This is a genomic window from Methanobrevibacter filiformis, assembly GCF_001639265.1.
GTDB lineage: Archaea > Methanobacteriota > Methanobacteria > Methanobacteriales > Methanobacteriaceae > Methanacia > Methanacia filiformis.
In genome coordinates, this window is the sequence record NZ_LWMT01000234.1 from 1 (window position 1) to 53,563 (window position 53,563).

16 protein-coding genes are annotated in these 53,563 nt (G+C 27.9%); 6 read left to right on the forward strand and 10 right to left on the reverse strand.

All coding sequences use genetic code 11. The features are described from left to right. Positions 1-567: 567 nt before the first annotated feature. From MBFIL_RS06310 to MBFIL_RS06325, 4 genes are all read right to left on the reverse strand, one after another. Entirely contained in the window at positions 568-22,410 is a 21,843-nt protein-coding gene (locus tag MBFIL_RS06310; RefSeq protein WP_066972667.1) for a DUF11 domain-containing protein, read from the reverse strand. A gap of 403 nt (positions 22,411-22,813) precedes the next feature. Next, on the reverse strand, positions 22,814-27,280 hold the full coding sequence (locus MBFIL_RS06315; RefSeq protein ID WP_066972670.1) for a beta strand repeat-containing protein: 4,467 nt from the start codon (positions 27,278-27,280) through the stop codon (positions 22,814-22,816). Positions 27,281-28,398: 1,118 nt separating this feature from the next. Continuing rightward, positions 28,399-28,803, reverse strand: coding sequence for a type II toxin-antitoxin system VapC family toxin (locus MBFIL_RS06320; protein WP_066972673.1), 405 nt, complete (start codon positions 28,801-28,803; stop codon positions 28,399-28,401). Positions 28,804-28,805: 2 nt separating this feature from the next. Beyond that, positions 28,806-29,102 (reverse strand): DUF6364 family protein, encoded by a 297-nt coding sequence (locus tag MBFIL_RS06325; RefSeq protein ID WP_066972676.1) that lies wholly within the window; start codon positions 29,100-29,102, stop codon positions 28,806-28,808. Between the two features lie 917 nt (positions 29,103-30,019). Between MBFIL_RS06325 and MBFIL_RS06330 the strand changes: the two genes are divergently transcribed. Next, on the forward strand, positions 30,020-30,304 hold the full coding sequence (locus MBFIL_RS06330; RefSeq protein ID WP_066972679.1) for a hypothetical protein: 285 nt from the start codon (positions 30,020-30,022) through the stop codon (positions 30,302-30,304). Positions 30,305-30,509: 205 nt separating this feature from the next. Next, positions 30,510-34,061: a DUF11 domain-containing protein gene (locus MBFIL_RS06335; protein WP_084266331.1), complete on the forward strand. Its 3,552-nt coding sequence runs from the start codon at positions 30,510-30,512 to the stop codon at positions 34,059-34,061. Between the two features lie 338 nt (positions 34,062-34,399). On the opposite strand, the gene MBFIL_RS06340 is transcribed toward MBFIL_RS06335, so the two are convergent. Further along, complete coding sequence (locus tag MBFIL_RS06340; RefSeq protein ID WP_157078704.1) at positions 34,400-36,898, reverse strand: DUF11 domain-containing protein; 2,499 nt, start codon at positions 36,896-36,898, stop codon at positions 34,400-34,402. Beyond that, the gene (locus tag MBFIL_RS06345; RefSeq protein WP_066972694.1) at positions 36,849-41,981 is read right to left on the reverse strand and encodes a beta strand repeat-containing protein; all 5,133 of its coding nucleotides are present in this window, start codon (positions 41,979-41,981) and stop codon (positions 36,849-36,851) included. The genes MBFIL_RS06340 and MBFIL_RS06345 overlap by 50 nt, the downstream gene beginning before the upstream one ends. Positions 41,982-42,162: 181 nt before the next feature. Between MBFIL_RS06345 and MBFIL_RS10600 the strand changes: the two genes are divergently transcribed. After that, the gene (locus MBFIL_RS10600; RefSeq protein WP_157078705.1) at positions 42,163-42,306 is read left to right on the forward strand and encodes a hypothetical protein; all 144 of its coding nucleotides are present in this window, start codon (positions 42,163-42,165) and stop codon (positions 42,304-42,306) included. Between the two features lie 805 nt (positions 42,307-43,111). Here the strand turns inward: MBFIL_RS10600 and MBFIL_RS06350 are convergent. From MBFIL_RS06350 to MBFIL_RS06360, 3 genes are all read right to left on the reverse strand, one after another. Beyond that, positions 43,112-44,050 carry a transcription initiation factor IIB gene (locus tag MBFIL_RS06350; RefSeq protein ID WP_066972711.1) on the reverse strand — a complete coding sequence of 313 codons (939 nt, stop codon included), beginning with the start codon at positions 44,048-44,050 and terminating at the stop codon, positions 43,112-43,114. Between the two features lie 56 nt (positions 44,051-44,106). Continuing rightward, entirely contained in the window at positions 44,107-44,382 is a 276-nt protein-coding gene (locus MBFIL_RS06355) for an H/ACA ribonucleoprotein complex subunit GAR1 (RefSeq protein ID WP_066972699.1), read from the reverse strand. 499 nt (positions 44,383-44,881) lie between these two features. After that, entirely contained in the window at positions 44,882-45,682 is an 801-nt protein-coding gene (locus tag MBFIL_RS06360) for an RraA family protein (protein ID WP_084266332.1), read from the reverse strand. A gap of 1,328 nt (positions 45,683-47,010) precedes the next feature. Here MBFIL_RS06360 and dnaG point away from each other — a divergent pair. The 3 genes from dnaG to MBFIL_RS06375 all read left to right on the forward strand — a co-directional run bounded on the left by dnaG (position 47,011) and on the right by MBFIL_RS06375 (position 51,201). Further along, positions 47,011-48,156 (forward strand): DNA primase DnaG, encoded by a 1,146-nt coding sequence (gene dnaG, locus MBFIL_RS06365; RefSeq protein ID WP_066972701.1) that lies wholly within the window; start codon positions 47,011-47,013, stop codon positions 48,154-48,156. A gap of 440 nt (positions 48,157-48,596) precedes the next feature. Further along, complete coding sequence (xerA, locus tag MBFIL_RS06370; RefSeq protein WP_066972716.1) at positions 48,597-49,541, forward strand: site-specific tyrosine recombinase/integron integrase; 945 nt, start codon at positions 48,597-48,599, stop codon at positions 49,539-49,541. A 289-nt stretch (positions 49,542-49,830) separates the two neighbouring features. Next, positions 49,831-51,201, forward strand: coding sequence for a MurT ligase domain-containing protein (locus MBFIL_RS06375; RefSeq protein ID WP_066972704.1), 1,371 nt, complete (start codon positions 49,831-49,833; stop codon positions 51,199-51,201). A 1,708-nt stretch (positions 51,202-52,909) separates the two neighbouring features. Here MBFIL_RS06375 and MBFIL_RS06380 read toward each other — a convergent pair. Further along, complete coding sequence (locus tag MBFIL_RS06380) at positions 52,910-53,143, reverse strand: Ig-like domain repeat protein (protein WP_066972708.1); 234 nt, start codon at positions 53,141-53,143, stop codon at positions 52,910-52,912. Between the last annotated feature and the right edge of the window lie 420 nt (positions 53,144-53,563).

The window sequence follows — 53,563 nt, forward strand, 5'->3', positions numbered from 1 at the left end:
GACACACAAGACTAACAATATCAAGAATAAAAAACATGCTAAAAGAAAAATAAGAATATAAACAAAAAACATCACAACATTACACACTACATATCTAACATGAAAAATCCTTAACTTAACAGCTGTGGATCAAAAGCTATTTCCAAAAATAAACCATTCTAAGTATAAGGAATGCTTTTATTAATATGAAACAAACATTTCAAACTTTTAAAAAAAGTTTGAACAAAAGCTATTTCCAAAAATAAACCATTTTAAGCATTAATTATGCTTTTAATAATATGAAACAAACATTTCAAACTTTTAAAAAAAGTTTGATCAAAAGCTATTTCCAAAAATAAACCAATTTAAATATAAGAAATACTTTTATTAATGTTAATAAATTCCAAATAGTTTATTTTATTATTTATATTAGAAATAAAGACATATTAACTAAATAAAAAAGTATAATTATTGCCAAAAATTTCGTGCTTGACTATATTATATATGAAATAATATATGTTTTTAACTTGAAAAATAAAAAATTGAAAATATCAATATTGTTACAATTCTTATTATTACTATTATTATTTAGAATTGCTCTTGTTTCTTCTTATTCCTTGATTTATTAAGTGAAATTGATCCAAATAGACCCAATATTAACATTATAATAGCTATTAAAGGAAGACCTGTTTTTTTCATTGCAATATTAGAACCTGCAACTACATGAGAAATAGATGAATTATCATTGTTGTTAGTTTTATTGGTATTATTGGTATTATCAGTGTTATTACCATTGTTAGAAGGATTGAATTTATATTCAATTACTTTTGAATTAAATTGACTATTTCCAATAAAGTGTATTCCTATAACATTTGTTTTTCCAACTTTTATTACAGGATGTATTTGACCATTTTTATCAGTGATAAATGTTCCAATAACTTTACCATTTAATAACAATTTAAGTGGAATATTAGGAACTGGATTACCCTCACTATCAGTAGCAGTGATGGTTGCTTTAACCTTATCTCCAACCTTACCACTAGGAATATTGACATTAATATTGATTGTTTTATTAGTTTTGTTAGTGTTATTAGTAGAAGAATTACCTTTAAATTCAAGCAATTTTTTAGCTGAATTGAGTTGATTATCTCCACTGAATATAGCTTCAAGAACATTATTCTTGCTAACAGGTATTAAAATATGTATTTGACCATTTTCATCTGTGATGAAGTTTCCAAGAACTTTATTATTTAATTTTACTTTAATTGAAGCATTAGTCACTGGATTACCATTTTCATCAGTAACAGTGATAGTTGCTGTAGTATTACGTCCAACGTTAGTATTTAAAACATTGATATCAATATTAACATTCTTTTTAGTGAAATTAACATCAACACTCTTATTTACAAAACTATATTCATCAGTACCACTAAATTCAACAACAATCTTATTTATAGCTTTAGTGATATTGTAAGGAACAATAGCTATTCCATTAACAAAGTCAACATTATTATAATAAACACCATCAATAGTAATATTAGCAGTTGTATTCACAGGATTACCCTTAACATCTGTCAAATTAAGAGTAATATTAATACTATCTCCAACATTACCATTAGGAATATTAACATCAAGATTAAGAGTCTTCTTAGTAAAATTAACATCAATATTCTTATCTAATGGACTATATTTATCATTACCACTGAATTCAACAGAAATATTACTTTTAACAGCAGTGATATTATAAGGAACCTTAGCTATTCCATTAGCAAAGTCAACATTATTATAATGAACACCATCAATAGTAATATTAGCAGTTGTGTTCAGAGGATTACCCTTAACATCTGTCAAATTAAGAGTAATATTAATATTATCCCCAATATTACCATTAGGAACATTTACACTTAAATTAACATCAGTCTTAGTGAAATTAACATAAACATTCTTATTTACAGGATTATATTTATCATTACCACTGAATTCAACAATAATATTATTTTTAAGAGATGTGACATTGTAAGGAACCTTAGCTATTCCATTAACAAATTCAACATTATCATAATGAACACCATCAACAATTACATTAGAAATGGTATTTACAGGATTACCATCAACATCGGTTAAATTAAGAGTAATATTAACAGTATCTCCAATGTTACCCTTAGGAACACTAACATTCAAATCAACATCAGTCTTAGTGAAATTCACATTAAACGTGCCATTATCACCATAATATTTATAATTTTCCACAAATCCAATAGTAAGATTATTCAAAGGCTTATCAACATAATAAGAAATAATAGCTATTCCATTAACAAATTCAACAGGGCAAAGCACACCATCAATTGTTACATTAGCTATTGTGTTAAGAGGAGTTCCATTAAGATCTGTTGCATTTAAAGTAATATTAACTATATCTCCAACCTTAGCAGCAGGAATAGTGGCATTAAGATTAATATTAGTCTTAGTGAAATTCACATCAGAAGTGTTTTCAGCACCATAGTACTTATAATTCTCTTTAAAGTCCACAGTAATATTATTTTTAAGACTATTGATAGTATAAGGAATAACAGCTATTCCATTTACAAATTTAAGATCCATATAATAAAGACCATCAATAACCACATCAGAGGTGGTGTTAACAGGATTACCATTAGCATCAGTTAAAGTAAGATTAAGAAGAACAGTGTCTCCAACCTTACCAGCAGGAAGATTAAATGTAATATTAACATTAGTCTTAGTGAAATTAACACCAACAGTATCATTAGCAGAATTATATTTAAGATTACCATCAAACTCAGCAGTGATATTATTTCGAGCATCAGTAATATTGTAAGAGATAATAGCTATTCCATTAACAAAATCAACATCAGTATAGTTAACACCACCTACAGTTAAATTAGCAGTAGTGTTCACAGGATTACCATTAACATCAGTTAAATTAAGAGTAACATTAACAATATCCCCAACCTTACCAGCAGGAACACTAACACCTAAATTAACATCAGTCTTAGTGAAATTAACACCAACAGTATCATTAGCAGAACTATATTTCACATTACCATCAAAAACAACTGTGATGTTACTGGAAGCATTAGTAATATTATAAGGAACAATAGCTATCCCATTAACAAAATCAACATCACGATAAATTTTACCATCAATAGTTACATCAGAGGTAGTATTAACAGGAATGCCATTAACATCAGTTAAATTAAGAGTAACATTAACAATATCCCCAACCTTACCTGCAGGAACAGTGACATTTAGATTAACATCGTTTTTAGTGAAGTTAACATTGGTAGTATTACTTGCAGAACTATAGACTCCATTAGTCTCAAAAATAACAGTTATGTTACTTTGAGCACTAGTAATATTATAAGGAACAATAGCTATCCCATTAACAAATTGAACATTAGAATAGAATACATCCCCAATAGTTACATCAGAGGTAGTATTAACAGGAATATCATACCTATCAGTCAAATTAAGAGTAATATTGACAGTATCTCCAACCTTACCATTAGGGGCATTGACACTGAGATTAACATCAGTTGTATTGGTGAAATTAACATCTACAACTGTGCTTAATGGATTATATTCATTATTACCACTAAATGTAAAAGTAAGATTAGTCTTAGTTTCATTAACATAATAAGGAAGTTCAGCTATTCCATTGTAAAACTCCACATCAGGATAAAGCACACCATCAATGGTTACATTAGCAGTAGTACTCACAGGAGTACCATTAACATCCGTGAGGTTAATAGTGATAAGTATATCATCTCCAATTGTAGCCTTTGGAACTGTGATATTCCAATAAATATTACTATTTGTGAAATTCACACTAAAAGTACCATTATCACCATAATACTTATTATTTTCCAAAAATTCACCAGTAATATTATTCATAGCATAATCAATCTCATAAGGAACAGTAGCTATTCCATTAACAAACTCAGTATCATAATATGTATAACCATCAATAATCACATCAGCAGTTGTATTAACAGGATTACCATTAACATCAGTTGCAGTCAGATTAAGAAGAATTTTATCTCCTACAACAGCATTTGGAGCTATAATGTTGAAAATAATAGGAGTTTTAGTGAAATTAACATCTACAGTTTTATTAGTAGAATAATACTTATAATTCTCAATAAAATCAACAGTAAGATTATTTTTAACTTCAGTAATAATGTAGGGAACCTTAGCTATTCCATCAATAAACTCAACATCAGTATAATTAATACCATCAACAGTTAAATTAGCAGTAGTACTCACAGGATTACCATTAACATCGGTTAAATTCAAAGTAAGGTTAATACTATCTCCAACTTTACCAACAGGAACACTACCATTAATACTAAGATTAATACTAAGATTAGTCTTAGTGAAATTAACATTAACAGTCACATTAGAAGGATTAAAGTCCTCATTACCTTCAAACTCAACAGTAATATTATTTTTAACTTCAGTGATATTGTAAGGAACCTCAGCTATTCCATTAACAAATGTAACATTAAAATAATATATATCATCCACAATTACAGTAGCGACAGTGTCAACAAGATTCGTAGAACTATCAATTAAAGTCAAAGTAAGATTAACATTATCTCCAACCTTACCATTAGACACTAAACCACTAATGTTAGTGTTATAAACCACATAAAAGGATATACTAGCAATACCAATATTAGTGTTAGTTTGATTAGTAGTTAAATTAGCAACATTGCTTAATCCTCCACCACGAGTCGTAATAGCTATTATATTCAATACAACAGTTTCACCAGGATTAAGAGTCCCGATATTCCAAATACCAGTATTATTATCATAAGTTCCATTACCATTACTACTTACAAAGCTTAATCTTGCATTGTTTAGTTGATCTATTACATAAACTCCTGTAGCATTAGTTAATCCGTTATTGGTGACTGTGATTGTGTATTCTACTGTATCACTGATATTTGTTGAATAATTTGTTAAATTTGTAATGTTAGATACCTTAATTATACTTACATTAACATCCTCTGATATGTTAAGTGTTACACTACTTTCATTTTGGTTGATATTTCTTTGATCAGTGATTATATTTGCAGTGTTGGTTACTGAGCTATTTCCTATTATTTTTACAGTGATTGTTAGTATTGCAGATTGATTTGGAGCAAGATTTCCAATTGTCCAATTCCCAGTAGTGTTATTATATGTTCCAGTAATTGTACTTGAATTAATGTATTGTACTTTATTATAATCTAAATTGTCAATTACATAAACTCCAGTTCCAGAAGTTTCTCCAATATTCGTTACATTAATTGTGTAAATTATATTGTCTCCAATATGAACTGTTCCTGTTGTGTTAGCTGTTTTAACTATGGATATATCTACATCAATTATATTTAGTATTACAGTACTTGTAGTGTTGTTGTTAGTGTTGTTTTCATCTGTTGCAACTATTGCAGTGTTATTTAAAGCTCCAGTCCCGATTATAGTTACATTGACAGTTAATGTTACTATTTCTCCTGGTCCTAGAACCCCTATATCCCATGTTCCATCACCATAAGTATAATTTCCTTTAGTTACACTTGAATTAAGGAAGTTTACTTTGTTGTAATCAATAGTATCTTCTACAAATACTTCTGTTGCATTATTTAATGTTTCATGATTAGTTACAGTTATAGTGTAGGTTACATTGTCTCCAACATGGACATCTCCACTAATATTTGCAACTTTTAAAACACTCACATTAACTGTATAATTAATAATATTCTGACCAAGAAGAGTTAAAATAAGATCTTCACTATCAGATAATGCATTAATCGAATATTCTGTATTAGGATCGTTTATTATCACAGTTTCAGTTAGACTAGTGGTTCTAATATCTCCAGTTAAATTGTTAACAAGATCCGTACTGTTTTTAACTAAGACAGTTACATTAAAGTATGGAAGTGAACTTGGATTATTAGTTATATTAATATTAAGTGATAAATTATAGGTTAAATTAGCACTTTGGTTTTTAGTGTAATTTCTTGTATTATTTGTAGTTGTGTAATAAGTATTATTTAATGAAAGTTCAAGGACATACCAATATGTCAAGTTGAAATTAGCACCATTATTTGTATACTGAGTAGTAACATTATTTAATCCCCACCAATTAAAGTTAACATTAGTATTAGTACCAGAATTGTTAAGTCCTAAAGTATTATTATAGATACGATTATACTGAACAATATTATTATTTCCTGTGATGTTAATACCAGTAATAGTATTATTAATTATAGTTGAACTCATAACAGTATCATTAGAACCCAAGATCAATATACCAATCTCATTACCACTAATTGTAGCATTAGTTAATATATTGCCACTGTTAGTTGTATTAAAAGTCAAACCAACTTTTAAATTAGCTATTGTAATGTTAGAGAAAGTGTTATTATGTCCATTTACAAATATTCCTCTTGTGTTGTTATTTCCAATAATAGAACCACTAGAAATATTATTTCTAGAACCATCAACAAGGAAAACAATATCATTATTAATTATAATATTACTACTCATTAAATAGCTATTTAAATCAATAGTTGAATTATTAAAACCAATTCCGAGAACACCCTCATTACCATCAAATGAATTATTATTAATAAAAGTCCGATTATTTAATGTGTAAATAGCCATATAAGTATTATTAAAAAATACAGAGCTATTAACAGTTAAGTTATTTCCATTATTATAAATAGTACCATAAGTAGCATTATTACCACTGAAACTAGAATTACTCACACTAAAATTACCATAATTATAAATAGCACCACCATAAATAGTGGCATTATTACCACTGAAACTAGAATTACTCACACTAAAATTACCAACATTGTAAATAACACCACCTCTATAAGTAGCATTATTACCACTGAAACTAGAATTACTCACACTAAAATTACCACGATTAGTATTGTAATTAATAATAGCACCACCAGAACCATACTGACCATTAGCATTATTATTAATAAAACTAGAATTACTCACACTAAAAATACCACCAGCAAGAGTAACACCATCATAATTATAAATAGCACCACCACTACTAGCAGTATTATTAGTAAAACTAGAATTACTCACACTAACATTACCACCATCATAATTAGAAATAGCACCACCAGAAGTAGCATTATTACCACTGAAACTAGAATTACTCACATTAAAATTACGACCAGTAAAAATAGCACCACCATCAAAAGCATTATTGCCATTGAAGCTAGAATTACTCACATTAAAATTATCACCAGTATAAATAGCACCACCAGCACCATACTGACCATTAGCATTATTATTAATAAAACTAGAATTACTCACACTAAAACTACCATCAACACTATAAATAGCACCACCACTAGAACCCTGACCATTAGCATTATTATTAATAAAACTAGAATTACTCACATTAAAACTACCAACATTACTACAAATAGCACCACCACCACTAGCTGTATTACCATTGAAGCTAGAATTACTTACACTAAAATTACTATTATTATTATAAATAGCACTAGCATTATTATTAGTAAAACTAGAATTACTTACACTAAAATTACCACTATTATTATTATAAATAGCACCAGCATTATTATTAGTAAAACTAGAATTACTTACACTAAAACTACCTCCACTATTATAAATAGCACCACCATAAGTAGCATTATTACCACTAAAACTAGAATTACTCACACTAAAACCACCACTATTATAAACAGCACCACCACTACTAGCATTATTAGTGGTGAAGTTAGAATCACTCACACTAAAATTACCAAAAGAATTATAAATAACACCACCACTACTAGCATTATTACCACTAAAACTAGAATCACTCACACTAAAACTACTATACAGATTATTATTAAAAATAACACCACCACTGCTACTAGCATTATTACCACTAAAACTAGAATCACTCACACTAAAATTACTATTAGAATTATAAATAACACCACCACTACTAGCATTATTACCACTAAAAATAGAATCACTCACACTAAAATTACCATTAGAATTAGAAATAGCACCACCATAAGTACCAGCCTTATTATCACTAAAAATAGAATCACTCACACTAAAATTACTATTAATATTATAAATAACACCACCACCACTACTAGCATTATTACCACTAAAACTAGAATCACTCACACTAAAACTACCAAAATAATTATAAACAGCACCACCACTACTAGCATTATTACCACTAAAAATAGTAGAATTACTCACACTAAAACTACCATAAGAATTATAAACAGCACCACCATCATTACTAGCATTATTACCACTAAAACTAGAATTAATCACGCTACAATTAGCACTAACACTATAAATGTAAATAGCAGCGCCCTTAGGAGCATTATTACCACTAAAACTAGAATTAATCACAGTACAATTCTCATAATTAGAAATAGCACCACCATAAGTATCAGCCTTATTACCACTAAAACTAGAATCACACACACTAAAACTACTACTACTAGTAAAAATAGCACCACCATAATTACGAGCATTATTACTACTGAAGTTAGAATAACTCACACTAAAATTACCACCAATACTATTAATAGCACCACCACGAGTAGCATTATTACTACTGAAGTTAGAATAACTCACACTAAAATTACCACCATTATTATAAATAGCACCACCATCAGCCCTAGCATTATTACCACTAAAACTAGAGTTAGTCACGCTAAAATTACCCTTATTATTATAAATAGCACCACCATTACCAGTATTACTACCACTAAAACTAGAATCACTCACACTAAAACTACCATTAATATTACAAATAGTGCCACCCTGATTAATATCATCATTACTGGTGAAATTACAGTTTATTATTGTTATACTAGAGTTAGAACTGTTGATAGAACTATTATTACTATTTATAAATGTTAAGTTTTTAAATGTTATATTACTCCCTAGACCTGTGATATTAAATATGTTACCAAGTTTTCTCGCATCTATTATTATTAAGTCTCTTGTCCCATTACCCTGTATTGTGAGATTTCTACTTGTTGTAATATTATTTTTAATATCAGTTGTTTTATTATATGTTCCAGGATTAAGTGTTATTGTATGATTAGTGCCAGTAGCAGTAGTTAGAGCTACAGCTCCATTAATACCAGTAGCATTTGTAGTATCAATGGTAACATCCTCGGCACTGACAGATGAAACACTAACAAATAAAATAGCTATTAAAGATATTACAATAGCTATTTTAAAAACACTATTTTTAGAATTATTATTAATATTAACATTACTCATTTTAGAACCATCCTTATTTTTTAATTTATTAAGTGAAATTAATCCAAATAGACTTACTACCCATATTAATACTATAATAATCATTAAAGGAAGACCTGTTTTCTTCATGCCCACATTAGAATCTACAACTTTGTGAGAATTATTAATAGATGTATTATTATTGTTAGTATTGTTAGTACTATTCGTATTGTTAGTATTATTAGTATTATTAGTACTATTAGTATTGTTAGTATTATTAGAAGAATTACCTTTAAAGCTAATTATTTTTTCAGCAAAATTATATTCATTATTTCCACTAAATTCAGCTTTAAGAATATTATTCCCATTAGCAGATATTATTGGATGGATTTGACCATTTTTATCAGTGATGAATGTTCCTATAACTTTATTATTTAATATTACTTTAATTGAAGCATTAGAAATTGGTTTACCGTCAACATCTCTAAGAGTGATGATTGCTGTAGTATTGTGTCCTATTTTAGTATCAGGAACATGGATATTAATATTAACATCTTTTTTAGTGAAATTAACACTAACAGTATCATTAGAAGGATTATATTTATCATTACCCTCAAAATTAACAGTGATATTATTTTTAATTTCAGTGATAATGTACGGAACCTTAGCTATTCCATTAATAAATTCAACATTTGGATAAAGTACCCCATCAACAGTGACATTAGCAGTAGTATTTACAGGTTTACCATCAGAATCAGTTAAATTTAGAGTAATATTAACAGTATCTCCTACCTTAGCATCAGGTATTGAAACACTAAGATTAGTGTCATATTTAATATTAATTGTTGAATTAGCAGTACCATTACCATTGTCTGTATTATTCTGATCAACAATAAGATTTGCGGTATTAGTTAATGTTCCTCTACCAATAATAGTGGTAGTTATATTCAAGACAACAGTTTCACCAGCACCAAGACCACCAATAGTCCAAATACCAGTATTACTATTATAACTTCCACGATCAGCACTACTACCTACAAAACTCAACATAGCACTATTCAACTTATCAGTTACCAATACACCAGTAGCATTACCTGTACCATGATTAGTCACAGTAATAGTATAAGTAATATTATCTCCAATATTTACAGCACCAGTAGCGTTAGACACTTTAACAACACTCACATTAACGTAATTAGTCACAATAACAGTACTATTACTAGTTCCATTACCAGTGTTAGTATTATTTTGATCCATAGTCAAATTCGCAATGTTAAGAAGTGTTCCATTGCTAATAATTGTGGCAGTTATATTAAGTGTAGCAGTTTCACCAGCACCAAGACCACCAATAGTCCAAATACCAGTATTACTATTATAACTTCCACGATCAGCACTACTACCTACAAAACTCAACATAGCACTATTCAACTTATCAGTTACCAATACACCAGTAGCATTACTAGAACCATAGTTAGTGACAGTAATAGTATAAACAATATTATCACCAATATTCACCATACCAGTAGCGTTAGACACTTTAACAACACTCACATTAACATAATTAGTCACAATAACAGTACTATTACTAGTTCCATTACCAGCGCCAGTACTATTCTGATCCACAGCCACATTTGCAACATTGACAAGTGTTCCATTACCAATAATAGTAGCAATTATACTAAGTACAGCAGATTCACCTGCATTTAAATTACCAATGGTCCATACACCAGTATTATTATCATAATATCCACGATTAGCACTACTACCTACAAAACTCAACATAGCACTATTCAACTTATCAGTTACCAATACACCAGTAGCATTACTAGAACCATAATTAGTGACAGTAATAGTATAAGTAATATTATCACCAATATTTGCCATACCAGTAGTGTTAGAAACCTTAACAACACTCACATTGACATAATTAGTCACATTAACAGTGGCATTACCAGTCCCATTACGTGTATCTGTATTATTCTGATCCACAGTCACATTTGCAATATTAACAATTGTTCTATTACCAATAATAGTAGCAATTATACTAAGTACGGCAGATTCACCTGCATTTAAATTACCTATAGTCCATATACCTGTGTTATTATTATAACTTCCACGATTAGCACTACTACCTACAAAACTCAACATAGCACTATTCAACTTATCAGTTACCAATACACCAGTAGCATTACTAGAACCATAGTTAGTGACAGTAATAGTATAAGTAATATTATCACCAATATTCACAGTACCAGTAGTGTTAGAAACCTTAACAACACTCACATTAACATAATTAGTCACATCAATAGTACTATTGCCTGTACTATTATTAATATCAGTGTTATTCTGATCCACAGTCACATTTGCAATATTAACAATTGTTCCATTACCAATAATAGTAGCAATTATAGTAAGTACAGCAGATCCACCTGCATTTAAATTACCTATAGTCCATATACCTGTGTTATTATTATAACTTCCACGATTAGAACTACTACCTACAAAGCTCAACATATTACTATTCAACTTATCAGTTACAAATACACCAGTAGCATTACTAGAACCATAGTTAGTCACAGTAATGGTATAAGCAACATTATCTCCAATATTCACAGTACCAGTAGTGTTAGAAACCTTAACAACACTCACATTAACATAATTAGTCACATTAACCGTGGCATTACCAGTCCCATTATTAACATCAGTATTATTCTGATCCACTGTCACGTTCGCAATATTAACAAGTGTTCCATTACCAATAATGGTAGCAATTATAGTAAGTACGGCGGTTTCGCCTGTATTTAAATTACCAATTGTCCATATTCCTGTGTTATTATCGTAAGATCCATTGCTACTTACAAAGCTTAACATTGAAGTATTCAATTTATCAGTTACAAAGATGCCTGTTGCGTTAGTTAGTCCTTTGTTTGTGATTGTAATTGTGTATTTTATTGTATCTCCAATGTTTGCTGTTCCTGTGGTGTTAGATACTTTAATAACAGTTATATTTACATTATCAGATATGTTAGTTGTTATTGTGCTTTCATTCTGGTTGTTAATATTTTTTTGGTCAGTAGTTAAATTTGCAGTGTTTGTTACTGAATTATTTCCTATTATTGTTACATTAATTGTTAGTATTACAGATTGTCCTGGAAGTAGGTTGCCAATTGTCCAATTTCCTGTTGTATTGTTGTATGTTCCAATAGATGCAATTGCACTTATAAATTTCACTTTATTACTATCCAACATATCAGTTACATAAATTCCTGTTCCAGTGCTTTCTCCATTATTTGTTACAGTAATTATGTAAGTTATATTATCTCCAATTCTCACAGTTCCTGTTGTATTAGCTATTTTAACTATTGATATATCTACATCAGTTATATTTAGTATTACTGTGCTTGTAGTGTTGTTACTTGTGTTATTTTCATCTGTTGCGACTATTGCAGTGTTATTTAAAATTCCTGTTCCAGTTATAGTCACATTGACAGTTAATGTTACTGTTTCTCCTGCTTCTAATGTTCCAATATCCCATATTCCAGTGCCATAGTTATATATTCCTTTGTTTGCGTTTGAGTTGAGATATTGTACTTTGTTGTAGTTAATTATATCTTCTACAAAGACTCCTGTTGCATTGTTTAATATTTCATTGTTGGTTACAGTTATTGTGTAGGTTACATTGTCTCCAACATGAATATCTCCACTTACATTTGCAACTTTTAAAACATTAACATTAACTGTATAATTAGCAACTTCACCAACAATGGTTAAAATAAGGTTTTCCCTATCAGATAATGCATTAATTGAATATTGAGTATTAGGATTGTTTATTGCTACAGATTGGCTTAAACTAGTATTTCTAATATCTCCAGTTAAATTGTTAACAATACTTGTACTGTTTTTAATTAATATGGTTACTTCAAAGTAAGGAAGTAAGTTTGGAGTATTGGTTACTGGAATATTAAGTGATAAATTATAGCTTAAGTTAGCACTTTGATTTTTACTGTAATTTCTTGTATCATTTGCAGTTGTGTAAAATGTATTATTTAGGGAAAGTTCAAGGACATACCAATATGTCAAGTTAAAATCAGCACCACTATTTGTATACTGAGTAGTAATATTATTTAACCCCCACCAATTAAAGTTAACATTAGTATAAGTACCAGAATTATTAAGCCCCAAAGTATTATTATAAACACGATTATACTGAACAATATTATTATTTCCTGTGATATTAATACCAACAATAGTATTATTAATTATAGTTGAACTCATAACAGTATCATTAGAACCCAAGATCAATATACCAATTTCATTACCACTAATTGTAGCATTAGTTAGTATATTACCACTGTTAGTTGTATTAAAAGTCAAACCAACTTTTAAATTAGCTATTGTAATATTAGAGAAAGTGTTATTATGACCATTTACAAATATTCCCCTTGAGTTATTATTTCCAATGATAGAACCATTAGAAATATTATTCCCAGAACCATTAACAAGTAAAACAATATCATTATTAATTATAGTATTATTACTTAGCAAATAGCTATTTAAATCAATAATTGAATTATTAAAACCAATTCCTAAAACACCACCATTACCATCAAATGAACTATTATTAATAAAAGTCAAATTATTCAATGTATAAATAGCCACACAAGTATTATTAAAGAAATTAGAATTATTCACACTAACATTAGAACCATGCCAATTATAAATAGCACCACCATAATTAATAGCAGTATTGCCAGTGAAAGTAGAGTTAATCACACTAAAATTAACACCAGAATTACAAATAGCACCACCATTATTACTAGCAGTATTGCCAGTGAAAGTAGAGTTAATCACACTAAAATTAACAACAGAATTTAAATTATAAATAGCACCACCATTATTACGAGCATTATTGCCAGTGAAAGTAGAATTAATCACACTAAAATTAGAACCACCATTAGCAATAGCACCATTATTGCCAGTGAAAGTAGAATTAATCACACTAAAATTAGAACCAGAATTATAAATAGTAGCAACACCCATAGTACTAACGTTATTGCCAGTGAAAGTAGAATTAATCACACTAAAATTAGAACCCTCATTATAAATAGCACTACCATAATTAATAGCAGTATTGCCAGTGAAAGTAGAATTAATCACACTAAAATTAGAACCAAGATTAAGAATAGCAGAACCACTACTAGCAGTATTGCCAGTGAAAGTAGAGTTAATCACACTAAGATTAGAACCATTATTGTAAATAGCAGAACCACTATTACTAGTGAAAGTAGAGTTAATCACGCGAAGATTAGAACCATAATGATTATCAATAGCACAAACACTATTACTAGTGAAAGTAGAGTTAATCACGCGAAGATTAGAACCATTATTATAAATAGCACCACCAGTATTACTAGCACCATCATTATTACTAGCCCTATTATTTATGAATTTAGAATTAATTATAGAAATTACACCATTTGTACTTATATACAATCCACTACCATTAGTACGTGTTTCAATTAAATTACCATTTGCAAATGTAATATTAATAAAACTTACATTTAATCCACTAGTTATATTAAATATTCTTCCATTGTTTAGTGCATTTATTATTACTTCTCCACTTAATATTGTATAACCAAGAAGAGTTATATTTTTATTTATAGTTAAATTTGTGTTGTTTCTGACTATACCATTACTGTTGTTGTAGTTGTTTCCTGCTATGTGTATTGTTCCGTTGTTTTGTACTATTTCTAATGCTCTTTGTATGGATTGTAGTGCGTCAGTCCAGTTTTCACCAGTGTTGTTGTCTAGTCCTCCTGTTGCATTGACATAGACATTTTGACCGTTGAAGGCTTGGAATGTATAGCTACTTCCATTTATAGCTATGTTTTTTTGGTCTGTAGTTATGTTTGCTGTGTTTTTAATTGTTCCAGTGTTTATTATGGTTACATTTATTGTTAGTGTTGCTGTTTGACCTTGATTAAGATTTCCAATTGTCCAAATTCCAGTAGTATTGTTATATGTTCCAGTTGATGGATTTGCAGAGTTGAATTTTAGTTTAGTGTAATCTAAATTATCAATTACATAAACTCCAGTGGCATTTGATGTTGCATTATTGTTTACAGTGATTGTGTATGTTATATTGTCTCCAATGTATTGTGTTGCTGTTGTGTTAGCTATTTTAATTATAGATACGTTTACATCAGTTATATTGAGTATTACTGTGCTTGTAGTGTTGTTGTTAGTGTTATTTTCATCTGCTGCAACTATTGCTGTGTTATTTAAAATTCCAGTTCCAGTTATGGTTACATTTACAGTTAATGTTACTGTTTCTCCAGTTTCTAGTGTTCCAATCTCCCATATTCCAGTGCCATAGTTATATGTTCCTTTATTTGTGTTTGAGTTAAGGTATTGTACTTTGTTGTAGTTAATTAGATCTTCTACAAAGGCTCCTGTTGCATTATTTAATGTTCCATGATTAGTTACAGTTATTGTGTAGGTTACATTGTCTCCAACGTGAATGCCTCCACTTACATTTGCAACTTTTAAAACACTTACATTAACTGTATAATCAATAGCCTCACCAACAATGGTTAAAATAAGGTTTTCCCTATCAGATAACGCATTAATTGAATATTGAGTATTAGGACTGTTTATGACTACAGATCGACTTAAACTAGTATTTCTAATATCTCCAGTTAAATTGTTAACAACACTTGTGCTGTTTTTAATTAATACTGTTACTTCGAAGTAAGGAAGTAAGTTTGGAGTATTGGTTACTGGAATATTAAGTGATAAATTATAGCTTAAGTTAGCACTTTGATTTTTACTGTAATTTCTTGTATCATTTGCAGTTGTGTAAAATGTATTATTTAGGGAAAGTTCAAGGACATACCAATATGTCAAGTCAAAGTCAGCACCACTATTTGTATACTGAGCAGTAATATTGTTTAACCCCCACCAATTAAAGTTAACATTAGTATTATTACCAGAATTATTAAGTCCCAAAGTATTATTATAAATACGATTATACTTAACAATATTACTATTTCCAGTGACATTAATACCAATAATAGTATTATTAATTATAGTTGAACTCATAACAGTATCATTAGAACCCAATATCAATATACCAATTTCATTACTCCTAATTGTAGCATTAGTTAATATATTACCACTGTTAGTTGTATTAAAAGTCAAACCAACTTTTAAATTAGCTATTGTAATGTTAGAGAAAGTGTTATTATGACCATTTACAAAAATTCCTCTTGAGTTATTATTTCCATTAATGGAACCATTAGAAATATTATTCCTAGAACCATCAACAAGCAAAACAATATCATTATTAATTATAGTATTATTACTTAGTAAATAGCTATTTAAATTAATAATTGAATTACTAAAACCAATTCCTAAAACACCATTATTCCCATCAAATGAATTATTATTAATAAAAGTCTGATTATTCCTTGCATAAATAGCCATATGAGTATTGTTAGAAAATACAGAAGTATTCACAGTCAAATTAGCATTATTATAAATAACCCCGCCACTACTAGCATTATTACCAATAAAACTAGAATTACCCACACTCAAATTACCACCATTATAAATAGCACCACCAAAACTAGCATCATTACCAATAAAACTAGAATTACCCACACTCAAATTACCACCATTATAAATAGCACCACCAGAACTACCATTATTACCAATAAAACTAGAATTACCCACACTCAAATTACCACCATTATAAATAGCACCACTAGAACTACCATTATTACCAATAAAACTAGAATTACCCACACTCAAATTAGCCCCATTATAAATAGCACCACGATAACTATCATTATTATTAGTGAAAGTAGAATTAATCACACTCAAATTAGCCCCATTATAAATAGCACCACTAGAACTACCATTATTACCACTAAAACTAGAATTACTCACACTAAAATTACCATAACTATTATAAATAGCACCAGACCAACTACCATTATTACCAATAAAACTAGAATTACTCACACTAAAATTATCACCATTATAAATAGCACCACCAAAACTACCATTATTACCAATAAAACTAGAATTACTCACACTAAAATTACCATTACCATTATAAATAGCACCACCATAACCAGCATTATTACCAGCGAAACTAGAATTACTCACACTCAAATTAGCCCCATTATAAATAGCACCACCAGAACTACCATTATTACCAATAAAACTAGAATTAGACACATTCAAATTACCAAAACTATTATCAATAGCACCACCAGAACTAGTTGCAGTATTATTAATAAAACTAGAATTACTCACACTCAAATTACCACCAACATTATCAATAGCACCACCAGAACTACCATTATTACCAATAAAACTAGAATTACTCACATTCAAATTACCATAAACATTATAAATAGCACCATCAGAACTACCATTATTACCAATAAAACTAGAATTACTCACACTCCAATTAGTATTCCAATTATAAATAGCACCACCAAAAATACCATTATTATACAAAAAGCTAGAATTCACTACAGTGAAATTAGAAGCATTCATATTATAAATAGCACCACCATCGCCCCTTAAATAATTAGAAGCAGATATTACATTATTATTTGTAAATGTAGAGTTATTTATAGTAAAATTAACGCCAGTGTTATATATAGTTCCTCCATAGCTATAAGAGGAATAACTAGAAGACTGACTGTTTGCTTCATTATTTGTAAATGTAGAATTAGTTATTATGAAATTAGAACCATTATTATAAATAGCACCACCACAACTATAAGCGTAATAACTAGAAGAATAACTGTTTGCTTTATTATCCGTAAATGTAGAATTAGTTATTATGAAATTAGAACCATAATTATAAATAGCACCACCATAAGCCTCTGAATCTGTAGAAAGAATTAGAGTGTTAATATTTACACTATTGTTTGTAAATGTAGAGTTAATAATATTTAAATTTCCATTACTATAAATAGCACCACCTGCAACATTACCTGTGGTATTAGTCACATTATTATTTGAGAATATACAGTTAATAAATGTTACATTATTATTGGCACTAGCATATATAGCACCACCACCAGAAATAGCAGTATTATTAATAAAACTAGTATTTTCACTTATAAGGGAAATAGTTCCATTATTGTTGTAAATAGCACCACCAATTTCAGCAGTGTTGTTTATGAATTTAGAACCTGTTATTGTGATTTTAGAAGCATTATTATAAATAGCTCCACCATTATTATTAGTGCCAGTGAGGTTACCATTTGCAAAAGTTAAATTAATTAATGTAACATTCAAACCATTATTAATAAGGAATATTCTTCCATTATTTAATGCATCTATTATCACTTCTCCACTTAATACTGTATAACCAAGGAGAGTTATGTTTTTATTTATAGTTAAATTTGTGTTGTTTCTTTCTATTCCATTACTGTTGTTGTAGTTGTTTCCTGCTATGTGTATTGTTCCGTTGTTTTGTACTATTTCTAATGCTCTTTCTATGGATTGTAATGCATCAGTCCAGTCTGCACCGCTGTTGCTGTCCAATCCTCCTGTTGCATTGACATAGACATCTTGACCACTGAATGCTTGGAATGTCCAGTTACTTCCGTTTATAGCTATGTTTTTTTGGTCTGTGGTTATGTTTGCTGTGTTTTTGATTGTTCCATTGTTTATTATGGTTACGTTTATTGTTAGTGTTGCTGTTTGACCTTGATTAAGATTTCCAATTGTCCAAATTCCAGTAGTATTGTTATATGTTCCAGTTGATGGGTTTACAGAGTTGAATTTTAATTTAGTGTAATCTAAATTATCAATTACATAAACTCCAGTGGCATTTGATGTAGCATTATTGTTTACAGTGATTGTGTATGTTATACTGTCTCCAATGTATTGTGTTGCTGTTGTGTTAGCTATTTTAATTATGGATACATTCACATCAGTTATGTTAAGTATTACTGAGCTTGTGGTGTTGTTGTTAGTGTTGTTTTCATCTGTTGCGACTATTGCTGTGTTATTTATGATTCCAGTCCCAGTTATAGTTACATTTACGGTTAATGTTACTGTTTCTCCAGTTTCTAGTGTTCCAATATCCCATATTCCAGTGCCATAGTTGTATGTTCCTTTGTTTGTGTTTGAGTTGAGATATTGTACTTTGTTGTAGTTAATTAGATCTTCTACAAAGACTCCTGTTGCATTATTTAATATTTCATTGTTAGTTACAGTTATTGTGTATGTTACATTGTCTCCAACGTGAACGTCTCCACTTACATTTGCAACTTTTAAAACACTTACATTAACTGTATAATTAATAGTTTCAGCAACAATGGTTAAAATAAGGTTTTCATTGTCAGATAGTGCATTAATTGAATACTCTGTGTTAGGATTGTTTATTGCTACAGATTGGATTAAGCTAGTATTTCTAATGTCTCCAGTTAAATTGTTAACAATTGTTGTGCTGTTTTTAATTAATATGCTTACTTCAAAGTATGGAAGTAAGTTTGGAGTGTTGGTTACTGGAATATTAAGTGATAAATTGTAGCTTAGGTTAGCATTTTGATTTTTACTGTAATTTCTTGTATCATTTGTAGTTGTGTAAAATGTATTATTTAATGATAGTTCAAGAACATACCAATATGTTAAGTTGAAATTAGCACCACTATTTGCATACTGACCAGTAATATCATTTAATCCCCACCAATTAAAGTTAGCATTAAGATTAGTACCAGAATTATTAAGTCCTAAAGTATTATTATAAATACGATTATATTGAACAATATTATTGTCTCCTGTGATATTAATACCAATAATAGTATTATTAATTATAGTTGAACTCATAACAGTATCATTAGAACCTAACATAGATATACCAATTTCATTACCATAAAATGTAGCATTACTTAGTATATTACCACTGTTAGTTGTATTAAAAGTGAAACCAACTTTTAAATTAGCTATTGTAATGTTAGAGAAAGTGTTATTGTGTCCATTTACAAATATTCCCCTTGAGTTATTATTTCCAATGATTGAACCATTAGAAATATTATTTCCAGAACCATCAACAAGTAAAATAATATCATTATTAATTATAGTATTATTACTCATTAGATAGCTATTTAAATTAATAGTTGAATCATTAAAACCAATTCCTAAAACAACAACATTACCACTGAATAAATTATTATTAATAAAAGTCCGATTATTCAATGTATAAATAGCCACAAGAGTATTATTAAAGAATTTAGAATCATTCACAGTAAAATTAGCATTATAATATTTATTATTAATATAAATAGCACCACCACTACCATTAGCATTATTACCAGTGAAAATAGAATCACTCACATTAAAATTAACGTTAGCAGTACTGCCAATATAAATAGCACTACCATTGCTACTAGCATTATTACCAGTAAAATTAGAATTAATCACACTATAATTAGAATTATCAGATTTATAAATAGCACCACCACTACTAGCATTATTACCAGTGAAAATAGAATCACTCACATTACCACCACCAGAAATAGCACCACCATAATAAGATGCATTATTACTGGTGAAAGTAGAATTAATCACATTACCACCACCAGAAATAGCACCACCACTACTAGCATTATTACCAGTGAAAATAGAATCACTCACATTACCACCACCAGAAATAGCACCACCACTACTAGCATTATTACCAGTGAAAATAGAATCACTCACATTACCACCACCAGAAATAGCACCACCACTACTAGCATTATTACCAGTGAAAGTAGAATTACTCACACTAAAATTACCATCAACACTATAAATAGCACCACCACTCTGATTAGCATTATTACTAGTGAAAGTAGAATTACTCACACTAAAATTACCACCAGCATTATTATAAATAGCACCACCACGACTACCAATCGTAATAGCATTATTATTTGTGAAACTAGAATTACTCACATTAAAATTACCAGAATTATAAATAGCACCACCACCACCCATAATGAGAACATTATTATCATTGAAACTAGAATTACTCACACTAAAATTACCACCACCAGTATTAGAAATAGCACCACCCAGACTAATATCATTATTATCATTGAAACTAGAATTACTCACACTACAATTACCAGCATTATTATGAATAGCACCACCACCAATACGAGCATTATTACCAGTAAAGCTAGAATTATTCACACTACAATTACTAGCATTATTATAAATAGCACCACCACCATGATTATAAGTAACAGTATTATTTGTGAAATTACAATTTATTATTGTTATCGTAGAATTATAACTGTGTATAGTTTCATTATTATTTGTGAAACTAGAATTAATCACACTAAAATTAGAACCATTAACATTATGAATAACACCACTAAGTCCACTAAGTCCAATATTATTATTATTTGTGAAACTAGAATTAATCACACTACAATTAGAACCATTAACATTATAAATAACACCACCAAATCCATCATTATTATTATTTGTGAAATTACAATTTATTATTGTTATCGTAGAATTAGAACTGTGTATAGTATCATCACTATTTATAAATGTTAAGTTTTTAAATGTTATATTACTCCTTGTGCCTGTGATATTAAAGATGTTGCCAAGTTTTCTCGCATCTATTATTATTAAGTTTCTTGTCCCATTACCTTGTATTGTGATATTTCTACTTGTTGTAATGTTACTTCTAATATCTGTAGTTTTATTATATGTTCCTGGATTAAGTGTTATTGTATGATTAGTGCCAGTAGCAGTAGTTAGAGCTACAGCTCCGTTAATACCAGTAGCATTTGTAGTACTAATGGTAACATCAGCAGCACTAACAGATGAAATAGTGATAAATAAAATAGCTATTAGGGATAATATAATAGTTATTTTATTAAAATTGAGTTTACTAGTATTTACATCAGTTATATTATTAATTATAGTTTTTTTAAGTTCGCGAGGGATTGAACTAAGCAAAATTAACATGATATTCATTAAAGATACCATAAAGCATTTGAATATATTATCTTCATGGTTTTCACTAACAGTAATACTTTTTTCAGTCAAGTTACTAAATTTAGAGTGCGTATCTTTATCATTAGAATAATCATTCAGATTATTCACATTATTATAGTTATAATGGTTAATTTTCAAGTTAATCCCTCAATTTATACTTGTTTTAAAAAAATAAGTTAAATTAAATACGTATTAAATAAATAAAATGTTTTTTTAATGTTTAAATAAAGTATAATTATCTTATAAGTTCAATATAATTAATAGTTTTATATATCATGTATTGTTTTTATTATTTATAAATGTTTCTATTAATACTAATAAGCAATATTAATAAAATTCATTGAAAAGTAAAATAATGTTTCATTAAAAAACTAAGAAAAGTAGTGTAAAATAATAGTTCCATGTACCCCTAAAAACAAAATAAACAATAAAATGTTTAAGCTCAAAATAAAATTTAAATGTCTAGTAAAAAAGACTTTTGAGCATTATATACTTAAAAAAAATAAAAATAGATAAAAATAGTCATTTTATTAAAAATAACTTATTTTCTTCTTCTTTTAATTGAAGCTAAACCAAGTAAACTCAAAACTAATATAATAGCTATTATTGGAATACCTGTTTTCTTCATTGTACCATTAGCTTTAACTTTAATTGGATTTTTAGTTATTGTTTTATTTGGAATAGTTATCTTTGGATTTTTAGTTATTGTTTTATTTGGAATGGTTATCTTTGGATTGTTGTTATGATTATTATTATCTATAACTACATTAGTGTTATTGTTATCAGGTGTTTTAGTGATGTTGTCCTTGAAATCTGCATCATTTTCACTTGCATTAAATTCAACAGTGCCATTAGTTTTGTTGTTGATATTGGTTTCATTAGTGTTTACATTTGCAGTATTGATTACTATTCCAGTATTGATTACTATTGTGTTGATTGTTAGGGTTGCAATTTCTCCTGGTTGGAGGTTTCCAATTGTCCATTTTCCAGTATTACTATCATATGATCCTATACTTGGAATTGCATTTACAAATTGTAATTTATTGTAATCCAAATTATCAATAACATAGACTCCAGTTGCATTAGTTGAACCATGATTTGTAACAGTTATTGTGTACTGTACATTATCTCCAAGATATGAAGTACCTGTAGAATTTGAGACTTTAGTTAATGATACATTAACATCATTATTTGAAATAATGGTTACATTATCTTTAGGATTACCAGTATTATTCTCAGTAGTAGTCACATTCGCAACATTCACAATACTTCCAGCACCAATAATACGAACAGTAATATTCAAACTCACAGTTTCACCTGCAGCCAAACTACCAACATTCCACTTACCAGTAACACTACTATAAGAAGCACTACTAGCATTAACAAAAGCCAATTTACTATAATCTAAACCATCAGTTACAACAACACCAGTAGCATTAGTTAAACCATTATTAATCACAGTAATAGTGTAAACAACAGTATCACCAACATTCGCAACACTAACATTTGCTACCTTAACAATATTGACATCTACAGTACCATTTGTTGTGATTGTTACATTATCTTTAGGATTGCCTTTGTTATTTTCATTAGTTGTTACATTTGCAATATTCACAATAGTTCCAGCAGCAATAATGCGAACAGTAATATTCAAACTCACAGTTTCACCTGCAGCCAAACTACCAACATTCCACTTACCAATATCACTATTATAAGAAACACTACTAGCATTAACAAACTGTAATTTAGTATAATCCAAATTATCAGATACAACAACACCAGTAGCATCATTTGAACCATTATTAGACACAGTAATAGTATAAACAACAGTACCACCAACACTTGCAACACTAACATTCGCTACCTTAACAATATTAACATTAACAGAGCCGTCCACATTAACAGTAACATTATCTTTAGGATTACCAGTATTATTCTCATTAGTAGTTACATTCGCAACATTCACAATACTACCAGCACCAATAACACGAACAGTAATATTCAAACTCACACTCTTACCAGCAGCCAAACCACCAACATTCCACTTACCAGTAACACTATTATAAGAAACACTACTAGCATTAACAAACTGCAATTTACCATAATCCAAATTATCAGACACAACACCACCAGTAGCATCAGTTGAACCATTATTAATCACAGTAATAGTATAAACAACAGTATCACCAACACTTGCAACACTTGCATTCGCTACCTTAACAATATTAACATCTACAGTACCAGTTGTTGTGATAGTTACATTATCTTTAGGATTACCAGTATTATTCTCATTAGTAGTCACATTCGCAACATTCACAATAGATCCAGCACCAATAACACGAACAGTAACATTCAAACTCACACTCTTACCAGCAGCCAAACCACCAACATTCCACTTACCAGTAACAGAATTATAAGAAACACTACTAGCATTAACAAACTGCAATTTACCATAATCCAAATTATCAGACACAACAACACCAGTAGCATTAGTCAAACCATTATTAGACACAGTAATAGTATAAACAACAGTATCACCAACACTTGCAACACTAACATTCGCTACCTTAACAATATTCACATTAACAGAACCATTCACATTAACAGTAACATTATCTTTAGGATTACCAGTATTATTCTCAACAGTAGTCACATTCGCAACATTCACAATAGCTCCAGCACCAGTAACACGAACAGTAATATTCAAACTCACAGACTTACCAGCAGCCAAACCACCAACATTCCACTTACCAGTAACAGAATTATAAGAAACACTACTAGCATTAACAAACTGCAATTTACCATGATCCAAATTATCAGACACAACAACACCAGTAGCATCAGTTGAACCATTATTAGACACAGTAATAGTGTAAAGAACAGTATCACCAACACTTGCAACACTAACATTCGCTACCTTAACAATATTAACATTAACAGACCCATTCACAGTAACAGTAACATTATCTTTAGGATTACCAGTATTATTCTCATTAGTAGTCACATTCGCAACATTCACAATAGATCCAGCACCAATAACACGAACAGTAATATTCAAACTCACAGACTTACCAGCAGCCAAACCACCAACATTCCACTTACCAGTAACAGAATTATAAGAAACACTACTAGCATTAACAAACTGCAATTTACTATAATCCAAATTATCAGATACAACAACACCAGTAGCATCAGTTGAACCATTATTAGACACAGTAATAGTATAAACAACAGTATCACCAACATTTGCAACACTAGCATTCGCTACCTTAACAATGTTCACATTGACTGTATAGTTCACTGCTTCAGCTTCAATAGCCAATATAACATTTTCGTCATCAGATAAAGCATTAATTGAATGTAAATTGTTTGAGTTGGTAACAAGAACATCATAAGTTAGATTAGTTGTTCTGATATCAGCAGTTATATTATTAACAATACCAGTTTTGTTTTTAAGAAGAACAGTTACCTCAAAGTAAGGCAATAGAGATGGGTTATTAGATGTTGGAGTATTTAATGTTAAATAATAGCTTAAATTAGCATGTTGATTAACATTATAGTTTTTTGTTGCATCCACAGTTGTTTTAAATGTGTTGTTCAAAGACAATTCTAATACATACCAATAATTTATATTTGCACCGCTTACTTTGTGACTAGTTGGATTGGAATTATCACCCCACCAATTGAAGTTAGCATTAACGGATCCAGTAGTAAGTAGAGCATAATTAGTGTTTAAATAGAAACGATTATAATTCACAATCACATTACTACCTTTATTGTATATTCCACCACCTCCATTTGAGGGAGCTTTGTTACCTACAAAGTTTGAACCTGTCACACTAAAACCATTATAATCATTATAAATAGCACCACCATGATAGCTAGCAGTATTACCTGTGAAGTTAGAATTTTTCACAGTAAAATCATAGTGATGATTATTAATAGCTCCACCATCTGCAGCTTCATTATCAATGAAAGAAGAATTTTCCACCTTGAAAGAAGAATTTTCATTGTAAATAGCTCCACCAGTATTACCAGTATTATTTGTAAAAGTAGAGCCGATTACATTAGAATAACTACCTCCAATATTACGCATAGCACCACCTCTACTAGCATCATTGTTTACAAAGGTAGAATTAATTACAGTAGTATTACCCTGAAAATCAGTGTCAATAGCACCACCTTCAATAGCAGTGTTATTTATACAGGTAGAGTTGGTCATTATTAAGGTAGTATTGTAATCATTATTAATAGCACCACCCCAGCCACCATAGTTAGAAATAAAAATAGATTTACTAACATTAAGATTACCACGACCCCTAATATTAATAGCACCACCTTCATAAACACCATAATTATTTGTGAAGTTAGAACCAGTTACAACAAAGTTACCTTCATTCCAAATAGCTCCACCACCATAAGTACTAGCATTGTTATGATCAAAAATAGAATCAGTGACATTGAAGGTGTTACCTCGACTATTATAAATAGCACCACCATAACCTGCCTTATTGTTTTCAAAAATACAACCGATTATGGTTATTTTATTGTTGGTACCTTGTGAATATATTGCACCACCATAAGCCCCTGTTATTCTTCCATTTCTAAATGTTATATTCTTAAAAGTAATAATATTATTTGATCCAGTTATATGGAATAGTCTTCCACTATCCCTTCCATCAATGATGGTCGAATTTGCTGCACCATTTGATTTAATAGTTAAATTCTTGTTTGAGAATGCTAAGTTATTATTACGATCATTACTTTTATTATATGTTCCAGATCCTAGAGTAATGGAATTATCAGTACCACTACTTGAGACAGTGTTTATAGCACTATTAATAGAATCACTAGGTGTTAATGTAAGATCAGCTGCATTAACAGTAGAAAAACTAAGTACTAAAATAGCTATTATGGACAATAAAACAGATATTTTAAGAATTTTATGACTTAAAACCTTAAATAAATCTTTTGTTTTATTAAGACCCATTATATTTTTGTTTTGCATGAAAATAAACCTCCTAATTAATTATTTACAAATTTAAATAACATGCATATAATATTTGACAATTATAAGCTTTTAAAATAAACCAAATATTATACACACATTAAGAATAGTTAGTTTTAGTTATATATAAATGTTTCTATTAATAGAAATAATATTATAATTATGAAATTATATTGTATAATAATTATGAAATAAACTTTTTAAAAAACTTTTTAAAAGGATAAAACAAAGATTTTCTCTAAATTTCATTTAGAAATAAAAGTTCAGAAAATCAAAGATTTTCTAACTTAATAAATTAAGTTTAAGAAACAAAAAGATAAAAAAAATCCTTTTCTAACTTTAAAATCTGTGATTTAAAGAAATCAAGGATTTCTAACTTAATAAATTAAGTTTGATCAAAAGCTATTTTGGATTAAAAAATAAATAAGATATTATATTTATTGTTTAAAAAAAGCCATGAAACATATTAAAATAAGCAATAATATTATAAAAAATAAAACAAAATACATTAAAAATAATGTTTTATTAAACTCTAACAAAATAGGTATAAATTGATAGTTTAGTATATATCGAACTAGCCCAAAATAGTGAAAAAATGAAAACTTGCTAAAAATAGCTATAACTGTTTAAATAATTATAAAATAGCTATTAAAAGATAATAAAAATATTAATAATAAAATAAAGAAACTAAAGAAGTAAATAGCTAAAAATAAAAATAAAAAATAAGATAAAAAGGAATACAGCAGAAAATGAAGTGTTTAAAGAAAAAATAAAGTCAAATAAAAGAATTGTATAAAATTTTTTATACTGTATAAAAAAATTCTATTGTAACAGCTAAAAATTAAGTAAACTCAAAAATAATATATATTAGAATCTAAAATTCTTTAAATCCACTAATAAAAATATATTTGATAAAAAAAATTATACAATAGATTATACGTATATGTTATGAAAATATATTTGTGAAAAAAAATGATAAAATTATTCACAGAAGCATATTATTTTAGTTGAATTAAGTTAAACTGTTAATTAATTTATTATTATAGTAGCTCATTATTTGATATTTTTATTTTAACAAATTACTAAAACGTCATGAACCAGACCATTCCTTTTTTTGTTTAATTTATCACTTTTATTCCATCTACATTATTGAAATGTTTATCAAAGGTAGCAATTTCTTTTATTCCTAATTCCTGCATTAATGCCATATAAACACAATCAAATAAAGGTAATCTTTTTTTATTTTCTTTTAATGATTTACTAAGTATTTCTAATCCTTTATCATAAAAATCATTATCAATTAGAATTGTATAGTTATTATTTAACTCTTCATAAACCTTTGATATTAATTTAGAATCTTGTTTTAATTTAATATTCATAACTGTAATTACTTCCATTATTACAAGTTTAGAGATTAATAAATTTTCATTTCCAATAGATTTTAATATTTCACCTGCTCTTTTATGATATTTGTTGTTTTCAACATAGAAATTAATTAAAAAACTAGCATCCAAAAAAATCATGGTCAATACTCCATTTTTCTTACTTCATCTAATGCTTTAGAGGTATTAAATGGTTTTTTTGTTTTAATGATTCCTGCAAATTTCATTCTTCTTTCAGGGTCAGGGTTAAAAGTATTTTTGTTAGCTATTAAATACTGAGGTATTTTATTTTTTTCATCTTCTGATTCTAAACCTTTTTTAAGATATTCATTTATTATTTCAGTTTGTGTAGAATTTTTATTTGCTGCTATGATTTTAATAGACTTAATAATGTCTTTATCAAGATTTAAAGTAGTTCTTAACCTATTTTTAGTCTCCATTTTTAACACCTTAAAATTATAAGTATATTCAATTTTTATTTATACATATATTATGATTAAGCATATATAAATGGTTATATGATTTTAAGATGAAATCATATTTTTAATAATTATAGTTGTGATATAACAATGATTAGTTAATATAATGATAATTAGTTCGTTTATATTCATTGTAATTAATATATTTCATGTACATTTCATGGGATTTTGATTCACAAGATATATAGTTTGTATATTATGGAAACACTTAAATATGTGTAACTACGAAAATTAGATTGTAATGTTTAGAAATTAGTAAGAGTAAAAATTAAATTGTTATATTTCATGCTAGAAATTAATGTTAATGTTACTTTAAAGCAATGAGGTAATACTTTCAATTAATTTTAAGTTAATGATATATATGATTTATTAATTTAGAAAAAATAGCTATGATATTATTTTATAATTAAGTACCTAATTATTTATATAATTTATAAAGGAATTAATAAGATCATAGTTATTACGATCTCATAAATATAAACAAATAACAATTCAAAATAAAAATAATTCATTTATCAACCCCCAACTATCCATTTTCTAATATCCTCTTTTTATAGGAATAATACTTCTACTTGAGCCAAATATGAACTTTTTTAATTTAAAGTCCCTAATCTATTCATTATAATTAATTAATATATTGGATCAATTTAAAAGAAGCAATATATCATTTGTAGTATATGAGAATAATATGTTTAATTAGATAGTATTAGAGAGTATAGCTATTTATAGTCTTTTACTAACTTTTTAGACAAGCATGTGATTATAAATTTCATTTAATGATTGCAAATAATTAATCATATTATATAATATTTATTATAAATCAGTTTAAATTTAATAAATTTAAGATATCAATAAAAATAGAATTTAAATGCAATACAATGCAACCAAACAGACAAACACCAAAATTAAATGCAAAACAATACAATCAGACAGACAAACACCCAAAATTAAATGCAAAACAATACAATCAGACAAACAAACACCCAAAATTAAATGCAAAACAATACAATCAGACAAACAAACACCCAAAATTAAATGCAAAACAATACAATCAGACAAACAAACACCCAAAATTAAATGCAAAACAATACAATCAGACAGACAAACACCCAAAATTAAATGCAAAACAATACAATCAGACAGATAAACAAAAAATTAAATAAATTACAACAAATAGAGTTAAAAATACCATATTTGAATATTTAACAAATAAAATTTAAGAATAAACTAGAATTAAGTTAAATATACAAATATTTGAACAAATATTGATTTAAAACAAATTATTTTATTATAACTGACTTATAATAGAAATCTTAAATTAATTAAATTTAATATATAATATATTTTTATAACTGGTGAAATGATAATATGAAGAATAAATATCTAATATTTGCCATAGTGGCGATTTTATTCGTGTTTATACTTCCATCAACAGTGTTTGCTGAGGAAGTCACGATAAATGAAGATCATACTGTTACAAGTTTAACAGATAATCGAAACTATGACTATATGTGTGTAGAAGAAAAGGAAAGTGTTAAAAATGGTGATACATTAGAAATAGCCAATAGAATTAATACAAAACAAGGAGTTATTGAATACATTGTTGCAAATTACAATGATGAAATATCTAATAACCTTACTAAGAAAAATGATTTTCAAAAAGAAGTATGGAAAATCAGTGAAAACCCAACCATAGCAAATAAATCATATGCAGATAACTACAAAGTGAACTCCACAAAGAAAGTAGTTTCAGTTATTTCAGATACAAAAATAATTAATGGATCTACATACAATTCAACAATTACTACTGAAACATACAATGAATTTATTTTCCGTATGGCAAAACCAGGAAAGAGTACTGGATCAACAACCCAAGCAATGTTAATATTTGATTATACTCCACATAACATTAGTAAAGAGAAATTAACACTTATACCTACAATAGATCTTGCAATAGCTAAATCAGCTAATGAAACTAAAGTTATTAAAGGTCAACAAGTAAATTATACTATAACCGTTACAAATAACGGTCCCCAAGATGCAACACAAGTTAAAGTATCAGACCTTGTACCTGAAGGATTCAAGTTTGATAACTACACTGCAGATGTTGGAACATATAACAAAAATAATAAAGTATGGAACATTGGAAAATTAGCTAATGGTTCTACTGCAACATTAAACATTATATTCATAATTAATGGAAACCCAGGCACCTATGTTAACATAGTTAATGTAAGTGGAGCACAAAATGAAACTGATTTAACTAATAACGAAGCAAAGGCAACAATCGAAGTTTACACTGCAATAGACCTTGCAATAACTAAAGTTGCTAACGAAACTAGAGTACTTAAAGGTAAGAAAGTTGCTTACACTATAACTGTTAAAAATAATGGTCCACAGAATGCAACACAAGTTAAAGTATCAGACATTATGCCTGATGGATTTAAATTTGATAGCTACACCGCAGATCTAGGAACATATAACAAAAACACTAAAATATGGAATATTGGAAAATTAGCTAATGGAGATACCGCAACATTAGAATTAATAGTTATAGCTAATGCTAATCCAGGAAATTATGTTAACATAGTTAATGTAAGTGGAGCACAAGAAGAATCTGATTTAACTAACAACGAAGCAAACGCAACAATCGAAGTTTACACTGGAGTAGACATTGTAATAACTAAAGTTGCAAATGTAACCCAAGTACTTCAAGGAGAATTAGTTGACTTTGCTATAACTGTTCTTAATAACGGTCCAGAAAAAGCAACACAAGTTAAAGTTTCAGAAATTCTTCCTAATGGATTCACATATGTTAGCCACACAGCTAGTCGTGGAAATTACAACAAAAACACTAAAATATGGACTATAGCAAACCTAGGTGTAGGTGTAAGTGGAGTATTAAACTTAGTACTTAAAGCTGACACTAAACAAGGTAACTACACAAATATTGTTAGTGTAGAAGCTGCTGAAGAAGAACTCGATTATAAAAATAATGTTGATAATGAAACTGTTGAAGTTTTAGAACCAATAGTAGATATCCAAGTAATCAAAGTTGCAAATATAACTGAATTATACTCAGGAGATCTTGTTCATTATACAATAACTGTAAAAAACAATGGTCCAAATGATGCTACAAATGTTAAATTAAGTGAAGTATTACCTAATGGATTCACTTATCAAAGTGCAAATCCTTCTAGAGGAACATTCTCACAAGCAGATAATTTATGGACTGTAGGAAGCTTACCATATGGTACAAGTGTAACCTTAGATTTAATTGTAACAGCTAATGGTAACCCAGGTACCTACACCAACAAAGTCAATGTAAGTGCTAAAGAAAATGAAACAACATACACAAACAACGAAAATAATGTAAGTGTTGTTATCAAAGATCATCTTATAGATCTTGCAATAACTAAATCAGCTAATGCTTCAAGTGTAAATCTTGGAGACAGTATAACTTATACAATAACTGTAATAAACAATGGTCCAGAAGATGCAACTGGAGTTAAAGTAAGCGAAATATTACCAAGTGGAGTTACATACTCTAGCTATTCCACAAGTACTGGAACATACACTAGCTATTCCACAAATAACACCCCAACCACCCCAAGTACCAGAATAATGGATACATCATCCTTAATCAACAACATATTGAATATGGTCAACAGCTCACTTATATACTCTAATTATTCCACAAGTAATGGAACATACTCCTCTGGAATATGGAACATAGGAAACTTGAAAATCGGAGAATCAGTAACATTACAAATAATTGTTAAAGCACAGACCACAGGAACATGGACTAATAAAGTCAATGTAAGTGGTGATCAAAATGAAACCAACTACAATAACAATAATGATAATGCAACCATTGTTATTAAAAACAATATAGATCTTGCAATAACTAAATCAGCTAATGTTTCAACTGTATATGTTGGAGATACCATAGGTTATACAATAACTGTAAAAAACAATGGTCCAAGTAATGCGACTGGAGTTAAAATAACTGATGTATTACCAAGTGGAGTTACATACTCTAGCTATTCCACAAGTACTGGAACATACTCCTCTGGAATATGGAACATAGGGGACTTAAATGTTGGAGAATCTGTAACCTTAAAAATAATTGTTAAAGCAAAAACCACAGGAACATGGACTAATAAAGTCAATGTAAGTGGTAATGAAGAAGAAACTAACTATAACAACAACAATGCTACAGCAGTTGTTATAATAATAAATAAAACAGTCACTACACCACCAAGCACACCAACTGAATCAGGTAACGTAACACATGTTAACCAATCAAATGTTGACCATTATGAACCTATTCTCGATGAATGTGGAAATCCTACAGGTCAATATAGACCAGTTTATAAAACTTCAACTACAAGTACAACAACCACAAGTACATCAACACCTATTTGTTATGAAGTAGTTATTGATTACTGTACTGGATATATAACATATGTACCTGTTTATGCAACTAGCAGTACAGGATCCTCAAGTACTGGGTCATCAAGCAGTGGATCCTCAAGTGGATCCTCAAGCAGCGGCACTACAACATCAACCGGTCAAATAGTTAACGGAGTATACTACTCTCCAGGTTCTACAATACCATCCTCAAGTAGCTCAACTAGTTACGCTCCAGCAGGCGGCACAATAGTTAACGGAGTATACTACTCCGCAGGTTCTAAATTACCGTCCTCAAGCAGTAGCAGTAGCTCATCCTCAAGCAGTGGATCCTCAAGCAGTAGCAGTAGCTCATCCTCAAGCAGTGGATCCTCAAGCAGTAGCTCATCCTCAAGTAAACCAACCTCAAGTAGTGGATCATCTTCAAGTAGCTCAACTAGTTATGCCCCCGCAGGAGGTACAATTGTTAACGGAGTATACTACTCCGCAGGTTCTAAATTACCATAGATAACCCTAAGTAATTTACACAAACAAATACTACTAAATTTAAAATACAACTATAACTAAGGGAACTTAAATTCCCTGCTTTTATTTTTCTTATTTTATATAAATTGGTTAAATTGAGTTATGATTAATCTTAATTAAATTATATTACATTAATTTATTTTTTTATTTTTAAAATGAAATTGAATCTATTAACACGTTATTAGTTTAAATTTCTAATTTAAGTATTAATATTTAATTTAATAGCTAAAGAACCTACTAAATACATTTAAAAAAATAAAATACATTTAGATTTTTACAATATATCTATACAATATTGAGATGTTAAAAAAGTAAGAGTACTATCTCTTTTTAGGAGTATATTTTAAGATAGCTATTCCTTTTTTATTTGTTTTAGATTTTCCAACATATTTTCCTGCAACATAGAATTTAATGTATTTACCAGCTAATACTTTTCCTTTAATAGTAGTTAATTTAGCCTTCAAATTTACAGGTTTACTATATTTGGTTTTAGCATAGTATATAATAGTGATTGTTTTTTCTTTAGATTTAGCAATGTAGGTGTAAGTTTTAGACAATTTATTGTATTTATTGTCTCCAGCGAACTTAATTTGTAATTTATTTAAACTTTTAAGTGTGGTTTTTATAGTAAATTCACCTTTATTATTAGTTTTATAATTACCTATTTTTTTACCATTTATATAGACTGTAAATGTTTTGTTTGGAACTGTCTTACTTTCACTGGTAGCTTTGATTTTTATTGTTTTTTTATCTCCAACATATCCAGATGGTAATTTAGTGGTTAAAGTGATATTATCTTTAGTTACAGTTATAGTAGACGTTGATGTTGAATAATCATAAAACCCTATAGGATCAGTGAAGGATGAAGTGTAAGTTAATGTGCCTGTTTTTGTTGGAGTATATTTAAAGTAAACTACACCTTTTACATCAGTAACAGCCGTTCCGATAAGTTTTCCATTAACATAGAATTTAACCTCTTTATCATCAATAGATTTACCATTACTATCTTTTAAAATAGATTCAAGTTTAACAGAATTATCAACAGCCACTATCACATTTAATGTATTGATTTGGGTTGGAATTGCAACTGAGACAATAGTTACTGAACTACTATTGTTGCTATTAGTATTATTTCCACTTGCTGAAACATTAGCAGAATTACTAATGTTACCTATAGCTATTATAGTAGCATTGATTGTAAGTGTTACGGTTTCACCAGCTGCAAGCCCGTCAATAGTCCATAATCCATTAATATTATTATAAGATCCTTGTGTTACAGATGCTTTATTAAATTTCAACTTAGTACTGTCTATTATTTCAGTTACAAGAACTCCAGTAGCATCAATAACACCATTGTTCACTACATTGATGGTATAAATCACAATATCTCCAACATGACCCTTAGCACTATTACTAATTCCATTAATGCTAGCTATTTTAACAATACTAATATTTACATTGTTAGTCACAATAAAAGTAGTACTGTTAGTAGCACTAACATACTTATCATTTCCATCGAAGACAGCAAGAACATTAAATAGTCCAGTTGAACCTACAAGATAAGTAATACTCCATTTACCACTGGCATCAGTAGTAGCATTATAATTAACACCACTAACAGTCACAACAACCTTTACATTACTAATCGGAACACCCTTCTCACCCAACAAACTACCATTAATACTAACACTACTATTCACCTTAGCATCCACAACATGATTAATAATCAAAGTACTATTCAAAGGCAAACCATTAAAACTAGTGCTATTTACAGCAGCAACATAATTAACATTACCCACAAACTCAGCAACAACATTAATACGCCCAGTTGAACCTACAAAATAACTAATACTCCACTTACCACTGACATCAGTAGTAACACTATAAACAACACCATTAACAGTCACAACAACCTTTACATTACTAACCGGAACACCCTTCTCACCCAACAAACTACCATTAATACTAACACTACTATTCACCTTAGCATCCACAACATGATTAATAATCAAAGTACTATTCAAAGGCAAACCATTAAAACTAGTGCTATTTACAGCAGCAACATAATTAACATTACCCACAAACTCAGCAACAACATTAATACGTCCAGTTGAACCTACAAGATAAATAATACTCCACTTACCACTGACATCAGTAGTAGCACTATAAACAACACCATTAACAGTCACAACAACCTTTACATTACTAATCGGAACACCCTTCTCATCCAACAAACTACCATTAATACTAACACTACTATTCACCTTAGCATCCACAACATGATTAATAATCAAAGTACTATTCAAAGAAACTCCATTAAAACTTGTTTCATTTCCAGCAGCAGCATGATTAGTATTACCATTAAAGATAGCAACAACATTAAATAATCCAGTTGAACCTACAAGATAAGTAATACTCCACTTACCACTGACATCAGTAGTAACATTATAAATAACACCCTTAACAGTCACAACAACCTTTACATTACTAATCGGAACACCCTTCTCATCTAACAAACTACCATTAATACTAACACTACTATTCACCTTAGTATCCACAACATGATTAATAATTAGTGTGCTATTTAAAGCTGCTCCATTGAAATAAGTTGTATTAACAGCACCAGTATAATTACTATTACCAACAAAGTCAGCAACAACATTAATAACACCATTCGAACTCACAAGATAAGTAATACTCCATTTACCACTGACATCAGTAGTAACATTATAAGCAACATCATTGACAACCAAATTAACAATAACACCACTAATCGGAACAACCCTTCTCATCCAACAAAGTACCATTAATACTAACACTACTATTCACCTTAGCATCCGCAATAGGATTAATAATCAAAGTACTGTTTAAAGCCAAACCATTAAAATAAGTTGAATTAACAGCACCAGTATGATTAACATCACCCACAAACTCAGCAACAACATTAATACGCCCAGTTGAACCTACAAAATAACTAATATTCCACTTACCACTGGCATCAGTAGTAACACTATAATTAACATTATTAACAGTCAAATTAATACTAACACCACTAACTGGAGCACCTCTCTCATCCAACAAACTACCATTAATACCAACACTACTATTCACCTTAATATCCACAATATGATTAATAATCAAAGTACTGTTTAAAGCTAAACCATTAAAATAAGTTGAGTTAGCAGCACCAGTATGATTAACATCACCCACAAAATCAGCAACAACATTAATACGTCCAGTTGAACCCACAGGATAAACAATGCTCCACTTACCACTGGCATCAGTAATAACATTATACATAACATTATTAACAGTCAAATTAATACTAACACCACTGACTGGAGCACCTTTCTCATCCAACAAACTACCATTAATACTAACACTACTATTCACCTTAGCATCCACAATAGGATTAATAACTAAAGTACTGTTTAAAGCCAAACCATTAAAATAAGTTGAGTTAGCAGCACTAATGTAATTAGCATTACCAGCAAACTCAGCAACAACATTAATACGCCCAGTTGAAATCACATGATAAGTAATATTCCAATTACCATTTGCATTAGTAGTAGCATTATACATAACATTATTAACAGTCAAATTAATACTAACACCACTAACTGGAGCACCTTTCTCATCCAACAAAGTACCATTAATACTAACACTACTATTCACCTTAGCATCCACAATATGATTAATAACTAAAGTACTGTTTAAAGGACCTACATGAATTGTTGTGCTTGCATTAGTGTTACTACCATTAAGGATTGTTTCCTTTGCTGTTACATTTGCAACATTTTCTATTGTTCCTAAACTAACTATTATAACTTCAATTTCAAGTGTAGCTGTTTGATTAACATTTAGTGTTCCAATACTCCATAAACCAGTATTATGATCATAAATACCTACTGAAGAAGTGTAATTAAAGTAGGTTATTTTAGAGTTCAATATATCATGTACCTGTACATTTGTTCCAGTGTCTAAACCATTATTTTTAACAGTTATGGTATAATTAACGTGCTCTCCTAGATGAGATGTATTAAAGCCAGTTATATTTGATACTTTGGTAATGTTTAGATTAACTGCTGGTGCGACATTTATTGTTACTGTGGAGTTTATATTTGGATCAACAAGCGCTTCAATAGCTGTTACATTACCTGCAGTGTTGTTTATTGTTCCTGATTTAATAGCTTGAACAATCATTTGTAATGTTACATTTGTTTTACCTGCAATATCTCCAACAGTCCAAATTCCTGTTGTGCTATTATATGAACCTCCAGTCCAATTAAGAAGCTTAAAACCATTATTCAACAAATCAGTAAAAGTAACATTAGATGCGAAGTCAGTCCCATTATTAGTTATAGTTATTGTGAATTGGATAGTATCGTTATTCAAAACATTAGTCACATTAGCCTCTTTAACAATAGTAAGATTAACAAGAGGATCAGCATCAATAATAAGAACAATATTCTCATTATCTGCTAAAGCATTAATTGATGATTGAAGATTAGTATCATTTAACATTACAACTTGTGCAAATGTGAGTGTCCTTATATCCCCATTACTACTATTAACAGTATTTGTACTGTTTCTAAGTAATACTTCTACTGTAAAGTTAGGTAATAAACTTGGATCATTAGTAATATTAGTAGTTAGATTGTTTAAGGTTAGTCTGTAAGATAAGGTTGCTAGAGTGTTTTTTGTATAATTCCTTGTTGCATTTATAGTTGTGTAAAATGTATTATTCAATGAAAGTTCAAGAACATACCAATATGTCAAGTTGAAATCAGCACCATTATTTGTATACTTGCCAGTAACATCATTTAATCCCCACCAATTAAAGTTAACATTAAGATTAGTACCAGAATTATTAAGTCCCAAAGTATTATTATAAATACGATTATACTGAACAATACTACTATTTCCAGTTACATTAATACCAATAGTATTATTAACTATAGTTGAACTCATAACAGTATCATTAGAACCTAACACCGATATACCTACCCCATTACCATAAAATGTAGCATTACTTATTATATTACCGCCGTTAGTTGTATTAAAAGTCAAACCAACTTTTAAATTAGCTATTGTAATGTTAGAGAAAGTGTTGTTATGACCATTTACAAATATTCCTCTTGAGTTATTATTTCCAATAATTGAACCATTAGAAATATTATTCCTAGAACCATCCACAAGTAAAACAATATCATTATTAATTATAATATTATTACTTAGTAAATAGCTATTTAAATTAATAAATGAATCATTGAAACCAAATCCTAAAACAGCATCATTACCCTCAAATGAATTATTATCAATAAAAGTCTGATTATTTAATGTATAAATAGCTGCATGAGTATTATTAGAAAATGAAGAATTGCTAACAGTAAAATTAACACACATATTATAAATAGCACCACCATAACCAGCATTATTACCAATAAAACTAGAATTAATCACACTAAAATTAACACCCCCATCATAAGTAATAACATTATAACTAACACCACCAGCACTAGCATTATTACCAATAAAACTAGAATTAATCACACTAAAACCATCACCCTTAATATTATAAATAGCACCACCCTCATAACTAGCATTATTACCAATAAAACTAGAATTAATCACACTAAAATTAACACCACTATGACAAATAGCACCACCAGCACTAGCATTATTACCAATAAAACTAGAATTAATCACACTAAAATCATACCCTCCATCATTAATAGCACCACCCTCATAACTAGCATTATTACCAATAAAACTAGAATTAATCACAATAAAATTAACACCAGCATTATAAATAGCACCACCATCATAACTAGCATTATTATTAGTGAAGCTAGAATTAATCACACTAAAATTAACACCATTCTCATTAAGAATAGCACCACCACCATTAGCATTATTTCCTGTGAAAGTAGAATTAATCACACTAAAATTAACACCATAAATATAATTATTAATAGCACCGCCACCAATAGCATTATTACCAATAAAATTAGAATTACTCACACTAAAATTAACACTAGCAAGATTATAAATAGCACCACCATAACTAGCATTATTACCACTAAAACTAGAACTCCTCACACTAACATTACCACCATTATAATTATAATTATAAATAGCACCACCATAACTAGCATTATTATTAGTGAAAGTAGAATTAGTCACACTAAAATTAGTACCATTATTATAAATAGCACCACCATCTAATGAAGTATAACCATTAATAAAAGTAATATTAGCAATAGTAACATTGTTAGCACTAATATGGAATATCTGTGATAGTTTCTGAGCATCAATAACAGGAGAACCAAACTCGCCACTAAGGGTTAAATTGTTATATGTGTTATTTATTGTTAAGTTTGTGTTCACTCCAACTCCAATATAGTTAATAGCACCACCTAAATTTGAACCAGCAATGTGAATCACAACTTGGGTTAAATTAAACTGTTTAATAATATCTAAAGCAGAAGAAATGTTTTTGACTGCATTGTTCCAGCTACTACCATCAAAGCTACCAGTACTTATTGAAGAGTTAACATATGTTCCCATAGTATAAGAAGGAGTTAAAGCACGAACCTCAAGAATGGAATTCACCTTATCTCCACTAACCTTAATATTAGCAGATTGATTAGACAAAGTTACAACAATGTTAGTCCAGTTATAAGAACTAGTACGAGCTTCGCCATTATAAACTACTGAATTACCAGTATTAGCACTACCAATAGAAACACTAACATTAAAAGAAGGTAAGTTTCCAGGAGTATTAGCAACAGCAGAGTTATTTAATATAAAGTTATAGCTAAGATTAAAGGCTGTGTTAGAAGTATAATTAATAGTAAGATTATTAAGAGTTTCATTTGTAACATTAACACCATTTACATAAAGTTTCATAACATAATAATTAGTAATAGTGATAGTACCACTAGTCAAACCAGTGAGGTTATTCTGTCCCCACCAATTAAAATTAGCAGTTACTGAACCTGCTGATCTGTACAAAGCATATCCACTATTGTTGTATAACCTACTGTAATTTAAAACCATGTTACCGCCAGTGTATATTCCTCCAGCAGTAGTTCCAGAATTATTAACAATATTAGAACCAGTGATATTAAGACTAGCAGTACTATAGACATAAATAGCTCCACCAATACCCCCTTTATTACCTGTGATATTAGACCTACTTATATTACCAGTAGTAGAAACATCAATAGAAATAGCACCGCCATAACTACTAGCATTATTACCAATGAAATTAGAATTATTCACAATAAGTCGAGTATTATAATTACCACTAATAGCACCACCTTCAGGTGCAACATTATTTGTGAAGTTAGAATTGTTTACATTAAGAATACCATTGTATTCATTAAGAATAGCACCACCATAACTAGCAGCTTTATTACTATTAAAAATAGAATTATTCACAGTAAGATTAGTAGTATTATCAATATAAGCAGCACCACCATAAGTAGCATTGTTACTAGTGAAGTTAGAACTATTCACATTAATATTACAGTATGAACCATAAAGAGCACCACTACGACCATTATTATTATTAAAAGAAGAAGCATTGATAGTAATATTACTACGTACACCATAAAGAGCACTACCCCAACCATAACTGTCATAAGAACTAGTACTATTAGCATTATTTCGAATAAAATATGAATTAGAGATACTAATATTACTATAACTACTATAAATAGCTCCACCAAAACCAGCATTATTGGTAACAAAATTACCTGTGAAATTACAATTTATTATTGTTATTTTAGAATAATTATAAACAGATATAGCACTACCATTAACAGTATTACCACCATTTATAAATGTTAAGTTTGTGAATGTTACATTACTTCGTGTACCTGTAATATTAAACATTTTTCCAAGTTTTACTGCATCTATAGTTACTGTGTTTCTTGCACCATTACCCTGAATTGTGAGGTTTACACTTGATGTAATGTTATTCCTAATATCAGTAGTTTTATTATATGTTCCAGTATTAAGTGTGATTACATGATTAGTACCTGCACCTCCAGTATTAACTAAAGCAACAGCTCCATTGATTCCAGTAGCATTAGTAGTACTAATTGTAACACTTACAGCACTAACAGATGAAATACTAATAAATAAAATAGCTATTAGTGATAATATAATAGCTATTTTAATTATATTAATATTAATTATATTACGTTTTTTAGAATAATTATTTGATTTTATAATATTATCTTCCTCATTTTCTAATTTTATACTATTCCTTCCCTAATCTATAACATATGATTGAATTATAAATTTTAATTTCTCAGAAGTCAAAATTTTGACAACCTAATACATTGTAAAATTTATTTCTATAAATAAATATTAATTATAAATTAAATATTATATTTATCAATCCTATATTTAGTTTTATTAATATATAAATATTACTATTATTACGAACATATAATGTATCAATGAAAATTTCTAAAATTTTATTTAGAATTAATTGGCTGTGCAATGATTATTTTTTGTAAAAATAGATATCTAATTAAAATAAATTAAAATATTTGTAAGTCATTAATACATATTTTTTATAAAAAATAAATGTTTAAAATAGTTATAATTAATAAATAACTCATATTAATTAGTTAAATCGAATTAAAAATAGTTTAAATGATAATAAAAATTAAATGTTTAAAAATAACTATGTTTAGTAAATAGCTGTTAATATTAATTAAAATAGAATTTTATTAAATATTAATGTTTATTTTTATAATATTATTTATTATAATTCTATAAATGTAATTTTAAGTTAATTAACAAAATTTAAAAACTTAGATTTTTGAATTGTTGCACAGCCTTTTAAGTTAAAAAAAATATATTTAATAAATGTTAAGAATATGCTATTACTACAATAAAGTTAAAAATAGAAAGAATACTCTAAATTAAATTAATAGCAAAAAAATAGAAAAATAGAAAAAGTATTAGCTAGAAAAAATAGTAACTAAAAAAATTGTAAAAAATTAATTAAGTTATTTAAGAGTTACACCCATTTCAAGTTGTTCAGTAAGCTCTTTATATCTATTTCTTATTGTAACTTCGGTTACACCAGCTATTTCTGCAACATCTCTTTGAGTCTTTCTTTCATTAAGTAAGACTGAAGCAATGTATAATGCAGCGGCAGCTACACCTGTCGGTCCTCTACCTGATGTAAGACCTTTTTCCATAGCTTTATCAATGATTTCAATAGCTTTTGACTGTACTTCACCAGATAAACCAAGTTCACTTGCAAATCTTGGAACATAATCAACAGGAGATGTTGGAGGTAATTTAATGTTTAATTCTCTTGTTAAAAACCTATAAGTTCTTCCAACTTCTTTTTTAGTGACTCTTGACACTTCAGCTATTTCATCTAAAGTACGAGGTACACTACATCGTCTACATGCAGCATATAGTGATGCTGCCACTACTCCTTCAATACTTCTTCCTCTAATCAATTTGTTTTCCACAGCACTTCTGTATACAACAGATGCCGCTTCCCTAACACTTCTTGGAAGACCTAATCTTGAAGAGTCTCTATCCAATTCACTTAAAGCAAAAGCTAAGTTTCTTTCAGTAGCACCAGAAATTCTGATTTTTCTCTGCCACTTTCTAAGTCTATACCATTGAGCTCGATTTCTTGCAGGAATATCTCTACCATATATGTCTTTATTCCTCCAATCAATCATAGTACTTAAACCTTTATCGTGAATGGTGTAAGTGATAGGTGCTCCAACCCGTGTACGCTTATCTCTCTGTTCATGATCGAAAGCTCTCCATTCAGGACCCATATCAACTAAATTTTCATCCACAACAAGACCACAATGGGAACAAACTATTTCAGCACGTTCATAATCTCCAATGAGATCTTCAGATCCACATTCAGGACATGTTGTTGTTTGTTTTTCTGTAGCAGTAACATCATTTTGCATACGTTTTTTAGCAGAAATGGAATCTACAGGCTTTCTTCGCTCAGAAAGTTCATTAATCATTTCATCTTTCGTGATTTCCTCTCCTTTTTCTTAGAGTTAACAGCTACATACAGATTATCTGATTCACTATTACTATATTTATTCAAATTAATAGATTTAAACAACCTTACAGATATATAAGGATTCTTAGTAGGTCCAAAGATATTTGCAATTTTACCAATCTTCTTTTTATTTTTATCAAAAATCAAAGCTCCAAAATGAGGTGTTTTTGATGACCTAGCTATTAATTTCCCAGAATTCGACATATGCGAGATAGTACCTAAAAATTTCATGATAATCAAACTTTATTATAAAAGTGAATGTATGTATACTATACCCTTTAAAGCTCATCATATATAAGTATTACGATAATATTATATATAAAAAATAATGTATTATATAAATATATGGATATGAAAAGTAATAGAAAATCATTTAATACATTTTTAAAAAGATGAAAAACGATGTCATAAGCAAAAGAACATATTGTTTATATAAAACAAGATTTAACTACATAACACAAATTTATATAACTATTGAATAAAATGATAATATAGATATGAACAATTCGAAGTAGTGAATATTGTTGAACTAATAAATAGTAAAAATTATAGTCCTAAAAACATTTGAAAAACGAAATCATAAAAATTAAAACAAAATAATTAAAAAGTACTATAAATTAATTAACAAACTAATTAAAGCACTATAAATTAATTAACAAACTAATTAAAGCACTATAAATTAATTAACAAACTAATTAAAAAGCATATTATAAATTAAATAATAAAAATATTATAAATTTAAAATCTCAGAAATAGCTTTACCTTTATTAATTTCAGAAATTATATTAAATTCATTTATTTTAATATCAATTAATTGCCTCATCACTAATTTAAAGATCCCTTTGGGAATAACGACTACCCCACTTTCATCAGCAAATATAAAATCTCCAGGAAGCACATTAACACCATCTATATTAATAGGAACATTTATTTTACCTTTAGCATAAGCTTTACCTGCATTTGGAACAACAGAAGAGGCAAATACGGGATAATCATAATTAATCAAAAAATCAATATCTCGTGTAGCACCAACTATTACAGTCCCGCTAATTCCTTTAGATTTAGAAGAAGTAGAAGTTAATTCTCCCCAAATAGCTGAAGATTCACCTGGAGCATGAATAAATAAAATTTCTCCTTTTTTAGCTTTATCAATAGCGATTAAGCTAGTTCCCCAATCATTAGAATCAGTTTCAGCTGTAACCACCACCCCATAAGCTTTTTGATTATTAATAGATTTAATAGTTTTAATAACGCCATTATTATTAGATAAATCGCTTAAAGCATCTGAAATTTGGCATGCAGATGTTGATTCTAAAAGTAATTTAAGATTATTAATTTTACCATCCAAATCATCATATAATTTAGTAATATCTAGATTATCAAGATTTTCACCAATAAAATCATTAATAGAATTTTTATTATTTAAATCAATAACATCAAATAAAGTTATATTCTCATAATCATAATCTTTAACTTTACTCTTATAAAAATCATTTAAAAAGCTTTTTGGAGATAATTTTTTAGAAGACATAAAAACACATTTACAAATTTTAATTAATATATAACTAATAATATAAATAGAAATTAATTAATGAATAAATATATAATCTTTAATTTATAAATAACTTTATAATAATTAATGAATGTTTAATAAATAACAAGATAATATAAAGTTTTAATTAATATAAATATTATATTATTATAATATAAATAACTATTTATTAAATACAAAATATCACAAAAACAAAATAACATATAAAATTATTCAATTAAAATTTAGACAAATCAAAAAATATATACAATTTTATATAGTAGTAAAAATATACAATAAATTGGATAATATTACAATCATATGCTCAAACGAGTTTTACAATTTTATTTATCATTTTATATAATCATTAGCTATTAAAATGTTGAAACATGACATATAACAATACAATAGCAAAAAGAAGTAATTAAAAACTATTAAGACATATATACCGAATATTGAATAAACATACGAAAATTAAATCATGAATTTAAATTTACACTAACTTAATTATTAAATTATCAGGAACAATAACTAAATATGACAATTAATATGAATGTTATTATTTAAGGGAGTATTATAATCAATGTATAGCTTACAAAATAGCTATTAATTCAAAATTATTAAAAGTATGTAACTATTGATGGAAGATTTAATATAATTAACTTAATATGAAATAGGATGAAAAATTAAAGATTAAATTATTTTAAAATACATAATTTTAACTTATGAAACAAAGTTTAAAAAAAAATTAAAGAAAATCAAAGATTTTCTAACTTAACAAATTAAATTTGATCAAAAGACATTTCATAAAATAATTATTAAAAATAATTAAAATTACATTAATTAGTTATTATAACTATGTTATTTAATCTATTTTAATTTATAAAAAATTATTATTATTGATTTATTAATAGTTATTAAATTGATTAAAAATATTAAATTAATATATTCTCTGGATTTAATATTATAATAGTTATTATAATATAGTTATTGTTCAAAGGTTCAATATATAGTCTAAAGTTAAAAACAACACTTCTTTAATTGCATGAGAAATAGCTGAATATTTACAAAATGATATTTAATTAAACTCCTTTTAGTTTGATTGTGAATAATCTAGAAATTAAATTATTATAAAATATTCAAGTTATTATAATTACTCACATTAACCAATTATTAAATTATTATATAAATTACTTATGAAACTTACAAGTATAATTTATGCAATTAAATGCAATCTGTGAATTCAAATAATTCATAATCCCTAATTAAATTAAAATTCATAGAATATAAATTATCCCTGAAAGTATCTAAATAAATGGAGGCTTAACATGGGAAAAGGAGAAGAATTAACCACAACAAAATATCTTATACATGCCCAAATCAATGCCAACGGAATAGTTGAAAAACCTGACGTTGTTGGGGCAGTATTTGGTCAAACTGAAGGTCTTTTAAGTAATGACCTTGATTTACGTGAATTACAAAAAACTGGAAGAATTGGAAGAATTAAAGTTATAATTCATTCCAATAGTGGTCGTGCAAAAGGAGAAATTGTTATACCATCAAGTTTAGATAGAATTGAAACAGCTATTTTAGCTGCATCTCTTGAGACAATTAATCGTGTAGGACCTTGTGAAGCTACAATAACTGTTAAAAAAGTCGAAGATGTTAGAGCAGTTAAAAGAGAGCAAGTTGTTAACCGTGCAAAAGAAATTTATCAGGGAATGATGGATAAAGTAGCTCCTGAAAGTATTAAAATGATTGAAGAGATTAAGGAAGCTATGAGAATCCATGAAATCTGCGAATTTGGAGATGAAAAACTTCCAGCTGGTCCTAATGTCCATACATCAGATGCTATACTTGTTGTTGAGGGCAGATCTGATGTACTCAATCTCTTAAGATATGGAATCAAAAATGCTGTTGCTGTTGAAGGAGTTAATATCCCTAAAAGTGTAGCGAAACTAACTAAACAAAAAACTGTTACTGCATTTGTAGACGGCGACCGTGGCGGAGAGTTAATTTTAAAAGAACTTCTACAAGTCGGAGAAGTAGATTACATAACTCGAGCACCAAAAGGTAAAGAAGTTGAAGATTTGGAAAAAGATGAAGTTATGATAGCTTTAAGAGATAAAGCACCAACAGAACAGCTATTCCAAAGTAAAAAAGCAAAAACAAAACCTAAAATTGAAGACAAAGTAACGGTTCTAAAAAAGATTTTAAGAGATTTAGAAGGAACAGGTAATGCTGAAATAATAGATGATACTCTAAATATCTTAAAAGAGGTTAAAGTAGAAAAATTATATGATGAACTTAAAGAAGATAATGGAGAATCATATGCTGTTGTATTTGATGGTGTTGTAAGCCAAAGATTAGTAGACATATCATCAAAAAAAGGAATCAAAAATTTAGTGGCATTTGAATCTGGAGAAATAGTCAAAAAACCACAAAATCTACGAATAATCACTGGCAACAATTAATTTTAGTATTATTCAACAATATAGCTATAAGATTTAACTATTAATATGTAGCCATTATCCTATTTCTAATTTTATCTTTTTATTTTACAATTTTTTATATTCTATTTTATTTTTCATAACCCTACTTTTATATACTTTTATATTTATTTTCATAAACACTACAATAATCCTATACTAATTCTAAGCATACTCTAAATAAATAATTATTTAAATAAAGAAACACTTATATTAATGTACAACTGTTTAATAAATTCCAGATAAGATTATTAAAGTATAAAATAATTTATTAAACTCATAATCATATTTTACAATTTTTTTTAAATCTTGATAAAATATGGTGTATCCAATGTATATTGTCTAAAATACAAAGATCTTGTTAATCTGAGAGTATGAAAATGAATGAAGATTTTGAAATAGATCAGTTACCTACTAAAAGTAAAATGGCATTAGTAGAATACAAACTGCCAGTTTATGATAAAAAAGGAAATAAAAAAAACATTATAGATATTTTTGATTTTCAAGATATGATGGAAGAATACTTTATTGAGTTGGAAATTAGAAATTATTCTCAAGCAACAATTAAAACATATACTTCCATTGTCAAAACATTTCATGAACATTTATTGAATGAAAAAGATGTTTATGATGAAAGAAGGTTTTTAAGAAGCTTTAAAAAGTATATACAACATCTTAAAAGAGATAAACATGTAACACAAAATTATATATACCTTGTTACTGTTGTAGTTAAAAAATTCCTTGAATTCAGTAGATTATACTTTTTAGATGAAATTAAAGCTCCAAAACGGACAAAATCTTTGCCTAAATCATTAAATGAAAATGAAGTGCGAAAATTGATTAATGCATGTGAAGTAGATGAATATGATAATTTAAATAAACAAATTGTTAAATTAAGAAATAAACTTATTTTAGCACTTCTGTATTCATCAGGTCTTAGAATTTCAGAATTAGTTAATTTAATAACAAAAGATATTGATTTTGATGAGCGAACAATCAGAATAAGAGGAAAAGGAGATAAAGATAGAATAGTCTTATTTGATGAAAAAACAAAAGAAGTCATTGAAGAATATCTAAAACTCAGAGACTCAAATGAAGAGTACTTATTCTTAAATAGTAAAATTAACAAACCATTAACTCCTAGATACATCCAACTAATGATAAAACGTTATGCGGAAACAGCAGGAATAAGAAAAAAAGTCACTCCCCACATTCTTAGACATTCCTTTGCAACACATTTACTTAAAAATGGTGTAGACATCAGAGTAATCCAGCAGTTACTTGGACACTCCAATTTATCCACTACACAAATTTATACGAGTGTAGATATGGATACATTAAAAACTATGTATGATAAAGCTAAAATGTAGTGTTAAAATCAATATAATAATATTAAGGTTGTACTATTATAATAATTATAAATATTATAAAGATCAAAAGCAAAAATTGAATTAAATAATAATCAGAAATACATTATAAGTAACAATAAACTAAATAATTAGTAATACCCACTACACATAACAATAAACTAAATAATTAGTAATACCCACTACACATAACAATAAACTAAATAATTAGTAATACCCACTACACATAACAATAAACTAAATAATTAGTAATATTTAATCAATTAAATAACAAAATAGATAGTTAGATAATATGAACAAACTAAGATTTACATTTTCTATTTTTATAGGAAAACTTGCTTTTTTAGGTTTAAAACTTTTAAAAAAGCAGGGCACTGCTCTTCCAGGAAAAATAGCACTGAAAATTTATCCAAATATCCTAAAATACATGGGAAATAAATGTGATAAAATAGTTATCATAACTGGAACAAATGGTAAAACAACAACTAATAACTTAATAAACCATGTTTTAAGTGGAAAATACTCTGTTGTGTCTAATATTAAAGGATCTAATATGATACAAGGAGTTGTGACCCCATTTATAGTTGACAGTGCTAAAAGATATGACTGGGGCGTATTTGAAGTGGATGAAGGTTCAATTCCCATAGTTAGCCAATATATCACTGCAGATTATATGATTTTGACTAATTTCTTCAGAGACCAATTAGACAGATATGGAGAAGTTGATAGTACTGTTAAACTTGTTAAAAGTGCTATAAAACCTGGAACTACCTTAATATTAAATGGAGACGATCCTCTTAATTCAAAATTTGAAGAATTACCTAATAAAAAGATATATTATGGAGTTCTTAAAAATAAACTATCTAAATCAGAACTTAGTGTAGCTGAAGCCATATTTTGTAGTAAATGTGGGAATAGATTGGAGTATAACTATTTAAACTATGGAAATATTGGACATTATAAATGTAGAGAATGTGGTCTTGAAAGACCTAAATTAAAATATTATGTAAGTTCTGTTGATGTTGAAAGTAATAAATATAAGTTTACTGCTAATTCCCTGACTGAAAAAAATTCAAAATTTGTTTTCAGATACTTAGGACTTTATAATATTTATAATTGCATTGCAGCCATTGCATTTTCTTATGAAAATGGTCTTAAATATGATTATGTTAAAAATAAACTTGAAAACTTTGATTATAAGCTTGGAAGAATGGAAACCATCAAGTTTAAAACAAAAGATGTTATATTAATATTATCTAAAAATCCTGTAGGACTTAGTGAAGTTTTATCAACAATTGGCTATGACACCAACAAAAAGTCTGTAATGTTTGTTTTAAATGATGCAAGTGCTGATGGGAAGGATATTTCATGGATCTGGGATGCAGACATGGAACAAATAGCTAATATTAACACAATAAACAAATTCTATGCATCAGGACATCGTAGTGAAGAGGTTGCCCTTAGATTAAAATATGCTGGTTTTGATGAAGAAAAAATAAAAATTTATGAATCTACAAAGGAAAATAATATAAAAAATAGTATAAAAAATCTTTTAAAAGATGGAGAATCTAAAAGTTATGTTATTGGAACATTTACAGCTATGCCTGTTGCAAGGAACATTTTAATTAAAGAACAAACAAAAGAAAAAGAAAATTATAGCTAATAAAAAACATCAAAAATTAGATACATAACAACACAATAAATAGCTATTTAAATAACTTATATTTAAAGAATATTGTTGAATAAAATTTAAAAAATATTAAAAATACCATATAAATTTACAATATTTTTAAAAAAAAATTGAAATCAACGAAACATATAAATACTAGAATCGATAATGTATACTTTGTAGTATTTTGTATATACCATATGACCCCAAATATGAAATATGAATACTATGAGAACTGCTTGGTTCTCTTTTTGGTTTGTAGACATTCAACTATGACCTCTACAAACCATTATTATTATTTTAAACTAATTAATTTTCATTATAAATAGACTATTCTTTATAAAAAATTATTTTCACTTTTTCTACTGATTTAAATTAATATGTAATTTTGATCTAATATGTAATTTATCACCTTATTAATATTATCCAATAATTTGATATTATAAGAAGTATACATATATAGTATTCATTATCTAATATAATTCATTAAAAGTATCTAATTAGATCTACAAATAAAAGGTAAAATTTAAATAGTATAATCTATATAGTATACTTTGTAGTACTTTGTATTATACCATATGACCCAATATGATATATGAATACTATACATAAGAACAATTATGTTCTAGCAATAGTTAGTTTGTAGCTATTATAGTTATGTATAGCTACAAACTATTATTTATCCAATAAACTAATACTGCACATACTTATTCTCTAAATAAACATTATTTTACTTTTAATATATATACTTTTCAATAATTTATTAATATAAATAGATAATTGTTAATGAAATTAGTGTACTAAATATAAATATTTTATAATAAATAAATATAGTTCATATACATAATAACAAAAATATTAAAATTTAGTACACTAATTTCAAAAATATTAAACGATTAGGATAGAAAAGCTAAATTAGAAAATTATACATGTTTAAAAAATTAAAGATAAATAATAAGAGTTATGCTAATTTTATGCATAATTTGTATTGGTTTAGGAAGAATTGATTTTTAATAGATATTATTCATTTAGAATACTTGTTTTTTGAAATATAATGAAACTTAATTTATTAAGTTAGAAAATCTCTGATTTTCTTAAACGCTTATTTCCAGAAGAACTTTAGAGAAATCTTTGATTTATTTTTTGAAATAGGTTTTGATGGTACTGTAAAAGGCAATGCTAAATTCAAGATATTATTTGAATCACAATTTGTACTTATGTTTCTAGAATTTAATAATAAATATTATATGTAACCACATTACTCAAAAAGTGTGAAGTATAGTCATTTTTTTAATTCTTAGAAAAATATGATAAAAATACACTTTAAATTGAATTTAAAGGTTTTTAGATGATGTTTCTGAAGATTTGAATTCACTACAGATGTTACAAAGATTTGGTAATATACTATATTTGATTAGAATAGCTTAAAATCTATTTAAACTATTAATATTAATTAATATTATAATCTTATATTAAAATATATAATTATAACATTTTAAAATTAGTAAATAGTTCATATTTATTCTTTAAAATTAAATTAGAGAATTGAAAAAATAATAAAAATTAAAATATTTAAAAAATAATTATTTTTGATGAAATAGCTATAAAATAGCTATTAATATTAATTGAAATAAATATAAACTTGAATAATAGTGAATTAGGAAAATAAAAATTTTCCAATTCTCGATTTGTGTTTAAAGTATTATTTTTTCTTTTTGGGATTGTATTTTAAAGTTGCTATTCCTTTCCTATTAGTTTTTGCTTTTCCCACATACTTTCCAGCAACATAAAATTTAACATACTTCCCAACTAAAACATTACCTTTCTTATCAGCCAGTTTAGATTTTAATTGAACAGTTTTACCATACAATGTTTTTGCCTTATATATTTTAATAATTGTTTTTTTAGCTTTAGCAGTGTATAGGAGATCTTCCATAATTCATTGATTAGTTAATTGATACTTATTGGCTTATATTATGATGATGAAGTAATATTAAGTTAAAATAAGGATTATTATTTAGTTTATTGGGTTTTAAGTGATTTATCTTTGTTGATTATTTTTTAGTAAAGTTTAATAATCTTTGTGTTGAAATATGACTTCATGCATTAATGACTTTAATAAACTTTTTTTTATTAAGTTTTTGTGCATTTATTATGAAATTTGTATTAATAAATTAGTGCTTTTGTATGAATCATGTTTTGATAAATGGCATACTGACTAAGAGATACTTATTTAGACATGTATGGTTTTATACTATGTTTATTTATGTTTTTTCTAGTATATTGTGTCTTTTAGATTTCTTGTTCGTATTGTATTGTATATTGCATTTCTGATGTTTATTTCATTAGTTGCAGC

Coding starts and splice junctions, on each gene's coding strand:
- MBFIL_RS06315 (WP_066972670.1), bottom strand. CDS start 27,280: ATGCAAAACAAAAATATAATGGGTCTTAATAAAACAAAAGATTTATTT.
- MBFIL_RS06320 (WP_066972673.1), bottom strand. CDS start 28,803: ATGATTTTTTTGGATGCTAGTTTTTTAATTAATTTCTATGTTGAAAAC.
- MBFIL_RS06325 (WP_066972676.1), bottom strand. CDS start 29,102: ATGGAGACTAAAAATAGGTTAAGAACTACTTTAAATCTTGATAAAGAC.
- MBFIL_RS06330 (WP_066972679.1), top strand. CDS start 30,020: ATGCAACCAAACAGACAAACACCAAAATTAAATGCAAAACAATACAAT.
- MBFIL_RS06335 (WP_084266331.1), top strand. CDS start 30,510: ATGAAGAATAAATATCTAATATTTGCCATAGTGGCGATTTTATTCGTG.
- MBFIL_RS06345 (WP_066972694.1), bottom strand. CDS start 41,981: ATGTTTAATATTACAGGTACACGAAGTAATGTAACATTCACAAACTTA.
- MBFIL_RS06350 (WP_066972711.1), bottom strand. CDS start 44,050: ATGCAAAATGATGTTACTGCTACAGAAAAACAAACAACAACATGTCCT.
- MBFIL_RS06355 (WP_066972699.1), bottom strand. CDS start 44,382: ATGAAATTTTTAGGTACTATCTCGCATATGTCGAATTCTGGGAAATTA.
- MBFIL_RS06360 (WP_084266332.1), bottom strand. CDS start 45,682: ATGTCTTCTAAAAAATTATCTCCAAAAAGCTTTTTAAATGATTTTTAT.
- dnaG (WP_066972701.1), top strand. CDS start 47,011: ATGGGAAAAGGAGAAGAATTAACCACAACAAAATATCTTATACATGCC.
- xerA (WP_066972716.1), top strand. CDS start 48,597: ATGGCATTAGTAGAATACAAACTGCCAGTTTATGATAAAAAAGGAAAT.
- MBFIL_RS06375 (WP_066972704.1), top strand. CDS start 49,831: ATGAACAAACTAAGATTTACATTTTCTATTTTTATAGGAAAACTTGCT.
- MBFIL_RS06380 (WP_066972708.1), bottom strand. CDS start 53,143: ATGGAAGATCTCCTATACACTGCTAAAGCTAAAAAAACAATTATTAAA.